At 66.6% G+C, this 55333-nt stretch carries 57 protein-coding genes (2 of these 57 running past the window's edge); 36 read left to right on the forward strand and 21 right to left on the reverse strand.

Annotated elements, in window-relative coordinates; translation table 11 throughout:
• Positions 1–97: the final stretch of an exo-beta-N-acetylmuramidase NamZ family protein gene (locus BM052_RS09160; protein WP_091145821.1), read on the forward strand. 1106 nt of this gene lie to the left of the window's left edge; the window shows 97 of its 1203 coding nt (coding positions 1107–1203); its start codon lies beyond the left edge, outside the window; it ends in the stop codon at positions 95–97.
• Positions 98–148: 51 nt separating this feature from the next.
• Here the strand turns inward: BM052_RS09160 and BM052_RS09165 are convergent, their stop codons facing one another.
• The 3 genes from BM052_RS09165 to BM052_RS09175 form a co-directional block, all read right to left on the reverse strand.
• Positions 149–1330 carry a vWA domain-containing protein gene (locus BM052_RS09165; protein WP_091145823.1) on the reverse strand — a complete coding sequence of 394 codons (1182 nt, stop codon included), beginning with the start codon at positions 1328–1330 and terminating at the stop codon, positions 149–151.
• A gap of 187 nt (positions 1331–1517) precedes the next feature.
• Entirely contained in the window at positions 1518–1940 is a 423-nt protein-coding gene (locus BM052_RS09170) for a GFA family protein (RefSeq protein ID WP_091145825.1), read from the reverse strand.
• A gap of 166 nt (positions 1941–2106) precedes the next feature.
• Positions 2107–2877, reverse strand: coding sequence for a metallophosphoesterase (locus tag BM052_RS09175; RefSeq protein ID WP_255406048.1), 771 nt, complete (start codon positions 2875–2877; stop codon positions 2107–2109).
• A 292-nt stretch (positions 2878–3169) separates the two neighbouring features.
• Between BM052_RS09175 and BM052_RS09180 the strand changes: the two genes are divergently transcribed.
• Positions 3170–3943 (forward strand): TorF family putative porin, encoded by a 774-nt coding sequence (locus tag BM052_RS09180; RefSeq protein WP_091145828.1) that lies wholly within the window; start codon positions 3170–3172, stop codon positions 3941–3943.
• Positions 3944–4098: 155 nt separating this feature from the next.
• Here BM052_RS09180 and BM052_RS09185 read toward each other — a convergent pair whose 3' ends face one another.
• Positions 4099–4881, reverse strand: coding sequence for an SIMPL domain-containing protein (locus BM052_RS09185; RefSeq protein WP_091145829.1), 783 nt, complete (start codon positions 4879–4881; stop codon positions 4099–4101).
• A 130-nt stretch (positions 4882–5011) separates the two neighbouring features.
• On the opposite strand from BM052_RS09185, the gene BM052_RS09190 reads away from it, so the two are divergent.
• Complete coding sequence (locus BM052_RS09190) at positions 5012–5443, forward strand: VOC family protein (protein ID WP_091145832.1); 432 nt, start codon at positions 5012–5014, stop codon at positions 5441–5443.
• Between the two features lie 108 nt (positions 5444–5551).
• On the opposite strand, the gene nhaA is transcribed toward BM052_RS09190, so the two are convergent.
• Positions 5552–6745: a Na+/H+ antiporter NhaA gene (gene nhaA, locus BM052_RS09195; RefSeq protein WP_091145834.1), complete on the reverse strand. Its 1194-nt coding sequence runs from the start codon at positions 6743–6745 to the stop codon at positions 5552–5554.
• Positions 6746–6834: 89 nt separating this feature from the next.
• Between nhaA and BM052_RS09200 the strand changes: the two genes are divergently transcribed.
• The 5 genes from BM052_RS09200 to BM052_RS09220 all read left to right on the forward strand — a co-directional run bounded on the left by BM052_RS09200 (position 6835) and on the right by BM052_RS09220 (position 12951).
• The gene (locus BM052_RS09200; protein WP_369821515.1) at positions 6835–8253 is read left to right on the forward strand and encodes a glycosyl transferase family protein; all 1419 of its coding nucleotides are present in this window, start codon (positions 6835–6837) and stop codon (positions 8251–8253) included.
• Entirely contained in the window at positions 8250–9422 is a 1173-nt protein-coding gene (locus BM052_RS09205; protein ID WP_091145836.1) for a hypothetical protein, read from the forward strand. Before BM052_RS09200 ends, BM052_RS09205 begins: the two co-directional genes overlap by 4 nt.
• Before the next feature lie 47 nt (positions 9423–9469).
• Complete coding sequence (locus tag BM052_RS09210) at positions 9470–10384, forward strand: sulfite exporter TauE/SafE family protein (protein WP_091145838.1); 915 nt, start codon at positions 9470–9472, stop codon at positions 10382–10384.
• Positions 10381–11145 carry a TIGR02186 family protein gene (locus BM052_RS09215; protein WP_091145839.1) on the forward strand — a complete coding sequence of 255 codons (765 nt, stop codon included), beginning with the start codon at positions 10381–10383 and terminating at the stop codon, positions 11143–11145. Before BM052_RS09210 ends, BM052_RS09215 begins: the two co-directional genes overlap by 4 nt.
• Before the next feature lie 111 nt (positions 11146–11256).
• Positions 11257–12951 (forward strand): ATP-binding protein, encoded by a 1695-nt coding sequence (locus tag BM052_RS09220; protein WP_091145842.1) that lies wholly within the window; start codon positions 11257–11259, stop codon positions 12949–12951.
• 140 nt (positions 12952–13091) lie between these two features.
• On the opposite strand, the gene BM052_RS09225 is transcribed toward BM052_RS09220, so the two are convergent.
• From BM052_RS09225 to BM052_RS09235, 3 genes are all read right to left on the reverse strand, one after another.
• Positions 13092–14519: an MATE family efflux transporter gene (locus BM052_RS09225; RefSeq protein WP_091145843.1), complete on the reverse strand. Its 1428-nt coding sequence runs from the start codon at positions 14517–14519 to the stop codon at positions 13092–13094.
• On the reverse strand, positions 14516–15259 hold the full coding sequence (locus BM052_RS09230; RefSeq protein WP_091145846.1) for a 7-carboxy-7-deazaguanine synthase QueE: 744 nt from the start codon (positions 15257–15259) through the stop codon (positions 14516–14518). The genes BM052_RS09225 and BM052_RS09230 overlap by 4 nt, the downstream gene beginning before the upstream one ends.
• Before the next feature lie 234 nt (positions 15260–15493).
• Positions 15494–18460 (reverse strand): valine--tRNA ligase, encoded by a 2967-nt coding sequence (locus BM052_RS09235; protein WP_091145847.1) that lies wholly within the window; start codon positions 18458–18460, stop codon positions 15494–15496.
• Positions 18461–18613: 153 nt separating this feature from the next.
• Here BM052_RS09235 and BM052_RS09240 point away from each other — a divergent pair, with 153 nt between their 5' ends.
• The 5 genes from BM052_RS09240 to BM052_RS09260 all read left to right on the forward strand — a co-directional run bounded on the left by BM052_RS09240 (position 18614) and on the right by BM052_RS09260 (position 23042).
• On the forward strand, positions 18614–19729 hold the full coding sequence (locus tag BM052_RS09240; protein WP_091145850.1) for an ABC transporter permease: 1116 nt from the start codon (positions 18614–18616) through the stop codon (positions 19727–19729).
• Positions 19726–20613, forward strand: a complete 888-nt coding sequence (locus tag BM052_RS09245; RefSeq protein WP_091145852.1) for an ABC transporter ATP-binding protein — start codon at positions 19726–19728, stop codon at positions 20611–20613. Before BM052_RS09240 ends, BM052_RS09245 begins: the two co-directional genes overlap by 4 nt.
• A gap of 8 nt (positions 20614–20621) precedes the next feature.
• A complete protein-coding gene (locus BM052_RS09250; RefSeq protein WP_091145854.1) occupies positions 20622–21560 on the forward strand; it encodes an MlaD family protein in 939 nt (312 codons plus the stop codon).
• Positions 21561–21583: 23 nt separating this feature from the next.
• Positions 21584–22198: an ABC-type transport auxiliary lipoprotein family protein gene (locus BM052_RS09255; RefSeq protein WP_255406049.1), complete on the forward strand. Its 615-nt coding sequence runs from the start codon at positions 21584–21586 to the stop codon at positions 22196–22198.
• A gap of 286 nt (positions 22199–22484) precedes the next feature.
• Complete coding sequence (locus BM052_RS09260) at positions 22485–23042, forward strand: outer membrane protein (RefSeq protein ID WP_091145858.1); 558 nt, start codon at positions 22485–22487, stop codon at positions 23040–23042.
• A gap of 134 nt (positions 23043–23176) precedes the next feature.
• Here the strand turns inward: BM052_RS09260 and BM052_RS09265 are convergent, their stop codons facing one another.
• The 5 genes from BM052_RS09265 to crcB are packed head-to-tail and all read right to left on the reverse strand — an operon-like array spanning position 23177 to position 26370.
• Positions 23177–23875 (reverse strand): ATP12 family chaperone protein, encoded by a 699-nt coding sequence (locus BM052_RS09265; RefSeq protein ID WP_091145860.1) that lies wholly within the window; start codon positions 23873–23875, stop codon positions 23177–23179.
• The gene (locus BM052_RS09270; protein ID WP_091145863.1) at positions 23872–24087 is read right to left on the reverse strand and encodes a hypothetical protein; all 216 of its coding nucleotides are present in this window, start codon (positions 24085–24087) and stop codon (positions 23872–23874) included. The genes BM052_RS09265 and BM052_RS09270 overlap by 4 nt, the downstream gene beginning before the upstream one ends.
• Positions 24084–24734 (reverse strand): HAD-IA family hydrolase, encoded by a 651-nt coding sequence (locus BM052_RS09275; RefSeq protein ID WP_091145865.1) that lies wholly within the window; start codon positions 24732–24734, stop codon positions 24084–24086. The genes BM052_RS09270 and BM052_RS09275 overlap by 4 nt, the downstream gene beginning before the upstream one ends.
• Positions 24731–25966 (reverse strand): RluA family pseudouridine synthase, encoded by a 1236-nt coding sequence (locus BM052_RS09280; protein ID WP_091145868.1) that lies wholly within the window; start codon positions 25964–25966, stop codon positions 24731–24733. The genes BM052_RS09275 and BM052_RS09280 overlap by 4 nt, the downstream gene beginning before the upstream one ends.
• A complete protein-coding gene (crcB, locus tag BM052_RS09285; protein ID WP_091145870.1) occupies positions 25963–26370 on the reverse strand; it encodes a fluoride efflux transporter CrcB in 408 nt (135 codons plus the stop codon). The genes BM052_RS09280 and crcB overlap by 4 nt, the downstream gene beginning before the upstream one ends.
• Before the next feature lie 153 nt (positions 26371–26523).
• Between crcB and BM052_RS09290 the strand changes: the two genes are divergently transcribed.
• From BM052_RS09290 to gatB, 8 genes are all read left to right on the forward strand, one after another.
• On the forward strand, positions 26524–27159 hold the full coding sequence (locus BM052_RS09290) for a hypothetical protein (RefSeq protein WP_091145871.1): 636 nt from the start codon (positions 26524–26526) through the stop codon (positions 27157–27159).
• A 357-nt stretch (positions 27160–27516) separates the two neighbouring features.
• Positions 27517–27723 (forward strand): 30S ribosomal protein S21, encoded by a 207-nt coding sequence (gene rpsU / locus BM052_RS09300; RefSeq protein ID WP_091145878.1) that lies wholly within the window; start codon positions 27517–27519, stop codon positions 27721–27723.
• 164 nt (positions 27724–27887) lie between these two features.
• Entirely contained in the window at positions 27888–28427 is a 540-nt protein-coding gene (locus tag BM052_RS09305; RefSeq protein ID WP_091145880.1) for an FKBP-type peptidyl-prolyl cis-trans isomerase, read from the forward strand.
• Positions 28428–28536: 109 nt separating this feature from the next.
• On the forward strand, positions 28537–28839 hold the full coding sequence (gene gatC / locus BM052_RS09310) for an Asp-tRNA(Asn)/Glu-tRNA(Gln) amidotransferase subunit GatC (protein ID WP_091145882.1): 303 nt from the start codon (positions 28537–28539) through the stop codon (positions 28837–28839).
• A 126-nt stretch (positions 28840–28965) separates the two neighbouring features.
• Complete coding sequence (gene gatA, locus BM052_RS09315; RefSeq protein ID WP_091145883.1) at positions 28966–30471, forward strand: Asp-tRNA(Asn)/Glu-tRNA(Gln) amidotransferase subunit GatA; 1506 nt, start codon at positions 28966–28968, stop codon at positions 30469–30471.
• Positions 30472–30574: 103 nt separating this feature from the next.
• Entirely contained in the window at positions 30575–30886 is a 312-nt protein-coding gene (locus tag BM052_RS09320; RefSeq protein WP_091145886.1) for an AbrB/MazE/SpoVT family DNA-binding domain-containing protein, read from the forward strand.
• Positions 30883–31287, forward strand: coding sequence for a type II toxin-antitoxin system VapC family toxin (locus BM052_RS09325; RefSeq protein ID WP_091145887.1), 405 nt, complete (start codon positions 30883–30885; stop codon positions 31285–31287). Before BM052_RS09320 ends, BM052_RS09325 begins: the two co-directional genes overlap by 4 nt.
• A 2-nt stretch (positions 31288–31289) precedes the next feature.
• Complete coding sequence (gene gatB, locus BM052_RS09330) at positions 31290–32792, forward strand: Asp-tRNA(Asn)/Glu-tRNA(Gln) amidotransferase subunit GatB (RefSeq protein ID WP_091145890.1); 1503 nt, start codon at positions 31290–31292, stop codon at positions 32790–32792.
• A 58-nt stretch (positions 32793–32850) separates the two neighbouring features.
• On the opposite strand, the gene BM052_RS09335 is transcribed toward gatB, so the two are convergent.
• Entirely contained in the window at positions 32851–34134 is a 1284-nt protein-coding gene (locus BM052_RS09335) for a phospholipid carrier-dependent glycosyltransferase (RefSeq protein WP_091145893.1), read from the reverse strand.
• A 106-nt stretch (positions 34135–34240) separates the two neighbouring features.
• Here BM052_RS09335 and BM052_RS09340 point away from each other — a divergent pair, with 106 nt between their 5' ends.
• The 4 genes from BM052_RS09340 (at position 34241) to BM052_RS09355 (ending at position 38300) form a co-directional block, all read left to right on the forward strand.
• On the forward strand, positions 34241–35449 hold the full coding sequence (locus BM052_RS09340; RefSeq protein WP_091145894.1) for a trans-sulfuration enzyme family protein: 1209 nt from the start codon (positions 34241–34243) through the stop codon (positions 35447–35449).
• A 32-nt stretch (positions 35450–35481) separates the two neighbouring features.
• Positions 35482–36801 (forward strand): PAS domain S-box protein, encoded by a 1320-nt coding sequence (locus BM052_RS09345; RefSeq protein WP_255406058.1) that lies wholly within the window; start codon positions 35482–35484, stop codon positions 36799–36801.
• A gap of 91 nt (positions 36802–36892) precedes the next feature.
• A complete protein-coding gene (gene apaG / locus BM052_RS09350) occupies positions 36893–37291 on the forward strand; it encodes a Co2+/Mg2+ efflux protein ApaG (RefSeq protein ID WP_091145900.1) in 399 nt (132 codons plus the stop codon).
• Positions 37292–37412: 121 nt separating this feature from the next.
• Positions 37413–38300 (forward strand): LysR family transcriptional regulator, encoded by an 888-nt coding sequence (locus BM052_RS09355; RefSeq protein ID WP_091145902.1) that lies wholly within the window; start codon positions 37413–37415, stop codon positions 38298–38300.
• Positions 38301–38321: 21 nt separating this feature from the next.
• Here BM052_RS09355 and BM052_RS09360 read toward each other — a convergent pair whose 3' ends face one another.
• On the reverse strand, positions 38322–38708 hold the full coding sequence (locus BM052_RS09360; RefSeq protein ID WP_091145905.1) for a VOC family protein: 387 nt from the start codon (positions 38706–38708) through the stop codon (positions 38322–38324).
• 245 nt (positions 38709–38953) lie between these two features.
• Between BM052_RS09360 and BM052_RS09370 the strand changes: the two genes are divergently transcribed.
• A complete protein-coding gene (locus BM052_RS09370) occupies positions 38954–39736 on the forward strand; it encodes an enoyl-CoA hydratase-related protein (RefSeq protein WP_091145909.1) in 783 nt (260 codons plus the stop codon).
• 58 nt (positions 39737–39794) lie between these two features.
• Here the strand turns inward: BM052_RS09370 and BM052_RS09375 are convergent, their stop codons facing one another.
• Positions 39795–41213, reverse strand: coding sequence for a methyltransferase domain-containing protein (locus BM052_RS09375; RefSeq protein ID WP_143084795.1), 1419 nt, complete (start codon positions 41211–41213; stop codon positions 39795–39797).
• Between the two features lie 71 nt (positions 41214–41284).
• Between BM052_RS09375 and BM052_RS09380 the strand changes: the two genes are divergently transcribed.
• Positions 41285–42238 (forward strand): type VI secretion system-associated FHA domain protein, encoded by a 954-nt coding sequence (locus BM052_RS09380; RefSeq protein WP_091145914.1) that lies wholly within the window; start codon positions 41285–41287, stop codon positions 42236–42238.
• On the opposite strand, the gene BM052_RS09385 is transcribed toward BM052_RS09380, so the two are convergent.
• Together BM052_RS09385 and BM052_RS09390 are read right to left on the reverse strand one after the other, a co-directional pair.
• The gene (locus tag BM052_RS09385; RefSeq protein ID WP_091145916.1) at positions 42228–44381 is read right to left on the reverse strand and encodes a serine/threonine protein kinase; all 2154 of its coding nucleotides are present in this window, start codon (positions 44379–44381) and stop codon (positions 42228–42230) included. The genes BM052_RS09380 and BM052_RS09385 overlap by 11 nt on opposite strands.
• Before the next feature lie 2 nt (positions 44382–44383).
• Positions 44384–45142 carry a PP2C family protein-serine/threonine phosphatase gene (locus BM052_RS09390; RefSeq protein WP_091145918.1) on the reverse strand — a complete coding sequence of 253 codons (759 nt, stop codon included), beginning with the start codon at positions 45140–45142 and terminating at the stop codon, positions 44384–44386.
• A 207-nt stretch (positions 45143–45349) separates the two neighbouring features.
• On the opposite strand from BM052_RS09390, the gene BM052_RS09395 reads away from it, so the two are divergent.
• Positions 45350–46693 carry a M23 family metallopeptidase gene (locus BM052_RS09395; RefSeq protein ID WP_091145921.1) on the forward strand — a complete coding sequence of 448 codons (1344 nt, stop codon included), beginning with the start codon at positions 45350–45352 and terminating at the stop codon, positions 46691–46693.
• Here BM052_RS09395 and BM052_RS09400 read toward each other — a convergent pair.
• On the reverse strand, positions 46668–47612 hold the full coding sequence (locus BM052_RS09400; RefSeq protein ID WP_091145923.1) for a CPBP family intramembrane glutamic endopeptidase: 945 nt from the start codon (positions 47610–47612) through the stop codon (positions 46668–46670). The two genes, BM052_RS09395 and BM052_RS09400, sit on opposite strands and share 26 nt — an antisense overlap.
• Positions 47613–47837: 225 nt before the next feature.
• Between BM052_RS09400 and BM052_RS09405 the strand changes: the two genes are divergently transcribed.
• Entirely contained in the window at positions 47838–48548 is a 711-nt protein-coding gene (locus BM052_RS09405; protein WP_091145926.1) for an OmpA family protein, read from the forward strand.
• A gap of 265 nt (positions 48549–48813) precedes the next feature.
• The gene (locus BM052_RS09410; RefSeq protein ID WP_091145927.1) at positions 48814–49170 is read left to right on the forward strand and encodes a hypothetical protein; all 357 of its coding nucleotides are present in this window, start codon (positions 48814–48816) and stop codon (positions 49168–49170) included.
• A 15-nt stretch (positions 49171–49185) separates the two neighbouring features.
• Here the strand turns inward: BM052_RS09410 and BM052_RS09415 are convergent, their stop codons facing one another.
• Together BM052_RS09415 and BM052_RS09420 are read right to left on the reverse strand one after the other, a co-directional pair.
• Positions 49186–49953, reverse strand: a complete 768-nt coding sequence (locus BM052_RS09415) for an SDR family NAD(P)-dependent oxidoreductase (protein ID WP_177198408.1) — start codon at positions 49951–49953, stop codon at positions 49186–49188.
• Between the two features lie 133 nt (positions 49954–50086).
• Complete coding sequence (locus BM052_RS09420; protein ID WP_091145931.1) at positions 50087–51511, reverse strand: sigma-54-dependent transcriptional regulator; 1425 nt, start codon at positions 51509–51511, stop codon at positions 50087–50089.
• Between the two features lie 220 nt (positions 51512–51731).
• On the opposite strand from BM052_RS09420, the gene BM052_RS09425 reads away from it, so the two are divergent.
• The 6 genes from BM052_RS09425 to BM052_RS09450 all read left to right on the forward strand — a co-directional run.
• Positions 51732–51857: an aa3-type cytochrome c oxidase subunit IV gene (locus BM052_RS09425; RefSeq protein ID WP_091145934.1), complete on the forward strand. Its 126-nt coding sequence runs from the start codon at positions 51732–51734 to the stop codon at positions 51855–51857.
• A 15-nt stretch (positions 51858–51872) separates the two neighbouring features.
• A complete protein-coding gene (locus tag BM052_RS09430; RefSeq protein WP_091145937.1) occupies positions 51873–53024 on the forward strand; it encodes an NAD(P) transhydrogenase subunit alpha in 1152 nt (383 codons plus the stop codon).
• 94 nt (positions 53025–53118) lie between these two features.
• The gene (locus BM052_RS09435) at positions 53119–53535 is read left to right on the forward strand and encodes an endonuclease domain-containing protein (protein ID WP_091146081.1); all 417 of its coding nucleotides are present in this window, start codon (positions 53119–53121) and stop codon (positions 53533–53535) included.
• Positions 53535–53819, forward strand: coding sequence for an NAD(P) transhydrogenase subunit alpha part 2 (locus BM052_RS09440; RefSeq protein WP_091145938.1), 285 nt, complete (start codon positions 53535–53537; stop codon positions 53817–53819). The genes BM052_RS09435 and BM052_RS09440 overlap by 1 nt, the downstream gene beginning before the upstream one ends.
• On the forward strand, positions 53819–55291 hold the full coding sequence (locus tag BM052_RS09445) for an NAD(P)(+) transhydrogenase (Re/Si-specific) subunit beta (protein WP_091145941.1): 1473 nt from the start codon (positions 53819–53821) through the stop codon (positions 55289–55291). The genes BM052_RS09440 and BM052_RS09445 overlap by 1 nt, the downstream gene beginning before the upstream one ends.
• A gap of 10 nt (positions 55292–55301) precedes the next feature.
• Positions 55302–55333 carry the 5' portion of a hypothetical protein gene (locus tag BM052_RS09450; RefSeq protein WP_091145943.1) on the forward strand. Its footprint extends 286 nt past the window's final position, so 32 of the gene's 318 nt are visible here — the first part of the coding sequence; the start codon lies at positions 55302–55304; the stop codon falls past the right edge of the window.

Genomic DNA, 55333 nt, shown 5'->3' on the forward strand with positions numbered 1-55333 from the left:
CGATGCCGGGGCCCAGCCCGGCGATCTCGATGCCCTGGCCGCCCGCGACGAAGCGGCCTGGCGCGAGAACGTGGAGGATCTGCTGATCTACGGTTGAGCGATCGCAGCACCGTCGTCCCGGGCTCGCCCCGGAACGACGGCGGCGCCTTCATCCCTTCTTGCGGACCAGTTCCTTCATCGCCGCGTCGAGCCCGTCGAGCGTCAGGGGATACATTACCCCGCCGATCAACTCGCGGATCAGGCGCGTGGAGCTGGAATATTGCCATTGCCGCTCCGGCGTGGGGTTGAGCCAGACGGTGGCGGGATAAGTCTGGGTGACGCGCTGGAGCCAGGCGGCGCCGGCCTCGTCGTTCATGTGCTCGACCGAACCGCCGGGATGGGTGACTTCGTAAGGGCTCATCGATGCATCGCCCACGAAGATCACCTTGTAGTCGTGCCCGTACTTGTGGAGCACGTCCCAGGTCGGCGTGCGCTCCGCCCAGCGGCGCCGGTTGTCCTTCCACACGCTTTCATAGAGGCAGTTGTGGAAATAGAAGAACTCCAGGTTCTTGAATTCGCTGGTTGCGGCGCTGAACAGTTCCTCCATCAGCTTGATGAACGGGTCCATCGAACCACCGACGTCGAGGAACAGCAGCACTTTGACCGCGTTGTGCCGCTCGGGCCGCATGTGCAGGTCAAGCCAGCCCTGCTTGGCCGTGCCGCGGATGGTCTCGTCGAGATCGAGTTCCTCGGCCGCGCCTTCGCGGGCGAAGCGGCGCAGGCGGCGTAGCGCGACCTTGATGTTGCGGGTGCCCAGTTCCTTGGTGTTGTCGAGATTGGCGAACTCGCGCTTTTCCCAGACCTTCATTGCGCGCCCGTGCTTGGCTTCGCCGCCGATGCGAACACCCTCCGGATTGTAGCCCGCGTTGCCGAACGGCGAAGTGCCGCCCGTGCCGATCCACTTGTTGCCGCCCTGGTGCCGTTTCTGCTGTTCCTCGAGCCGCTTCTTGAGCGTCTCCATGATCTCGTCCCACGAACCGAGCGACTTGATCTTCTCCATCTCTTCCTCGGAGAAATAGCGTTCGGCGATCTGCCTGAGCCAGTTCTCGGGAATGTCGACCGGCCGCTGGCCGTAGTTGCTCAGAACGCCCTTGAAGACCTTCTGGAACACCTGGTCGAAACGGTCGAGCAGGCCTTCGTCCTTCACGAAAGTGGCGCGGCTGAGATAGTAGAACGCCTCGGGGGTCTGCTCGATCACGTCCTTGTCGAGCGCTTCCAGCAGCACCAGGTGCTCCTTGAGCGATGCCGGTATGCCGGCGGCGCGCAGTTCGTCGATAAAGTTTAGCAGCATCGCATCGCCCCCGTTACCCGGCGCGGGCCGGGATCTCTGGCTGTCTTTGGACTATCCGTGCCCAACACCGGCTCGGTGTGAGCAGGCCCCGATTCGGATTTCGTGTTCCTCGTTCCGGACACACCATATGCCACCCGGCCCCTTCCAGGGAACATCGGGAAACATGCGGTGCGACGGGTGCCGGGGATCAGCTCGCGCCCGGCGGCGGTGGAGGCTGGCGCGGGAACCGTTCCAGCGCGGGATCGATGACCGCCCAGTCCGGCGCATCGTCGGTCCAGATCACGACTTCGGGCCGCAATCCATGGCCTTCGTCGAGCGCTCCCAGCCGCACGGTCACCAGGTGGGGCCGGGCGGAACTCTGCCCGTGGATCTGCGTGCCGCATGACGGGCAGAAACGGAACGTGAGCGTGTTGCCGCTGGCCGCCGCCCATGTCGAACTGGCGAGATCGCCGGTGATCGCCACGTCCTCCACCTTGAACATGGCGTTGTTGGTCGGCCCCCCGGCCGCGATCTGCTGGCATTGGCGGCACCAGCACTGGCGCGTGCCGATCGGCTCCCCGGTGATTTCCAGCGTGACGGCGCCGCAAGCGCAACGGCCGGTGCGGTTCATGCCACTTCTCCCCGCCCGAAGGCGGATCCGGAAAGCAGCCGGAGCGAAAGGGCGGCCTCGTTCAAGGCATTCGGGATCATCGGCGCCACTCCTTCAGGCTTGCGGACAATGGGACATCGCGGCCCCTTATCACTTTTCCGCCTTCGCTTTCGAGATCGAAGTGCGGTTACGCCGCCGCGCTGGTCTCCCCCGAAGCTTCGCGATCGTGGGCCTGGAGGAACCAGCGATCGGTCCCCTGGAGACCGATCGCGGTCAGCGTGCCGTGAAGGTATGCGCCGGTATCGATGCCGATGCGGTTGGAGTATACCTCGGGTTGGGGGGTGATCGTGTGGCCGTGAACGACGCAGACGCCGAAATCGCCCTTGTGGCTCAGGAACGGCTCGCGAATCCACCGGCAGTCCTGGCCGAGCTGAAGTTTGAGCGGGGTGTCGGGACGAATGCCGGCGTGAACGAACAGGTAGTCGCCGATCTGGATCATCTTCTTGAAGCTGGCGAGGAAGTCGAAATCGTCCTGCGGGATCACCTCGTTCAGCAGGTCCTGCAGCGCCTCCACGTTCGCCGCCATGATCGCCCCGGGAACGACCCCGTAGGACATGATCGTCTCCAGCCCGCCGAACTTGAGGAAACCGCGCAGCGCGTCCAGGTTGTCGCGACTGGCCAGCAGCATTTCCTCGTGATTGCCCTGGATGATCTCGACTTCACGCTCGCGCGACCATTCGCGGGCGCGGGCCACCACCGCCGCGCTGTCGCGGCCGCGATCGACCAGGTCGCCCAGCAGCACGATCGTGGTATGCGCTTTGCCGCGGCGCGCGTCGTCAGCCTCGACGATACGCACCAGGGCCTCGAACAAGTCGATGCGGCCATGGATATCGCCGATCGCGTAAACGCGTTCTCCGGCGGGGACGGCAGGGAGCTTCGTCGACGTGGGACGAGCCATCAAGTTTCGGATTTTCGCAAACATTCGTTGCAGCGCGGTATAGGGCGCCGTGACGGCCGAAACAAGAGACCACGCTTCGCGCGGTTCAACCGACAGGAGATTCAGGGCGGACACCGTAGTGGCAAAAAGTCCACACATTGTTTCCCTATCATTGCCGGTTTGAAATTTTCCTTGTGCCGCGCCCGGGTGCGTTGCAGCATTATTGTGCAGTCGCAATCGGGTCCGGAACGAGGCTTGGTGCGGCATGTGCAGGTGGGACGAGGCACCAAAAAGAATCTGTGAGGGAATAAACATGCTTATGTCCGTCCGCGGCGCCATCGCCGCCACTCTTCTCGCCGGCACCGCGCTGGCCGCCACTCCCGCTTTCGCCGACGAAGCTGAAGCTCCGGCTGAAATCACCGTTACCGGCAACGTCGCGCTCACCACCGACTACCGCTTCCGCGGCGTTTCGCAGAGCGGCGGCAAGCTGGCGATCCAGGGCGGGATCACGGTCTCGCACGCGAGCGGTTTCTACATCAGCACCTGGTCGTCGTCGATCAGCGAGAATAGCCTGCCTGGCTATGGAGACCAGGAACTTGACGTGTTCGGCGGCTGGACGGGCGAAGTCAGCCCCGGCATCACGGTCGATGCCGGCCTGCTCTATTATGTCTATCCGGGCGGCACCAGTGATTTCGACACCGACTTCTTCGAGCCCTATGCGTCGGTTTCCGGCGCGGTCGGCCCGGCCAAGCTGAAGGTCGGCGTGGCATACGGCTGGAAGCAGACCTCGCTCCCGGCGTTCGAGACCGGTGCGAAGCACGACAACCTGTATCTCTACAGCAATCTCGACATTGCCATCCCGAACACCCCGATCACCGTTTCGGGCCATATCGGCTATACCGACGGCGTTCTGGCTCCGTCCTATTATTCCACCGGTGACAAGACCGGGGTGGATTACTCGATCGGTGCTTCGGCGACGGTTTACGGTCCGCTTTCCGTCGGCGTCTCCTACATCGGCGTCTCGGGTCCGAGCACCAACAATTACACCGACGACGCGGTGGTCGGCACCCTGACCGCCTCGTTCTGATCGAAGCGACGCGCGAAAGGCATTTCGCAGGAGGACCCCGCCCGGAGCGATCCGGGCGGGTTTCCTTTTGCCTGCGCTCGGCGCGTCACACCGGGTATCGCCGAGCGCGGCCGATTTCCTTCTTTCGTCGTGGCTAGGCGGCGACGCCGCTGTATTCACTTCAGGTAGAAGTCGACCGTCGTGACCACGCGCACTTTCTTGTAGGGCGTGTCTGACACGCCCCAACTGCCGCCGGAATCGCCGTCGCGCGCATCGATCGAGAAGTAGCCCTGGGCCGCCCCCTTGATCGTGCCGACCTCGGTGCCGCTGTCCTTGGCGAACTGCTCGGCGGCGGCGCGGGCATCCTTGGTCGCCTCGGCCACCATCGCGGGCTTGATGTCGTTGAGCCTGGTGAAGGTATAGGACATCCCGGAGCCTTCCTCCAGGATCACGCCGCGTCGCACCAGGTCGAACTGGCGGCGCACCGCGTCCTGCGCCCGCTTGATGTCATCGGTGCGCAAGGTCACGCGCTGGCGGACGGTGAAGCTGGGCAGGCCGTTGTCCTTGAACTGCGAGACGTTGACGCCGGTCGGTTGCAGGGCTCCGGCGGGAAAGCCCAGTTCGCGGAAGAAGGCGCGGATCTGCGCGGTATCGTGATCGACGTCCGCCTGGGCGCTCGCGAGATCGCCGGCGGTCGAGGAATAGCTGATCGTCCATACGGCGAGATCGGCGGTGACGTCACGCTCGGCCAGCCCGCGCACGGTTACCGCGCGGTCGGCCCGGTGCGCGCGCTTGAGCCCGTCGCCGAGGGCGAAGCCGCCGATTACCAGGCCAATGGCCAGGATCGCGGAACTCCCGATCCAGCGATGCGTTGCAGGCTCGCGCAGGAATGGAGTGGAACGGACGGCCTGGTCTGGGCTATCGTCGATCCGGCTATCGTTATTCGTGGCGTCATTCATGGCGGCACCTCCCTGTGATCTGGCCTGTAAACTGGCCTTTGGCCTGGCCCGTGAGCTTGCACGTCATGCCGACGGATGACTGTATGCGCGATGAACCGTTTCCTGCTGTCGACGAATTGAGGAAAATTCCGTGCCCCGATATCTCCACACCATGATCCGCGTGACCGATCCCGAGGCGACCGTCCGCTTCTTCGAACTGATCGGGCTCAAGGAGACCCGGCGGATTTCCAACGAGAAAGGCCGCTTCACGCTCATTTTCCTCGCACCGGAAGGGCAGGAGGACGCGGAGGTCGAACTGACCTACAACTGGCCGGCCGAGGACGGTTCGTCCGAAAGCTACGCCGGCGGGCGCAACTTCGGCCACCTCGCCTACCGGGTCGAGGATATCTACGCGACCTGCCAGCGCCTGATGGATGCCGGAGTGACCATCAATCGCCCCCCGCGCGACGGCCACATGGCGTTCGTGCGCACGCCCGACGGAATTTCGGTCGAACTGCTGCAGGACGGTATGCTGGAGCCGGCCGAGCCCTGGGCCAGCTTGCCCAATGTGGGAAGCTGGTAGCACCGGATTTCATTTTCTCGCTTCTCTTCCCCCTTCGTCGCCCGCGCGGCGGCGAAGGGGGAGGAATACGAGTTCCGGGCGATGGGACTTGGTATATGCGCCCCGCGTTCAGGCCGGTCGGGGCGCCCCGGCCAGGCGCAGGATCGCGTAGCCCAGCAGCGAGGACAGCAGCGAACCCAGCAACACGCCCAGCTTCGCTTCCTCTACCAGCAGCGGATGATGCGGGAAGGCGAGGGCGCCGATGAACAGGCTCATCGTGAAGCCTATCCCGCACAGCACCGCCATGCCCCATAGCTGCATCCAGCTCGCCCCCGCCGGGCGCGGCGCGAAGCCGATCCGGTCGGCGGCGAAGATCGCGGCGAAGATGCCCAGCTGCTTGCCCAGGAACAGGCCGAGCGTAATGCCCAGCGGGATGGGATCGAGCAGCGCCCGAAACCCGATGCCGCCCAGCGCCACGCCCGCGTTGGCGAAGCCGAACAGCGGGACGATGACGTAGCTGTTCCACGGCACCAGCGCATGTTCCAGCCGCAGCAGCATGCTGTCGCCCCGGTGCAGGGGCTTGAGCGGGATGGTGAAGGCGAAGAGCACGCCGGCGATCGTCGCGTGGATCCCCGAATTGAGCACGCAGTACCAGAGCGCGGCGCCCAGGATCAGGTATATCCACGGCCGGCGCACGCCGCTTCGGTTGGCCAGGATCAGGTTCGCCAACATGAGCAGCGCCCCGATCCCCCACAGCAGCTTGATCTGCGCGGTGTAGAACACGGCGATGATCGCCACCGCGCCCAGGTCGTCCACGATCGCCACGGTCAGCAGGAACAGCCGCAGCGAAGCCGGCACGCGGCTGCCCAGCAGGCCCAGCACGCCCACCGCGAAGGCGATGTCGGTGGCGGCGGGAATCGCCCAGCCGCGCTGCATCGGCTGGGCGGTGCCGGCCGCCAGCAGATAGACGAGCGCCGGCATCGCCATGCCCGCCGCCGCCGCGAGCACCGGCAGCCGCCGCCGGGCCGCGCTGGACAGTTCGCCGTCAAGCACCTCGCGCTTGATCTCAAGGCCGACGACGAAGAAGAACACCGCCATCAGTGCGTCGTTGATCCACAAGTGCAGCGTGTCGAGCTTGGCGATCGGTGTCCAGGCAAGCTGGTGATGAAATAAATCATGGTAACCGTATGCCCAACTCGTGTTGGCTACGATCATCGCCAATAGTGCAACCACTATCAGCAGGACTCCCGCCGAGGCCTCGCCGCCCATTAATTTTGTGAAACTTCGCGCCAATCGATTGGCGAAATGTCTAGGTATGCTCATAAGTATGATTTCGGACGATCTTCAATGAATGGCAGCGGGGCGGTGTCAATTGAACGGACAATACAGCGCGGGACCGGAAAGGGCGAGTGGTGGAAGCCACTGACGCGATCGCGCAAGCCATCATGGCCTTGCAGGCCATCGAGCAGGAACTGCTGCTGTTCGCGGCGTTCTGGTTCCTGGTCGGTGCCCTCGACGATATCGGCGTGGATCTGTGCTGGCTCTGGCTGAAGCTGACCGGCCGCGCGCACGTCCCGCGGATAACCCGGCAGGAGGCCGCCGCCCCGCTGCGGGGCCGCGCCGCGATCCTGATCGCCGCCTGGCAGGAAGCGGAAGTGATCGGTCATACCGTGGGCCATGCCCTTTCCTCCTGGCGCCAAGCTGACTTCACGCTCTACGTCGGGTGCTATGCCAACGATCCCGCGACGATCGCGGCCGCCATGTCCGGGGCGGGGGACGATACGCGGGTCCGGATCATCATCCACGAGAGCGCGGGGCCGACCACCAAGGCGGATTGCCTCAATCGCCTTTACGCCGGCTTGTGCGAGGACGAACGGCGGCACGGATACCGCTTCCGGAGCGTGGTCCTGCACGATTCGGAAGACATGGTCCACCCGGCCGAACTTGCCGTGATCGATTCGGCGCTGGGTGATGTCGATTACGTCCAGCTGCCGGTGCGACCTGAACCGCAGCAAGGCTCACCCTGGGTGGCGGGCCATTATTCCGACGAATTCACCGAATCGCATGCCAAGGCACTGATCGTGCGCGACGCGCTCGGCGCCGCGATTCCCGCCGCCGGAGTAGGCTGCGGATTCTCGCGCGAGATGATCGCCCGCATTGCCCGGCTGCGCCGTGCCGAGGGCGCCGCCGCTCCGTTCGCGGCCGAATGCCTGACCGAGGATTACGAACTCGGCCTGCTGGTGCGGCGCCACGGCGGCACGTCACGGTTCCTGCGCCTGCGCGACGCGGAGGGCGATCTGGTGGCGACCCGGGCCTATTTCCCGGCGCGGCTCGAGGATGCGGTGCGGCAGAAGGCGCGCTGGATCCACGGCATCGCTTTCCAGGGCTGGGACCGGCTGGGCTGGAGCAGGAGTATCGCCGACTTGTGGATGGCAACGCGCGACCGGCGAGGGCCGCTGACGGCGATCGTCCTCGCCTGCGGTTATGCACTGATCGTCATCGAAGGAGTACTGGCGATGGCCTGGTTCGCCGGCGCGCGTCCGCAAATGGCGATTTCGCCGGTACTGCGGACCATGCTCGCGCTGTGCTTCTGCAGCTTTGTGTGGCGCATGCTTGTCCGGTTCGCCTTCACCGCGCGCGAATATGGCCTGGGCGAGGGGCTGCGCGCCTTGCCGCGCATCCCCGTTGCCAATGTAATCGCCATCATCGCCGGCCGCCGGGCGCTTGCCGCCTACCTGCGCAGCCTGCGCGGGGCGACGGTGAGCTGGGAAAAGACCAGGCACGATGCCCATCCGGTCACCGCCGTGGCCGGTGGAGCGGCCGCGCGGTGAGCGCTTCGAAAGTTCGGGGACAGCCGCTGGCGGCGCTGCTGGCGGTCCTGGCCGGCTGGATCGGCGGCCGCGCCGCCAGCTGGGAAGCGCCGATGCCGGCGGACGAGGCATTCGCTGCCCGGACCGCCGTTCAGGCGGAGCTATTCCGATCGGCGGCACCCGCCACCGGGTTCGTCGTCGACGGGCGGCTCGGCCCGCAGTCCTTGCCGGGCGCGCTGCCTTCCGGCTTCGCCCCCGGCTTGGTCCCGGTCATGGCTTCGGTCATGGCCCCGCTGCTGGCCGACAGGTTTTACGCCGGTGCGGAGCCGTTTCGCATGGTCTTGCCGGCATCGCCGCGGCCGGCCGCGGCGTGGGATCCGGCCGGCTCGGCCTGGGGGCCTTCGGCGCGGATGTTCGTGCCGTCAAACCTCCATTCCAGCGAGCCGTTGCCGCGTTTCCTGGCGCCGGAGGTCGCGTCTTCCGGCGTCCGGATCGCGACTCCGGCCGTGGCGCCGGCCACCCTCGCGCGCGCCAGGCGCTGGTCGGCGGACAGCTGGGCCCTGCTGCGCCGCGATGACGGAGGCACATTGTCGGCGGGAGTCCTGCCCGCCACTTACGGCGCGAGCCAAGCGGGCGCGGTGCTGCGTTATCGCATCGATCCGTCGAGCCGCTATCGCCCTACCGCCTATATGCGCACGACTTCCACGCTCGGCCAGGTTCGGGAGACCGCGGCAGCGCTCGGCCTCGCGGCGCGTCCCGTCCCTTCGGTTCCGATCGTCGCGGCGCTGGAAGGGCGACTGACCGACCAGGCCTCCGCCCGCCGGTTCCAGCCCGCCGCCTTCGTCCATACCGAGCTGCCGCCCCTCGCCCTGTCGGCCCGGCTCCGGGCGGAAGCCTATTTCCAGGGCGGCTATGTCGGCGGCAAGTTCGCCACGCCCTTTGCCGATGGACAATTGCGGGTCGATCGCGCCTTGCCGCGGCTTGGGCCGGTCGAGGCCAGGCTGGGCGGCGGCATCTGGGGCGGCGCCCAGAAAGGCGCGGCACGCCTGGATGCCGGGCCATCGGCCACGGTCGCGCTGCCGCTGGGCAGGAAGACTTTCGGCAGGGTCGCGTTCGACTGGCGGTTCCGCGTCGCCGGCGATGCCCAGCCCGGCTCGGGACCGGCGGTCACTGTTTCCGCAGGTTTCTGATTCGCCGCTTTCCTCGCGTTCCATGCTGCGGTAGCGAGAGCGCAGAAATGGACGTTTACCTTCCCATCGCCAACCTTTCGGTCAATGGCCTGGTTATCATTGGCCTGGGGCTGATAACCGGGCTGCTCTCCGGCATTTTCGGCGTGGGCGGCGGTTTCCTGACGACGCCGCTGATGATCTTCTACGGCATCCCGCCCACGGTGGCCGCCGCTTCGGCCGCCAGCCAGGTCACCGGCGCCAGCGTTTCGGGGGTTTTCGCCCATTCGCGGCGCGGCGGCGTGGATTATCAGATGGGCTCGGTCATGGTTGCGGGCGGCATCCTGGGCACGGGGATCGGCTCGGCGCTGTTCAACCTGCTCCAGAGCCTGGGCCAGATCGATACCGTCATCAATATCCTCTACGTCCTCCTGCTCGGCTCGATCGGCGGACTGATGGCGAAGGAGAGCATCCAGACGATCCGCGCCGAGCGCTCGGGGGTGCCGATCGCGGCCCGGAAGCGGCGCCATCACCCGCTGGTCGCGAGCCTGCCGATGCGCTGGCGCTTCTATCGCTCCGGGCTCTACATCTCGCCGCTCGCACCGCTGCTGCTGGGGGTGGCGACCGGCGTCCTGACGATGTTGATGGGCATCGGCGGCGGCTTCATCCTGGTGCCGGCGATGCTCTATGTCCTGGGCATGAGCGCCAATGTCGTTGTCGGCACTTCGCTTTACCAGATCCTTTTCGTCACCATGGCGACGACGATGATGCACGCGCTGACGACTCATGCCATCGATATCGTGCTTGCCTCGCTGCTGCTGCTCGGATCGGTGACGGGCGCGCAGTTCGGCGCCCAGTTCGCGCAGAAGGCCAGCCCGGTGACGCTGCGCCTGATCCTGGCGGCGGTGGTCCTGCTGGTCGCCGGGCGCATGGCGCTGGGGCTGGGCTATCGGCCGGACGAGATCTACACGGTGGCGCCGCTGTGAGCCGCCGGCTCGCCGCGTTGCTTGCCTTGCTCGTGCTCCCGTTCCTGGCGGGCGCGCGCGATCCGATCCTGGTTCCCGAGGTTTCGCAGCACGAGGTGGCGCTGCAACAGGGCTTCACCGGCACCGAGCTGCTGCTGTTCGGCGCCATCCTCACCCCGGAAGGTTCGCGCGCGGCCAAGGACTACGACATCGTCGTCGTGCTCAAGGGCCCCACCCAGTCGATCGTGCTGCGCGAGAAGCAGAAGGTCGCCGGGATCTGGATCAACGCGGCCAGCACCGAGCTGCGATCCGCGCCCTCCTACTACGCCATCGCCACCACACGGCCGATCTCCGAGATCGTCGACGACAAGACCGCGGCGATCTATGAACTGGGCCTCAAGTGGCTGCAGCTCTCGCCGATCGGCGCGATCGATCCCAAGGAGCAGGCCCGCTTCGCCGAGGGCCTGGTCGATCTCAATCGCCGGAACGGGCTCTACCGGCAGGAGGAGGGGAGCGTGAAAGTCAGCGAGCAGGTGCTTTACCAGGCACGCATAGGGTTGCCTTCGCGCGTGCCGACGGGGACCTACACCGCCGAGACTTTCGCCATTTCCAAGGGCCGCGTGGTGGCTTCGGCCAGCAGCCAGGTGGAAGTGCGCAAGCTTGGTATCGAGCGCGCGATCGCGCACTTTTCCAATGACTACGGCTTCGCCTACGGGCTGCTCGCCGTCTTCGTCTCGGTGGCGATGGGCTGGCTGGCGGGACGCCTGTTCGCACTCGTCTGATCGCTGCGCGCCGACCTGGGGCGGCTTTCCCCCTGCCTTGGCTGGGCCTTAGCTGGAAATTAACTGCGCACGATCTAAGCAGGTATCGGTTGCCAATAATCCCGGTGTTGAATGAATCAGATGCGACTCGATGGCTTTGACCAGGCGCGCGAAGCGGTCGCCGGTGAAGTGCCGGTCGCGGAGGGCGGCGGCGGCATCGCTGGTCGCGGCCTCGAGCCGATCGGGGTGGTGCTCGAGATCGCGGGCTCGGGCAGCCGCATCGCCTTCGACCTTGACCGCCTGAACGCGACTTCCACCGATTCCGACCCTTCCGTCGCCCTGTCCGGGCAAGTGGGCAGCCAGGTCAAGATCCGGGTCGGCAACGGCTGGCTGCTGGCGAGCGTGCGCAACCAGAAGCAGGACAGCAAGATTCCCGGCGGTATCCTCGCCGATGCCGATTTCCTGGGCGAAGGCGAGGAAGAGCGCCTTACCGGCCGCATTCACACCTTCCGCCGCGGCGTCACCTTCTACCCGATCCCGGGGGCGCTGGTCTATCCGGCCACCAGCGAGGATTTGCGCCAGATCTATGCCAGCGACGGGCGCAGCGCGATCCAGATCGGCAACGTCTATCCCACCAGGAACATCCGCGCCGGCCTCTATGTCGACGCGCTGCTGGGCAAGCACTTCGCGCTGCTCGGCTCGACCGGCACCGGCAAGTCCACCAGCGCCGCGCTGATCCTGCACCGGATCTGCGAGCACGCGCCCGAAGGCCATGTCATCATGGTCGATCCGCACGGCGAGTATTCCGCCGCGTTCCGCAACACCGGGGTGATCCTGGACGTCACCAACCTGCAGATGCCCTACTGGCTGATGAACTTCGAGGAGCACTGCGAAGTCCTGCTGACATCGCGCGGGGACGATCGCCAGCTGGATGCCGAGATCCTGGCCAAGTGCCTGCTGGAAGCCCGTTCGAAAAACCGGCTGGCCGAGCAGATGGGCAAGATCACGGTGGATTCGCCGATCCCCTACCTGCTTTCGGACCTGGGCAACATCATCAACAACGCCATGGGCCGGCTCGACAAGGGGCACACCAGCGCGCCCTACTTGCGCATCCGCAACAAGCTGGACGAGCTCAAGACCGATCCGCGCTATCAGTTCATGTTCTCCGGCATGCTGGTGGGGGACACCATGGCGGACTTCATCGCCAAGCTGTTCCGCCTGCCTTCGCGGGGGCGGCCGATCTCGATCATCGACGTCTCGGGCGTGCCCTCGGACATCACCAGGACCGTCGTCGCCATACTCAGCCGCCTGGTCTTCGACTTCGCGGTATGGGCGCGCGAGGAGATGACGCGGCCGATCCTGCTGGTCTGCGAGGAAGCCCACCGCTACGTTCCCAACGAGAAGAACGCCGATGGTTCCTCGGTCGGGCGCGTGCTTTCGCGCATCGCCAAGGAAGGCCGCAAGTACGGCATCTCGCTGGGCCTCATCACGCAGCGCCCCTCCGACCTTGCCGAAGGCGTGCTCTCGCAGTGCGGCACGATCATCGCGATGCGGCTCAACAACGACCGCGACCAGGCCTTCGTGCGCGCCGCCATGCCCGAGGGCGCGCGGGGCTTCCTCGATGCGATCCCGGCGCTGCGCAACCGCGAATGCATCATCTGCGGCGAGGGCGTGGCCATCCCGATCCGCGTCGCCTTCGACGACCTGGAGGAACACAAGCGCCCGGCCTCGGCCGATCCCTCGTTCACCAAGCTGTGGAACAGCACCGGCGGCGAGGACGAGATGGTCCTGCGCACCGTCCAGCGCTGGCGCGCGCAGGGGCGGTAAGCGCTCCTCCCCGGAACGGGGAGGGGGACCGCCCGCGAAGCGGGTGGTGGAGGGGACTCTCGCCACGGTGCGACGCCGCGCGAGCACGCGGCTCCCCCTCCGTCAGCCTGTGACTGCCACCTCCCCGTTCCGGGGAATCCTCACGTCCCGAATGCCGCGCGCCAGCGGCCGAAGCGGTAGTAGAGGACCGTCAGTGCCACCGTCAGCGTCGAGGCGACCGGATAGGACCACCACACCGCCTCGCTGCCGATCATCGGTTCGGCCAGCCAGTAGAACCCCAGGCGGACCGGGTAGAGCCCCAGGAACATGATTATCAGCGCCGGCATCACCGAGCCGTAAGCGCGCATCGTGCTGGTGAGGATCATGGTGATCGAGACGATCACGAAGGAAGCCGTGCAGACCAGCTGGATATGCTCGGCGATCGGCATGGCGGGGCTGTCGCCGCCCAGGAACAGGGCCAGCAGCGGCCGGTCGAACACCACGATCAGCGTCGCCATGACCGCCGAGAACCCCAGGTTGGCGCCCATGCCGACATGCGTGACGCGGTGGACCCGGGCGTGATCCCCCGCGCCCAGCGCCTGCGCCACCATCGCGCTGACCGCCGATCCGAACGCCATCGCCGGCATCTGCAAATAGTTCCACAGTTGCAGCGAGGCGCCGTAAGCCGCCGCCGCGTCGAGCCCCACGCGGTTGACGAGGCCGATCATGATGAGCCCGGCCGAGGAAGCCAGCAGCAGCTGCGCGCCCATCGGCAGGCCCTTGGCCAGCACGTAGCGCAGTTCCGCGCTGCGCGGCACGGCATAGCGCAGTTCGTGCCCGCGCAGGCGCATCGGCAGGTCCTGCTGGTAAATCCGCCAGATCTGGTAGACCATGCCGGTGACGTTGGCGCAGGCGGTGGCGATCGCCGAGCCGGTGATGCCCAGGCGCGGCAGCGGGCCCACGCCCATGATGAGCAGCGGGTTGAAGCAGACGTCGATCGCGACCGCCAGGATCATCGCGTACATTGGCGTCTTGGAATCGCCGGCGCCGCGCATGGCCATGGAGATCATCATGTTGACGCTGCCCAGCGGTATCGTGATGAAGATCACGCGCAGATAGCTCAGCGCCTCGATCTTGCTGGCCTCCGGCGTGCCCAGCGCGTCCAGCAGGGCAGGGGTGTAGATCCCCCCCAGCGCGGCGACCACCAGCGACAGGCCGAAGCAGAAGCCGGTGCCCGAGCCGAACATGCGGCGCGCGGCGTCGATATCACCCGCGCCGAAATGCTGCCCGACGCGCACCGTGGTCGCCATGCCGAAGCCGAAGATCGCGGCGTAGAGCAGGAACATCACGACATTGGCGTTGGCGGTCGCCGCCAGCGCGCTTTCGCCCAGCAGCCGGCCGACCCAGATCGCGTTGATCGAGCCGTTGAGCGTCTGCAGCACGTTGGACAGCAGCATCGGCACCGCGAACAAGATCAATGTCTTCAGGATCGGGCCCTGCGTCAGATCGCCCTTGATCGCCGGGCGCGGCGCAGTCTCGATCTCGATCGTGGATTGTTCGCCGACGGGGATGGGGGAAGCCTCGTTCATGTTCCCCTCGTGTCGCCCCAGAGATGGATGTGCAAGCGGTCGGTGAAGCGAAATCCGTTCTGGGCACAGATTTCGGCGAGCCAGCCGGACCGTTCCCGCAGGACATTGGCGGAGCGGCCTTCCGGCATCAGGAACAGGCGATCGGGCATGATCGCATGGCGGCGGCGCAGCCCCTGCACTTCGCCCAGGTCGGCGGGATCGGCGATCACGAACTTGAAGAAGGCGCGGGGATCGGCCGCCCAGGCGTCCAGCCGCTCGGGCGGCAGCGCCAGCTCGGCCGGATTGCCGCTATGCGCCAGCTTGGGGCTGACATTGTACTGATCCACCAGCGGATCGAGCGCGGCATGCGGGGCGACGGTGCCGTTGGTCTCGATCTCCACATGCATGCCGGCGCGCGCGGTTTCCAGAGCCGCCACCATGCGGGCCAGCGCCGCGCCCTGCAGCAGCGGTTCACCCCCGGTTATCACCAGGCGATCCGGGGGCAGGGCGGCCACGCGGGCGGCGACGTCCGCTTCTTCCAGGGCGAGTTGGTTGGCCTGGCGCGCGAAGGCCAGATCGTCGCGGTGGGGGCGGTTGTCGCCGTCGAAGCGCCAGGTATAGGCAGTGTCGCACCACTGGCAGGCGAGATTGCAGCGCGAAAGCCGCACGAACGTGCTCGGCCGCCCGATGGACGGCCCTTCGCCTTGCAGCGAGGCGAAGATTTCGGGTTCGCCCGGAGTGGTGGTGGCCAGGGTCAGCATGGGGGCGTCAGAATGTCACCCGCCGGCGGTTGCGCCGGGCTGCCGGAGCCGTCCGAAAGTTGACTGGTATCGTGGTCATGATTCGACAGTGACAGAGAGCGGGGATGTAGGAAAATTGAAAATTCTTCTCCTGGCCGGGAGGGGACTCTGTTCAAGGCAAACGGCGCGAGAGGACGCGAGTCCCCCCTCCACTATCCGCTGCGCGGCCGGTTCCCCTCCCCATTCCGGGGAGGATTATCCCAGCCGCTTGAGCGCCGCGGCCAGCCGCTCGGCTTCCGCCGCGTGCATGGCATGGTCCGCCCGCGCCTTCTCGACCGCCTCGGGCTTGGCCTTTTCCACGAAAGCCGGGTTCTCGAGCCGCTTGGCGAGGGCGCCGCGTTCCTTTTGCGATGCGGCCAGCGCCTTTTCGAGGCGGGCCTTTTCGGCGGCGATATCGATCACGCCTTCGAGGGGGATGACCAGCGTTGCCGAAGGAATCGAAATTCGAAGTGCGCTGCCTTCGAGCGCCTTGTCGGGATATCGTATGTTGATGCGGCCTACGCGGTCAAAATAGTGGCCGCCATTTGCCAAGTACTTGCCCACGATCGGAGCCGATTCCTCGACATAGCCGACCAGGCGCTGGCCCGGTGCGATACCCACTTCGTTCTTCGTTGCCCGCAAGTTCGAGATCGCCTCGATGATCCACTGCATTTCGTCGCGCGCGTCGGCATCGATCCGATGAACTCCGGCGTTCAGCGTGACGTTGTTCACCGGCTGCGGCCACTTGGCCACGATCAGCTCGTAAGGCCGCTCGCCCAGCTTGCTCCACAGCTCTTCGGTGACGAACGGCATGAACGGATGGAGCATGACCAGGATCTGGTCGAGCACCCAGCCGGCGACGGCGCGCGTTTCATCCTCCCCGGCACGGGGAGGGGGACCGCCCGCAGGGTGGTGGAGGGGATTGGCGTCCTCACCCGCGGCCGTGTCGGGGCGCGAATCCCCTCCGTCAGCGCTTCGCGCTGCCACCTCCCCGTCCCGGGGAGGATTGAGCACCGGCTTAATCAGTTCCAGATACCAGTCGCAGAACTGATCCCACACGAAATGGTAGATCGCGTTGGCGGCCGCGTCGAAGCGCAGTTCGGCCAGGGCCTTGTCGAGCGCCGCGACGGTTTCCACCACTTCGCCGATGATCCACTTGTTGACCGCCAGCCTTGCTTCCGGCGCGGCAATCGAGGTGCTGGCGCCGATGCCGTTGGACTGGCAGAAACGCGCCGCGTTCCACAGCTTGGTGGCGAAGTTGCGGTAACCCTCGACGCGCTTCTCGTCCATCTTCACGTCGCGGCCCTGGCTTTCCATGGCGGCCATGAAGAAGCGCAGCGCGTCGGCGCCGTACTTGTCGATCATCCCGAGGGGGTCGACGACGTTGCCCTTGGACTTGGACATCTTCTGCCCGTCCGCCGCGCGCACCAGCCCGTGCAGGTAGAGCCGCTTCCACGGCACCTGCTTCATGAAGTGCAGGCCCTGCATCGCCATCCGCGCGTCCCAGTAGAACAGGATGTCGAAGCCCGAGATGAGCAGGTCGTTGGGGTAATGGCGCGAAAGCAAATCCTCCCCGACACGGGGAGGATTTTCGCTTTCCGGCCAGCCCAGGGTGGCGAAGGGCCAGAGGGCGGAGGAGAACCAGGTGTCCAGCACGTCCGGGTCGCGGGTGATCGAGGGCAGGGGATCGGTCGCCACCGCGTCGTAGCTGGGGTGGACGGGCACCATGCCGCCTTCGGGCAGGTAGGCGGCATAGTGCTCACTGGCCAGCGCGATCGCGGCTTCCTCGCTCTCGGCGACGAAGATCTCGCGCTCGTCCGGGGCGTAGAAGTAGGTTTCGAGCCGGGGGTCCTTCTGGTGGCCGCCGTAGGGGATGATCTTCGGGCCGTACCAGGCCGGAATCCGGTGCCCCCACCAGAGCTGGCGGGAAACGCACCAGGGCTGGATGTTCTCCATCCAGTTGAAGAAGGTCTTCTCCCAGGCCTTCGGCACGATCTCGATGGCGCCCGCGCGCACCGCCTCGATCGGGGCCCTGGCCAGCGCCTTGGCATCGACATACCATTGGTCGGTCAGCCAGGGTTCGATCACCACGCCGCCGCGGTCGCCATAGGGCGTGGGGATGACGCGTTCCTCGACTTTCTCCAGCAGGCCGTCATTGTCCATCAGCTCGACCACGCGCGCGCGTGCCTCGTAGCGGTCCAGCCCGATCAGCTCGGCCGGGATCAGCCGGTCCGCCGTCTGGCACACGCGCGCCTCGGCATCGAGCATGTTGAGCATCTGCGCCGGCTTGAACCCGGCGCGCTTGCCCACCTCGAAATCGTTGAAGTCATGCCCAGGCGTGATCTTCACCGCGCCCGAGCCGAGTTCCGGATCGGCGTGCTCGTCGGCGACGATGGGGATCTCGCGCCCGGTGATCGGCAGCGTCACGGTGGCGCCGCGCTCGATCAGCGGCTTGTAGCGCGCGTCCGCCGGATTCACCGCCACCGCCATGTCGGCCAGCATCGTCTCGGGCCGGGTGGTGGCGACCGAGATGTGGCCCGAACCGTCGCTGAGCGGGTACTTGAAGTGCCAGAACGATCCGCTGACCTCGCGCGTTTCCACTTCGACATCGCTGATCGCGGTCTTGAGCCTGGGGTCCCAGTTCACCAGCCGCTTGTCGCGGTAGATCAGGCCCTCCCGGTGGAGGTCGACGAAGACCTTCACCACTGCCCTGGTGAAGTGCGGGTCCATGGTGAACTGCTCGCGACTCCAGTCCATCGAGCAGCCCAGGCGGCGCAGCTGGCGGGTGATCGCCCCGCCGCTCTCCGCCTTCCATTCCCACACTTTCTTCACGAATTCGTCGCGCGTGTAATTGGTGCGCTTGTCCTGCCGCTCCTCCAGCTGGCGTTCGACCACCATCTGCGTGGCGATGCCGGCGTGGTCGGTGCCCACCACCCACAGCGCGTCCTTGCCGCGCAGGCGCTCGTAGCGGATCACCACGTCCTGCAAGGTGTTGTCGAGCGCGTGGCCGACATGCAGCGAACCGGTCACGTTCGGCGGCGGGTTGACGATGGTGAAGGGCTGCGCGTCCGGCCGATCCGGGCGGAACAGGCCGCCGGTTTCCCAGTGGGCGTACCACTTCGCCTCGATCCGGGCGGGGTCGAAAGTCTTGTCGAGGGCGGCTTCAGGCGTGTTGTCGGTCATGGCGCGGGCGCTTTGCCAGTGCCCGGGTTCGCGCGCAAGGCGGGACTGCCACGGTTTTGCCGCAAGGACCTGCCATGGCAGGGACGTCACACAATTCGTCGCATCGGCGGAACCCCTTGCCGGTCCACGGATTTTCCCTCAATACGAGCGCAAATGCGGGAATGGGCTGAATTCACCTTGTCGGAAAGCGACGATGGCGGCGTCCCCAGACTGGCGCTCAAAGGCCATCTGCGCGTGTATTCGCTCGGCGATCTCGATGTCCGACTGGCCGCGCTCGACGGCAATTTCGCGTGCATCGACATCTCGGGCGTCACCGATATCGACACCACCGGCGCCTGGCTCGTCGCCCACTACGCGCGCGAACATGGCCTTTCGATCGTGGGCCAGAGCGAACAGGCGCACCGTCTGTTCGGCGCGATCGGCGACATGGCCGCGCACGAGGCGGAGCCCGAGCCGGCCCCGCCATTGCTGCTGCGCACCCTGGCGGAGTTCGGCGACCTGGTGACCGGCTGGGGGCGCGGCTTCTTGAAGTCGGTCGCGTTCCTGGGCGAACTGGTCGTCGGCTTCGGCACGATCGCGCGGCATCCCTCGCGCCTCAGGGGCACCGCGCTGGTCCACCACATGCAGTACGTGGGGGTCAACTCGCTGTGGATCATCGGCCTGATGAGCTTCCTGATCGGCATCGTCATCGCCCAGCAGGGCGCGGTGCAGCTTCAGCAGTTCGGGGCGGAGATCTACACGATCAACCTCACCGGCCGCCTCGCCATGCGCGAGCTGGGCATCCTGATGACCTCGATCATGGTCGCCGGCCGTTCCGGCTCCGCCTTCGCGGCGCAGATCGGCACGATGAAGCTGACCGAGGAGGTCGACGCCATGCGCACGATCGGCGTCTCGCCGATGGAGGCGCTGGTGGTGCCGCGCGTGCTGGCCTCGATGGTGATGATGCCGCTGCTGGGTTTCTATTCGGCGGTGCTGGCAATCATCGGCGGCGCCTTCATCTCCACCATCGCGCTCGACATCCCGTTCTGGACCTTCCTCCAGCGCACACAGGAAGTGGTGCCGCTCACCGACGTGTGGGTCGGCCTGGTCAAGGCCCCGGTCTTCGCGCTGATCGTGGCGCTGGCCGGCTGCTACCAGGGCATGCAGGTGTCCGGAAGCGCCGAGGAAGTGGGCAAGCGCACCACCCAGGCGGTGGTCACGGCGATCTTCACGGTGATCGTGCTCGATGCCTTCTTCGCGATCTTCTTCACGGAGATCGGCTGGAAATGACCGATCTTTCCGACGATTATCACGGCGAATATCCGATCGTGGTCGAAGGGCTGCGCACGGCCTTCGGCGAGCACGTGATCCATGACGATCTCTCGCTGAAAGTCCGCAAGGGGGAAATCCTGGGCGTGGTCGGCGGCTCGGGCACCGGCAAGTCGGTGCTGATGCGCGCGATCATTGGCCTGCAGCACCCGGCCGCGGGGCGGATCTGCGTGCTGGGCCACCATATCGGCGAGGCGGAAGAGGATGACGGCGTGGACTTGCGCTCGCGCTGGGGCGTGCTGTTCCAGGGCGGCGCGCTGTTTTCCACGCTGACCGTGGGCGAGAATGTCGAAGTGCCGCTCAGGCAGTTCTATCCCGAACTTTCCGACGGCCTGCGCGGGGAAATCGCCCGCTTCAAGGTGCGCCTCTCGGGCCTGCCGGAGGAAGCCGCGTTCAAGTATCCCAGCGAGCTGTCGGGCGGCATGAGGAAGCGCGCCGGGCTGGCGCGCGCGCTGGCGCTCGATCCGGAGCTGCTGTTCCTCGACGAGCCGACCGCCGGCCTCGATCCGATCTCGGCCGCCGCCTTCGATGCCTTGACCCGCGAGCTCAAGGAGACGCTGGGGCTGACGGTGTTCCTGATTACCCATGATCTCGACACGCTCCACGCGATCTGCGACCGGGTGGCCGTGCTGGCGGACGGGCACGTGATCGCGGTGGGCACGATCCCGGAACTGCTCGCGCTCGACCATCCGTGGATTCAGCAATACTTCAACGGTCCGCGCGGCCGGGCGGCGCTGGTGGCCAAGGGCGATCCGCGCGTGATGGTGGACCGGCCCATCCGGCGGACCGCCGAGGAACCAACGCAGCCGGCCGGTGTGGACAGCGCCGGCAACACGGGGGCATAGCTTACGGCATGGAAACACGGGCCAATCACGTCTGGGTAGGAGCCGTCACGCTGGTGCTGCTGGCGGCGCTGGCGGCGTTCGTCATCTGGATCGCGCGGCTGGGCGAGGGCGCCCAGAGCGAGTACGACATCTTCTTCAAGCAATCGGTGGACGGCCTCGCGAAGGGATCGGAAGTGTCCTATGCGGGCGTGCCGGTGGGCCAGATCTCGCAGATCGAGCTGTGGCCGCGGGACCCCAGCTTCGTGCGCGTGCGCGTCAAGGTGGACAAGAAGGTGCCGATCACGGTGGGCACCGCGGCGACCATCCAGGGCAGTTTCACCGGCGTTTCCGACATCCAGCTCGACGGCGCGAAGAAAGGGGCGCCGCTGATCGTGGAGCCGGGGCCGGAAGGCGTGCCGGTCATCCCCACCAAGCCCGGCGCCTTCAGCGAAGTTCTGGCGAACGCGCCGCTGCTGATGGAGCGGCTCGCGACCCTGACGGAGAGCCTGAACCTGCTGCTGTCCGAGGAGAACCGCCGCTCGATCACGGGAATCCTGCGCAATACCGACAAGATGACGCGCGACCTTTCCGCCGCGACGCCGGAAATGCGCAAGACCCTGCTGGAACTGCAGGGCACGCTCGACCAGGCGACCCTGACGCTGGCCGAGTTCCAGGGCGTTGCCGCCAAGGCGAACGATCTGCTGGGCAGCGAAGGCAATTCGCTGGCGGCGCAGCTGCGCCAGACGCTGGCATCAGCGCAGAAATCGATGGACCAGCTCGACAAGACGATGCAGCACGCGCAGCCGGCGCTGGACCGTGTCTCCGGGCAGACGCTGCCCGCCGCCGAGGCCGCGATTCGCGATTTGCGCGCGACCAGCAAGGCGCTGCGCAACGTTACCGAGAAGATCGACGAACAGGGCGCCGGAGCCCTGCTGAAGGGCCAGAGATTGCCGGACTACAAGCCATGATTGGGGCCACTATGGGAAAAACGATGAGGTCCTTTCGCAATGCGGGTATTCGCAGCGGCCTGCTGGCGGTGGCGGCGTGCCTTGCCCTTGCGGGGTGCGTCAGCATTGGCGGGAAGGCACCGGAAGAGCTCTTCCGCCTGACACCCGAGGAAACCGCTCCGGCCGGTGCGACGGCGAGCGGGCAACTGGGCGATGCGCTCGTGGTGCTCGATCCCGAGGCCGATCGCAGCCTGGACGTGCTGCGCGTGCCGGTGCGCGTCGATGCCGCGCGGCTGGCCTATCTCAAGGATGCCGCCTGGGTCGAAAAGCCCGCGCGCCAGTTCCGCTCGCTGCTGGCCGAGACCATCCGGGCCCGGACCGGCAAGCTGGTGGTGGAAGGCGGCGACTTCGAAGTCACCGGCAAGACGCAGGTTGGAGGACGCCTGTTGCAGATGGGCTATGACGTGCAGAAGAGCGCGGTGGTCGTGCGTTTCGACGCGATGCGCGGCAGCCGGGCGGGCGACGCCGAAATCTCCACGAAGCGTTTCGAGGCGATCGTGAACGGCGTCGAGCCCAAGGCCAATGCGGTCGGCCCCGCGCTCAACCAGGCGGCCAACGATGTCGCGCGGCAAGTGGCCGATTGGGTGAAGGGCGATTGACCGGATGAACGCCGCACATGGGAACCGGGGCGGCGATAGTAAAGGGAGAAATACTAAAATATTTCCCGATATGTCCGCTCGAACGTACTGACATCGATTGAAACGGCGCAAACCCAATACACTCGAAGTCAGGTGCGCTCAGTCGCTGTTGTAGCAATGCAACAATGGCGCTTTTGTTTCATTTTTCTTCTACCTATCGGTTTGACTGAACACTCCTCGCTTGTATGGGGCCATTCCCCGCCGCCGGAAACGGCGCGGTAGAGACAAAGAACATGCAGGAGTTATCATGAAGAAGTTCATCGTCGCCGGCACCGCCGCCGCGCTGTTCGCCATCCCCGCCGCCGCCAATGCCCAGGCTTACGTCCAGGTTGAGACGGGCCTCGATTCCATCTCCGTCGACGGTGAATCGGATGAAGGCGTCGCCTACGGCGTTTCGGCCGGTTACGACCTGCCGATCTCGGGCGGCATGTTCGTCGGCATCCAGGGCACCGCTGCGGACAGCACCGTCAAGGAATGCGCGAGCGACGTCGAGGTCGAGGGTGATCGCCTCTGCGCGAAGACCGGCCGCGACCTGTCCGCCGTCGTCCGCCTCGGCACCTCGGTCGGCGCCAAGAGCAAGCTCTACGTGCTCGCCGGCTACACCAATGCCCGCCTTCGCGTGACCTATGACGATGGCGAGACGTTCAGTGCCGCCTCCGCCAACGCCGACGGCGTGCGCCTGGGCGCGGGTTTCCAGTACGACCTCAGCGACAGCCTGTTCGTGAAGGCCGAGTACCGTTACTCGAACTACGAAGCCGATTTCAGCCGTAACGACGGCATCATCGCGCTCGGCATGAAGTTCTGATCTCAAGAAGGACGGGCGGGGGGCTTTGCCTTCCCGCCCTGCCAGGAAGCCCGCCCCGGTTCCGCCGGGGCGGGCTTTTGGCGTCATGAGCACGGCGCCGTGCCGCCCGAAACCCTTGCGGCCGGAGACCAGCTTCATGCCGGCCGGGAAAGCTCCGCCAGCCGCATCGCCAGCCGGAAAGCCTCGAAACGCGCGGCGCGGTTCTCGGCCGCCTGCCAGTCCTCTCCCCACAGCTCGACCTGCCAGTCGGCTTCCAGCTCGGCGGCGCGCCACAGGATTTCCGCGTCGGCGCCGGGACGGATCGCCTCGATCGCGATGGTCAGCGAAGCGGCAAGGCTGGCGAGCATCCTGAGCGCCGCCAGGGCGAAGGGGCTTTCGCGCTCCAGTTCCTGTCGCAGCCGCGCCAGCGTCGCTTCGGGCTGCGGCCGATGGACGATCCCCGATACGCGCGCGAACCGGACGCCCAGCCGCGCCTCGATCCCGGCCAGCAGCGGCTCCCAGACCGCGATCTGGCGTTTGTAGAGCGCGTCCTCCGGGTCGGCGCGGTAGCACAGCGTGTCGGTCTCGGCGTAGGGCAGCAGTTCGGCGATCACTTGCGCCCGGGCGGTGGCGACGGCATCGATGGCGAAATCGGCAAGGTCGCGGCAGCGAAACCCGGCTGCGTCGATCTTTTCGCCCTGGCCGGCCCATTCCGCCGCCAGTGCCTCCGCCAGCGCCCATGTCGGCACTATTTGCGCTCGTCCGCCGGCTGTCTTGACGCCGCGCCCGTCCAGCAGGACGCGCCAGCCGCCATCGGCCGGCTCGACCGTTACGTCCTTGTAGAAACGCTTCATTTCGGGCTGCGCCACTTGCGGATGAGGATCGGCGGGATGACGAAGGTATCGACCAGGCCGATGGCGATGAGCACATAGCCAGCCCATTCGGGCAGTTCCGGCAGCAGACGGCGGGCGACGACGAGCATGCCGGCGATCACGCAGGCCGCGCCCATCAGGCGCGTGACCTGGATCGCGGCGAAGCGCGCGGCGGCAGGATCGCGGTCGCTCATCGCAGCAGGTATTCCAGCAGCTCGCCGGGCGTCTCGACGACCGCCTCGGCCCCGGCCGCCGCGAGTTCGCGCGGGTGGTGATAGCCCCAGTCGACGCCCACGGCGCGGGTGCCGGCGCTGACCGCCATCTGCATGTCGTAAGCGGTGTCGCCGATCATCACCGTTTCGCCGGGCAGCGCGCCGGCTTCGGCCAATGCTTCCTCCAGCATCGCCGGGTGCGGCTTGGAAGGGTGGCGATCGGCGGTCTGGAGCGTGACGAAAAGCCCGGTCACGCCGTTGGCGGCCAGGCAATGGGTCAGCCCCCGGTCGGACATGCCGGTGGCGACGCCCAGCGTCCAGCCGGCCCCGTGCAGCGCGCGCAGGGTGTCCTCGATGCCGGGGAACAGCGGCTGGGAAAGGCGGCCCTCGTTCCGCGCGGTGCGGAAGGCCTCCTTATAGGCTTCGGCGACGGCGTGCTGCTGTTGCTCGTCGCTGTCGGGCAGGAGCTGGTGAATCGCCTGGGGCAGCGACAGGCCGACGGCGCGGCGGATCGTCCCGCGCGGCGGGGCACGGAGCGCGAAAGCCGCGAAGGCGGCCTCCATCGCTTCGCAGATCGAAGCCTGGCCGTCGATCAGCGTGCCGTCGCAATCGAACACCGCGAGTTTCATCGCCGGCCCTTCGGGGGCGGTCCGCCGGGCTTGCGAGCGGCGCCGGGACGCGAGGCACCGGGACGCGAGGCACCGGGACGGCCCGTGCCAGGGCGGGCGGCGCCGGGGCGAGCGACGCCGGGGCGGGCGGCGCGGGCGGGTTTCGGCGCGGAGGGCTCGTCGCCGCGCTTGCGCCGCTCGCCCCGGCGTTCCTTGCGGTATTGCTTGGCGTGGGCCTTGGCGGCTTTCTTGCGTTCTTCCTTGCCGGCTTCCGGCGGTGCATCGGGCAGCTGCGCGCCGTCCGCCTCGTCGAAGCCGAGCGAGACCATCGAATTGGCGAAGTGCTCGGGCAGGGGGGCGGTGACGTCGAGCGGAGTGCCGTCCGGATGATCGATGATGAGGCGCCGCGCGTGCAAGTGCATCTTGCGGCTGATCGTGCCCGTCAGGAACGCGTCCTGGCCGCCGTACTTGCCGTCCCCGACGATCGGATGGCCGATCGCCGCCATATGGACGCGAAGCTGGTGGGTGCGGCCTGTAAGCGGATGCAGTTCCACCCAGGCGGCGCGGTTGCCCGCGCGGTCGAGCACGCGATAGCGGGTCCGGGCGCTCTGGCCCTCCTTCTCGTCGACATGCATCTTCTCGCCGCCGGTGCCCGGCTGCTTGGCGAGCGGCAGTTCGATCATGCCGTCATCGATGGAAGGCACGCCGACCACCAGCGCCCAGTAGATCTTCCTGGCCGAACGCCCGGAAAAGCGCTTGGAGAAGAACGCGGCGCTGCCGGGCGTGCGGGCGATCAGCAGCACGCCCGAAGTGTCCTTGTCGAGCCGGTGGACCAGCCGGGGCCTGGGCCCACTGGGGGCATAGGCATCGAGCAGGCCGTCGACGTGCTCCTTCATGCCGCTGCCGCCCTGCGTGGCGAGGCCCGGCGGCTTGTTGAGCACGATCGCCGCGCGGTCCTGCGTCAGCACCATCGCATCGGCGCGTTCCAGTTCGTCCTCGGTCAGCGCGCGCCGGGGGGCGGCGGCCTTGCCGCCCGGTTTCGCCTCTCCGCCCGGGGGGACGCGCAGCACTTGTCCGGCCGCCAGCCGGGTGTCGACATCGGCGCGCTTGCCATCGACGCGCAGTTGCCCGGTCCGGGCCCAGCGCGAAACCATCGCGAAGCCGACTTGCGGCAGGTGGCGCTTGAACCAGCGGTCCAGCCGCACCCCGTCGTCGTCGCTGCCGACGGTGAACTGACGTACCGCCGCGCTCATGCCACGCTCCGCATCATCAGGAGCCCCAGGAACAGGCTGGTGACGCCGGCGATCACCGAAATACCGGTGTAGAAGGCGGCAAGGCCCAGCTGTCCGCGCTGCGCCAGCACCACGATGTCCAGGCTGAACGAGGAGAACGTGGTGAAACCGCCCAGCACGCCGATTCCCAGCAGCAGCCGCGTCCCCTCGCCGTGGCTGCCGAAGCGGGCCAGCCATCCCACCAGCAGGCCCATGGACAGGCTCCCGACGACGTTCACGGTCAGCGTGCCGTAGGGAAATTCGCCGGCCCGCACCGGGCCAAGCGCGGCGGTCCAGGCACGGCCGACCAGAAAGCGCAGCCAGGAGCCGAAGCCGCCGCCCAGCACCACATAGAGCGAAGCGGCAAGAAAAGTTGGTTGAGGCATCCGGCCGCCTTAGCGGCGAACGCGCGGTTTTCCAAATCTCCACCAGATTCGGCCGGCATACGGTGCTTTGCGTAGACCGGGTTGACGCGATATCAGCCATGTTCGGTTACCCACGGCCACGGTGCGACGCCAACTCCCGATGGAGACCGAAGAATGCAAGTCATGTCTTCGGCGGGCGCGCCGCGTCCGCCATTCAATCCCCGCACCGATATGGACAACAAGATCTCGTCGGCCGTCGAGGCTGGCTCGATCAGCGAAACGGACGCCGCGGCGCTCGAAAGCGCGCTCGATTCGATCGACAGCACTCTCGGATCGAGTTCCACCGGCTCGGCCGACCGGCTCGATCCCTCGCAGATGAAGGCCCGGATCGATTCGCTGATCTCCGATCAGGTCGACGCCGGAACCCTCACCGAAGAGCAGGCGGCACAGTTGCAGGACCTGTTCGCGCAAGGGCCCTCGCAGGCGGGTGGTCCGCCGCCGGAAATGGCCGCCTCCACGGAAGGGAGCACGGTTGCCGGCGTCGAGGGCACGGCCGGCCTGCAAGGCATGGGCGGCCCCGGCGGACCGCAAGGCCCCGGAGGACCGCCGCCACCCCCGCCGCCATCGGGCGATGAATCGAATACCTCAGCCAGCGACGATACCGATACTTCGGCCGATGCCTTGCTGTCCTCGATCCAGGCCTTTGTGGAGAACTTGCGCGCCGGCCTTGCCGCCAATGCGACTTACACCACCTCGACAAGCGGCACCGCCCGCTCGACCAGCGGCCTGATCGTGGATCAACTGGCCTGAGGCGGGGACCGCGATGCCGGAGCACCGCGCCGGCGTTCGGAATTGGGGTTCTTCGCGCCATTCAATGGACAAAGCCGCGCGGGTGCGGATTTCTCCTGCGCGGAACAAGTATCCAGGCGCGAGGTTTCAGCGTAAGCATCGGGTGAGTTCGGAGCGCAAGTTCACTGGCGAGAAGTTCACTGGCGAGGTGGCTTGCCTTTTTGTTCTCCCGATGCTAGCGGCCCCCAACTTCGAGCCGATCCCGATGGGGATTCGGCGCCCTTTCGTATTTCATGCGAAGGTTTCGTGTTTCTTGTGAGGTGTTCCCCGCGTCGGAATGCGGGGCTCGCGCCTTCGAATTGTGAGGTAAGTCGGTTTATGCAGATTCTCGTTCGCGACAACAATGTCGACCAGGCTCTTCGTGCGCTCAAGAAGAAGCTGCAGCGCGAAGGTGTCTACCGCGAGATGAAGCTGCGCCGTCACTACGAAAAGCCTTCCGAGAAGCGCGCCCGCGAAAAGGCCGCGGCCGTGCGCCGCGCCCGCAAGCTTGAGCGCAAGCGCCTGGAGCGCGACGGCGCCAAGTAGGCTGGTTCTCCGCGCTCCCGCGCGGAAGACAGGAGCGGAAGACGGGCCAGCAGCGGGTTCCACTTGAACGCGGGCCCCGCTTCAGCCATGAGGGCGCGGAAATTCCATCCGCGCCCTTCGTGTATCCGCAAGGCGCGAAATTCCGACTACGAGGCCGATAGACGATGACAGAGATCACCCGCGTCCCGCTGCAACCGATCGCCAAGGGCTCGCTGACCAAGATCTGGCTTGGCGTGGCCGCGATCGCGCTGGCCGCCGGCGGCATCGCCTATGCCGCCATGCCGCCCGCCGTCCATGTCGAGACGCTGACCGCCGGATCGGGCGAGTCGCCGACGATGGAGGACGTGGTCTTGATTAACTACAAGGGCACGCTGCCCAACGGCAAGGTGTTCGACCAGGCCCAGCAGGTGCCGATGGCGCTGGGCGAAGTGGTCCCCGGTTTCTCGAAGGCGCTCGTGAAGATGCAGCGCGGCGGCAAGTACAAGGTCGAGATTCCCTCGCAGCTCGCCTATGGCGACAAGGCGGTTGGCGATATTCCGGCGAATACCGACCTGACCTTCGAGATCGACCTGCTCGACTTCAAGAGTCGCGCCGAGATCGAGCAGCAGCAGCGCATCATGCAGCAGCTGCAACAGATGCAGATGCAGTCCCAGGGCGCGCCGGGGGCGCAAGCCCCGGCCGGAGAGGCGCCGGTCCAGCCCTGATCGCCCGCGCCGGGCCCCGCTGGCGCCCGGCGTCCGCCTTCGGTAGGAAACGCAAAGTCCGTAAAGTGTGGGGGCCGCGCTTCGGCCTCACGATCATTGAGGAACAGCCATGTCGGTCGATACCGCAACCGTGGCCAGGATCGCCAGCCTCGCCCGCATCAAGGTGAGCGAGCAGGAGCTTGAGGCGATGGTGCCCGAACTCAACGGCATTCTCGCCTGGGTCGAACAACTCGGCGAAGTCGATGTTTCCGGCGTCGAGCCGATGACCGCCGTGATCCCCAACACGCTGCGCCTGCGCCAGGACGTGATCGATGCCGACCCGCTTACCGGCGGCGGCATTCGCGACAAAGTGCTGGCCAACGCGCCGGCCGCCGAGCACGGGTTCTTCGGCGTGCCCAAGGTGATCGAATGATCCTTCGACAAGCTCAGGATAAGCGCGGTCGGGCCCCTTTGATCGCGGCGATGACGAAATCAAAACTCTCCCCGCTCGCCCCGGGCCTGTCGAAGGGCATGCGGCACACAATGGCTGGACCACAGCATGACTGACCTTACCGAACTTGGCGTGGCCGCGATCCGCGATGGCGTTGCCGGCGGCGCTTTCACCGCCATCGAAGTGGCCGAGGCGTTCAACGCCAATGTCGCCGCCGCGCAGGACGCGCTCAACGCCTTCATCGTCGCCACTCCCGAGGCCGCGATCGAGGCCGCCCGGGCGATCGACGCGAAACGCGCCAGGGGCGAGCCGCTGGGCAAGATGGGCGGCGTGCCGATCGGCATGAAGGATCTGTTCGCCACGATCGGCGTGCAGACTTCCGCCGCAAGCCATATCCTGGAAGGTTTCAAGCCGCAGTACGAATCGACCGTCTCGCAGAAGCTGTGGGACGCGGGGTGCGGCATGCTCGGCAAGCTCAACCTCGATCAGTTCGCGATGGGTTCCTCGAACGAGACGAGCTATTTCGGCAATGTCGTCTCGCCCTGGCGGCGTAGCGACGGCGGCGCGGAAAATGGGAAGAACTGGGCTCCGCTCGCGCCCGGCGGATCCTCGGGCGGTTCCTCGGCGGCGGTCTCGGCGCGGCTGTGCCCGGCCGCGACCGGCACCGACACCGGCGGCTCGATCCGCCAGCCCGCCGCCTTCACCGGCATCACCGGCATCAAGCCGACATACGGGCGCTGCTCGCGCTGGGGCATCATCGCCTTCGCCAGTTCGCTCGACCAGGCCGGCGCGATGGCGCGCGATACCCGCGACTGCGCGATCATGCTGGAGGCGATGGCCGGGTTCGATCCCAAGGATTCGACCAGCCTGGACTTGCCGGTGCCGGCATGGGAAGCGAACCTTTCGGCCGACATGAAGGGCAAGAAGGTCGGCATCCCGCGCGAATACCGCGTCGACGGCCTCGACGAGGATGTCGCCGGATCGTGGGACGACGGCATCGCCTGGCTGAAGGACGCCGGCGCCGAGATCATCGACATTTCGCTGCCGCACACCCGGTATGCGCTGCCGACCTACTACATCATCGCCCCGGCGGAGGCTTCCTCCAACCTCGCGCGCTATGATGGCGTGCGCTATGGCCTGCGCGACCTGCCCGAGGGCGCGAACCTGCAGGACATGTACGCCGCCACCCGCGCCGCCGGTTTCGGCGCCGAAGTCAAGCGCCGCATCCTGATCGGCACTTACGTGCTCTCGGCGGGGTTCTACGACGCCTATTATACCCAGGCGCAGAAGGTCCGCACGCTCATTAGCCTGGACTTCAGGAACGCTTTCGAGAGTTGCGACGTGATCCTGGCCCCCACCACCCCCAGCGCCGCCTTCGCGCTGGGCGAGAACGTCGACGATCCGCTCAAGATGTACCTCAACGACGTCTTCGCGGTCCCGGCCTCGCTGGCCGGGCTGCCGGCCATGTCGGTTCCGGCCGGCCTCAACCGCGAGGGATTGCCGCTGGGCCTGCAAATCATCGGCCGGGCTTTCGACGAGCAGGGCGTGCTGAACGCCGGGCTCGCGATCGAGCAGCGCGCGGGGTTCGCGGCGCGGCCGGCGAAGTGGTGGTGAGATGGGCTATGCTTGGGACCAGGTCATGCCTGGTTTGGTGTCGCTAAAGTCGAAATGGATGATGATTGACGGTAATACCAAGCGGAGGTAATACCATTTCGTCATGAACGTCCATGTCCCGCCACAGCACTATAGTTCTCGCCTGACCCGGAAATTCCAGGCGACGATTCCGCAGGCGATCCGTGACGCCTTGGGGTTGAAGGCGGGCGATCTGGTGAGTTTTACGCTCGACGCAAATGGTGACGTCCTTCTGGGCCGGGCAACCGACGATGCCCGGCGCACCGAGCGGGCGGAACGTTTGCAGGAGGGCGTGCGCGAAGCGCGGCGCAAGTTTGCCGCCGATAATGCGTTGCCAGAGGGCATGACGAGCGAGCAATGGCTTGAACTGATGCGAGGGCCGCCGGCTGAAGTATGATCGTCGATTCGAATATCGTCATCGAAGTGTTGCATGGTATTGGCGAACGCAGCGAGAAGATTATCCAGAGCTACATTCTTCTGGCGTCGCAAAGATCACCGGCGATCAACCCGGTGATCTTCGCTGAAACCGCGTCAGGATCGCCCAGCCTTGCCGCCTTTGAAGATCGGCTTGCGGAGCTTGGCTTGAAAGTCGAACCGTTCGACAACGGCGATGCCTTTCGAGCCAGCGTGGCCTTTCGCGCCTATCGCCTGAATGGCGGACCACGAACCACAATCCTGCCTGATTTCATGATTGGTGCGCAGGCTGCCAATCGAAGCTGGCCAATTCTTACGAGTGACCGCAAGCGCTTCGAAAGCTATTTTCCCGAAGTCGAGTTGCTCGATCCGCTGGAGTTCTGACATTGACCGAATCCACATATCGCATCCAGGGCGCAACCGGTGACTGGGAGGTCGTGATCGGCCTTGAAGTCCATGCGCAGGTCACTTCGAATTCCAAGCTGTTCTCCGGTTCGGCGACGGCTTTCGGCGCGGAGCCGAATTCGCAGGTCAGCCTGGTCGACGCGGCGATGCCGGGGATGCTGCCGGTGCCGAACCGGGAGTGCATCCGCCAGGCGGTGCGCACGGGCCTTGCGATCAATGCGCAGATCAACAAGTGGTCGCGCTTCGATCGCAAGAACTACTTCTATGCCGACCTGCCGCAGGGCTACCAGATCAGCCAGCTGTACCACCCGCTGGTGGGTGAGGGCTCGATCGAGATCCAGCTTGACGAGAAGGATCCCGAAGGTTCGACCAAGACCATCGGCATCGAGCGTATCCACGTCGAGCAGGATGCGGGCAAGCTGATGCATGACCAGCACCCGACGATGTCCTACGTCGATCTCAACCGTTCGGGCGTGGCGCTGATGGAAATCGTCAGCCGGCCGGACATGCGTTCTCCCGCCGAGGCAGGAGCTTACCTGTCGAAGCTGAGGACCATCCTGCGCTATGTCGGCTCGTGCGACGGCAACATGGACCAGGGCTCGATGCGCGCGGACGTGAACGTCAGCGTCCGCCGCCCGGGCGAGCCGTTCGGCACGCGCACCGAAACCAAGAACGTCAATTCCGTGCGCTTCGTCATGCAGACCATCGAGCACGAGGCAAACCGCCAGGTCGACCTGATCGAGAGTGGTGGCAAGGTGGTGCAGGAAACCCGCCTGTTCGATCCGAACACCGGCTCGACCCGGTCGATGCGGTCCAAGGAAGACGCCCACGACTACCGCTATTTCCCCGATCCGGATCTGCTCCCGCTCGAACTCGACGATGCATTCCTGGAAGAGTGCCGGAACTCGCTGCCCGAATTGCCGGATGCCAAGCGCCATCGCTACGAGCACGACCTGGGCCTTTCGCCCTACAACGCCGGCGTGCTGACGGCGGACGTCGATACCGCGCGCTGGTTCGAGCTGCTGCTGGGCGAATGCGCCAAGGCGCAGGGCAAGCAGCCCGCCGAAGTTGCCAGGCAGGCGGCCAACTGGCTCATTTCCGAGCTGTTCGGCGCGCTCAACAAGCTGGGCAAGTCGCTTGAGGAATCGCCGGTAACTCCCGAAAAAGCAGCGGAACTTTTGGCACTGATCGGCATAGGCACGATTTCGGGCTCGATCGCCAAGCAGGTGCTTGAAATCATGCTTGAAACCGGGAACGGAGCCGCCGTGATCGTCGAGCGCGAGGGGCTCAAGCAGGAGTCCGATTCCGGCGCGATCGAGGCGGCGGTGGACCAGGTACTTGCCGGCAATGCCGACAAGGTCGAACAGTACCGGGGCGGCAAAGTCGCGCTGTTCGGCTTCTTCGTCGGCCAGACGATGAAGGCCATGCAGGGCAAAGCCAACCCGCAGGTGGTCAACGAAATCCTGAAGTCCAAGCTGGGCTGACCGCTGTCGAAGAGGCGTCGTCGCTACCCGTTCCGCGGAGGCGGTCCGGGTTGGCGCATCAGCGCCAGCTCGGCAGCCACATCCAGAAATTGTAGGCGTCCTTGAACGGCAGCGGCGCGGCCGAGAGGATCGGGTAGAACACCGCGAACATCAGCACGGAGAGGGCCAGGGACCCTTTCGCCAGCGAGCGCCAGCGGTCGCGGCGATCCCACAGCGCGTCCAGCGCCAGCGCCAGCAGCGCCATCAGAAAGGCGCCGGGCAGCAGGTAATGGTAATAGAACTGCACCGGCTTGCCGTCGAAGATCCACATGGCAAGGCAGGCGGCGTAGAGCGCCGCGAAGGCCAGCGCATCGAACCGCCGCCGCAGCAGCGCCGCCCACAGGCCCCATAGCAGGGCGAACAGGCCGGCGATCATGCTGAAGGGATTGCCGATCATCACGATCCCGCGCTGGGCACCGTCGACATTCTCGAACAAGTACCAGATCCCCCGCCAGTCGACGACCCATTGATACCAGAAGGTACGGTAGGGATGGGGTTTCTTCACGCTCTCCTGCAGGCGGATCATGTATTCGTGCTGCTCCACGAAACCGAGGGGCAGGACGGGCCGGTCGGCATAGAACATCGCCGGCAGGTAGGTCGCCCAATAGACGGCGAGCGGGAACAGCCCCAGCCACAGCGTCGCTTCCGCCAGCGAGATGCCCTTGATCGGCCCCGCGCCCTTCCGGCCGACGATCGCCAGCCCGCTGTCGCGGATGCGCAGGATCAGGAAAGCCAGGCCCGGCATCATCAACGCCGGCGCGCTGCTCCACTTGGCGCCGAGCGAAAGGCCCAGGGCGAGCCCGCAGAGCATCAGCCGCAGCCGAGCCCGCCCGGCCGAGCGGGTCCGCAGCGCGGCGGCGAACTGCCACAGCCCGGTCATGCACAGCGCGGCCTCGATCATGTCGAGCATGCAGATGCGGCTCTGGACGAACCACATGAAGTTGGTCGCCAGCAGCACCGTGGCCAGCAGCGCGGCGCGCCGCCTTTGCGAGAGGTGCCAGACCAGCCGGGAGAAGGCGAACAGGCCGAGGCCGCCGAACAATGCCGGCGCCAGGCGCCAGCCCAGCGGACGGTCCCCCACGAAATGGATCGCCGCCGCAATCACTTCCTTGCCGAACATCGGGTGTTCGCGGTTGGCCGGGATCAGGTCCAGCAGCTTGCGCGCGGCGGGAACATAATGAACTTCGTCGAAGTAAAAGCGCGAGGGGACGCCAATGCGCCACAGCACCAGCAACTGGAATACCGCCACCAGCACGAGGCACCAGCCGAGCGGATCACGGGTCTGTCGGGCGGCGAGCGGCATCGGCTGGGCGGGATAGGCACGAATGCGCCGGACCGCAAGGGCGACGACATGCTGCTCTTGCCCTTGCGCTTGCCTTGGCTCCTCGGCGCTCCTAGAGGCTTGGCGCATGAAACGCACGACCGGACAGGACCGTAACCAGACCCGCAACTGGCGCCCCGCCACCCGCGCGATCCGCGGGGGAACCTGGCGATCGGAAATGGGCGAAACCAGCGAGGCGCTGTTCCTCACCTCCGGCTATTGCTACGACGATGCCGCCACCGTCGCCGCGCGCTTTGCCGGCGAACAGGAAGGCATGACGTATTCGCGCCTGCAGAACCCGACCGTGGCGATGCTGGAAGAGCGGATCGCCCTGCTCGAAGGCGCGGAGGCGTGCCGGACCCAGGCTTCGGGAATGGCGGCGATGACGGCGGCGCTGCTGTGCCAGCTTTCCGCCGGCGATCACATGGTTTCGGCGCGCGCCGCCTTCGGTTCATGCCGCTGGCTCGGCGATCACCTGCTGCCGCGCTTCGGCATCGACGTCACCGTGGTCGACGCTTGCGACAATGCCGCCTGGGAAGCGGCGATTCGCCCGAACACCAAGGTTTTCTTCTTCGAGACTCCCGCCAACCCGACGATGGACGTGGCCGATCTCGAACATATCTGCGGCCTGGCCCGGGCCCACGGCATCACCAGCGTGGTCGACAATGCCTTCTGCACCGCGGCGCTGCAGCGTCCGCTCGAATTCGGGGCGGATGTCGTCGCCTATTCGGCCACCAAGCTGATGGACGGGCAGGGGCGCGTGCTGGCAGGCGCGGTCTGCGGCAGCGAAGCCTTCATCAATGAAAAGCTGCTGCCCTTCCAGCGCAACACCGGCCCGAACCTTTCGCCGTTCAACGCCTGGGTAGTGCTGAAGGGTCTCGAAACGCTGGACCTGCGCGCCAGGAAGCAGAGCGAGAACGCGCTCAAGGTGGGTGAGTTCGTGGCGGGCCGGGTGCCGCTGATCCTGCACCCCTGGCTCGACGGTCATCCGCAGCAGGCGCTGGCGAAAAAGCAGATGGATGCCTGCGGCCCGATCTTCAGTTTCGTCCTGGATGGCGGCCGCGCCCAGGCCCACGCGCTGCTCGATGCCCTTCAACTCATCGATATTTCTAACAATATTGGCGACTCGCGTTCGCTGATGTGTCATCCTGCGTCCACCACGCACCATAACATGGGACCGGAGGGGCGAGAGGCCATGGGCATTTCCGAAGGCATGCTGCGCATCAATGTCGGCCTCGAGGATGCCGACGATCTGATCGAGGATCTCGATCAGGCGCTGGCGAAAGCCGGCCTCTGAATAGAGAAGATCTCGGCGCCGATGCGGCGGCGCTGCTTGCCGCGATCGTCGAATCGACGGACGATGCGATCGTGGGCAAGACTCTCGCCGGTCGTATCCTGAGCTGGAACGCCGCCGCCGAGCGCATCTTCGGCTGGAGCGCCGAGGAGATCGTCGGCAGGAACGTGCGCACGCTGATCCCGCGGGAGCGCCAGGCCGAAGAAGACGAGATCATCGCCAGTATCCGCCAGGGCAGGCGCGTGCCCACTTTCGAGACCGTGCGCCTGCGCAAGGACGGCAGCGAGATCGATCTGGCCATCACCGTTTCGCCGGTGCTTGACGGTAACGGCGCCGTGATCGCCGCCAGCAAGATCGCGCGCGACATCACCGGAAGCCTGCGGCTGCGCGCGCGGCTGGAAGAGAGCGAGCGACGCTTCCGGTTGATGGCGGACAATATCGCCCAGATCGCCTGGATCGCCAACGACCAGGGACGGATCATCTGGGCCAACAAGCGGTGGGCCGAGTACACCGGCATGTCGATCGAGGATGCGCTGGAAGGGCGCTGGCAGGCCGCGTTGCATCCCGATCACCTGGAGCGGGTCCTGGCGGGACGCCTCCCGACGCTGGCGAGCGGAGAGAACTGGGAGGATACTTATCCGCTGCGCGGCAAGGATGGACACTATCGCTGGTTCCTGTCGCGCGCGGTATCGATCCAGGATGTGGCGGGAAAAGTCATCTGCTGGTTCGCGACCGCCACCGATGTGACCGAGATGCGCGAGGCGGAGGAGCGTATCGAACTGCTGTTGCAGGAAGTGAACCACCGCAGCAAGAACATGCTGGCGATCGTCCAGTCGCTGGCGCGCCGCACCGACGTGGGGCGGGAGGATTTCATCGAACGCCTCGAACACCGCATCCAGGGGCTGGCGGCCAATCAGGATGTGCTGGTGCGCCGCGCCTGGTCGCGCATTCCCGTGCAGGAGATGATCGAGGCACAGCTGCGTTCGCTCGGCGATTCGCGGGTGCAGATCACATGCGAGGGGCCGCAGGTCCTGCTTTCGCCCGGCGCCGCCGAGGCGCTGGCCATGGCTTTCCACGAAATGGGAACGAACGCGATCAAGTACGGCGCGCTCTCGGTCCCCGAAGGGCGAGTCGCCGTGCGCTGGTCGCTGGGGGAAGGGGGCGGCCGGGCGCTCTTCCGCATCGAATGGGCCGAGAGCGGCGGCCCGCCGGTGCATCCGCCCGAACGCCAGGGCTTCGGCACGCGCATCATGATCGACGTGCCGCGCGTAAAGCTGGAGGCGCGGATTTCCGCCGAATATCCGCCCGAGGGCTTTCGCTGGAGCCTGGAATGCCCGGCGGCCTCGATCGCGTGAAGCCGCCGTGAAGTCGTGGTGACGACTGTGTGGCAAAGTGTTCGCAAGGCAGTTGAAGCCTTGCGGTTTCGTCGTTAGGCTCCCCCGTGAGATGAAGGAACTGTTCCAGCATACCGCCATCACCGACGGCCTGACGGTCCGTGTCGCGGTGAATTTCCTGCCCGAGCAATCGCGCATCGAGGCGGGCAAGTGGTTCTGGGTGTATCACATCCGCCTGGAAAACGATACCGGCTACACCTTGCAACTGATGACGCGCCACTGGCGCATCACCGATGGCAACGGGGAAGTCAGCATCGTCGATGGCGACGGCGTCGTCGGCGAGCAGCCGGTGCTTCGGCCGGGCGCGAGCCATGACTATGTTTCCGGCTGCCCGCTCTCGACTCCGCAAGGCAGCATGGAGGGTCACTACACTTTCCGTCGCAGCGACGGGCGCCAGTTCAAGGCGCTGATTCCCTTCTTTCCCCTGGCGGCACCTGCCACCGCCGGGTAATTCCCCGTCATCGCGGGCCCGCTGGTTGCCCGCAGGGCATCGCGTTCAAAATCTGCCCCGCCTTCGTTCTGTCGGCCGGAACATGATTGCTCCCGGCGCCCACCGGGCATAGGGAAGCGCCATGAAGCGCACGCACCTGCCCCTCAACGCCCTGCGCGTCTTCGATGCGGCGGCCCGGCACCTCTCGTTCACGCGCGCGGCGGACGAGCTGGCGGTTACCCCCGCCGCCGTCGGCCAGCAGATTCGCGCGCTCGAGGATCTGCTCGGCGTCGTCCTGTTCCGCCGCACCAGCAAGGGTCTGGAACTCACCGAAGAGGCCGGTGCCGGTCTTGCCGCCCTGCGCACGGGGTTCCTTCACTTCGAGGATGCGGTGCAGGCCATGCAGGCCGGCCAATCCAGCCATGTCTACACCATCGCCGCCCCGCGCGAGTTCTTCGCGGCCTGGCTGGCGCCGCGCCTCGCTGCCTTCCGCACCGACAATCCGCACGTGCGCTACGTGCTCGTGGATGGAGAGATGACCGACTTCACCGAGGCCAACCTTGACCTCGCCGTGAGATGGACCGACGGCCCCGGGGACCTGGAGGGGGTTCCACTGGGGGAGCCCGAGTGGGTCGTGGTGGGCAGCGGCGACTGGATCGGCTGGCCGGGAGATCCGGAGCCGGGCGCGGTTGTCGACGGGGCCGGAACTGGAGACGGGGCCGGAGACGGGGTCAGAGACGAGGAGGGGGCTTTCGACGACGGCGAGAACGCCAAGCCGCCGATCATGGTCAGCGATGCCGGACAGGCGCTCGCAGCGGCCCTGTCGGGCCTGGGCCGCGCGCGCGTGCCCGCGCTGCTGGCGGTGGAACTGGCGGACCGCATGGCGCCCCCCGGCCTGTCCCCCGGCCCGCGGAGTATCGCAGCGACGGACGCTCCCTGCCGCCGGGGCTATTGGCTGGTCGCGCCGCTGCCGCAATGGCGGCAGAAGAAGGTCAGGGCGCTGGTCGCGGCGCTTGTGGCGGAAGCATAGCCCCCGCACCGCGGTTCGGCATCACGCCGGTGTGTGGCACACCGCTTCGACATTGATGCCATCGGGATCGAAGACGAAAGCGCCGTAGTAATTCGGATGATAATGCGGCCTCAGCCCAGGACCGCCGTTGTCGCGTCCGCCGGCCTGCATCGCCGCGCCGTAGAAGGCATCGACGTCGGCGCGCGTGGCGGCGGCGAAGGCGATGTGGATGCCGGAGCCGCGCGGCCCGTCGTTGCCCAGCCAGAAGAACGGCTTGCCGTCCGTGCCGTAGCCGATGCCGGCATAGCCGCCGGTCTGCTCCACCGTAACCTCCATCATCCGCGCCATGCCGAGCGCGGCCAGCGCCGCGTCGTAGAAGCGCTTCGATGCTTCGAAATCGCTGGCGCCTATGCCGATATGGTCGATCATCGCCGTTGTCTCCCGTCCGGCCCGTCAAGGCTCGCCGGCCGGTTTGATAGTCCCGGGGCCATGCCGGACGCAAGCGGCTTGCCAGGCTTCGCGCGGCGGCTTGCGGCCGGCGACATTTTCCGGGCCGGAACGATCCGGGGCTTGATCCGCGCCATTCCCGCCTGCAAGGATCGGCTCGATCTCATGCCCGGCGAGGCCGAGAAGGCCGTTTTGCCAGCAAGGAAGAATTATCCAGGGGAGTTTCAATGACCTATAAGCATATCCTCTATGGTGTCGAGGATGGTGTCGCGCGCATCGCGCTCAACGACCCGAAGACCATGAACGGCGTGACCGAGGACATGGGGCACGAGATGGTCGACGCCTTCGACCGTGCCGGCAGGGAGGCGCGGGCGGTCGTGCTGACGGGCGAGGGCAGGGGGTTCTGCTCGGGCGCGAACTTGTCCGCCGCGCAAGACATGCTGGCCGATCCCTTGCGGGACTTCGGCGGCCAGCTCGATCGTGCGTTCAACCCGGTCATCATGGCGATCAAGCGCATGGCGCAGCCGGTAATCACCGCGATCCGCGGCCCGGCCGCCGGTTACGGCGCCGGCCTGGCGGCGGCGGGCGACGTGGTGATGATGTCGGAGAACGCCTATTTCTTCTGCGCCTTCTGCCATGTCGGCCTGGTGCCGGACGGCGGCGCCACTTACCTGCTGAGCCAGGCGGTGGGGCGCGTGCGGGCGATGCAGATGATGCTGCTGGGCGAAAAGATCGACGCCAGGACCGCGCTCGACTGGGGCCTTGTCACCAAGGTCGTGCCTGACGAGGAACTGGACGAGGCGGCGATGAACCTGGCGAAAGGCCTGGCCCAAGGGCCGCGTTCGCTCGGACTGATAAAGCGCATGGCCTGGGACGCGCTCGATTCCAGCCTCGAGACCGCGCTCCAGGCCGAGCGCAGGGGCCAGTGCGAGGCGGGCCGTACCGAGGATTTCCTGGAGGGCGTCAAGTCCTTCGTCGAGAAGCGCAAACCCTTGTTCAAGGGTATCTGAAAGCCGCTCGTCCGCGCGTCATCCGGCCCTTGTCACGCAGAGATGTCATTGAGGGATGTCATGCAGAGAGCATCCCGGCCTGTGCCAGCTGGCGTATGGCGGTATCGACGTCGGTCTGGCTCCCCATGCCCGCCGCGTCCCATTCCGCCGCCAGCGCCGCGCGGTCCCGGCTTCCGTCGAGCAGCGAGAGGAACCAGCGCGGCCCCTCCTCGGTGATGGCGATGAGCCGATGGTCGAGCGAGAACAGACGGGTTTCGCCCCGATCGATCATCGCGCGCACCAATGCGTTGGCGCAAGGCCGCTCGCCGGGCTGGATGGCGCCCGGGAATGGCAGCGAATGCAGCTCCAGGATGCCCCGGTTGGCAAGATGCAGGAGGGCCTGGCAATAGTCGTGGGATTCGGCGGCCCATGACAGCGACAGGCGGGCCGGCGCGCATCGGATGACTTTTTCGAGAAAGCCGGCGAGGACTTCGTCGCCGACCTCGAACTTGCCCTCGCCGACTTCGAACAGCGTCCTGCCGGTCCGGCGCAGGCCCATCGGCGCACCGGCAAGCAGGGAACCCAGCATCGCCGGATCGGCCACGCGGTCCGGATGCCGGCCGGGGCGGATGAACAGCGACTGGTGGAAGAAGCAGGTGTCGCGATAGTCGGCAAGCTGCGCCAGCCGGACCACCGCCGCATCGTCGAGCGGTTCGCCGGGCAGCCCGTGGAACAGGCCACCGGGCTGCGAGTCGGTCAGATAAGCCAGGTCGTGCCGCCCGGCCTCCGCCACGATTTCATGGAGCGCCTTGGGATCGTAGACATCGCCCAGTTCGTCATGGAACAACGAATCCCGGTTCTTTTCGACCATGAGCTGCGCGGTCTTGCGCAGCGCGGCCTGGGGCAGGCCATCGTCCTCCCGCGGCTTGGCGAAGTCCTCCAGGATGACCAGCGCGTGGCGCAGGCGGTCCGCGCTGTCCGCCACGCCGCGCAGTTCGTAGAGCAGCATCTCGCGCACTGCCTTGCGCAGATGGCAGCCGGGCAGGGCGTTGTAGCTGATATAGGCGATGCCTTCCGGCGCGAGCACGCGGTCGATCAGCCGCAGCGTCGCTTCCTGCACGGGCGGCGAAACCCAGGCGTAGAGGCCGTGGACGATTACATAGTCGAATTCGTCCTCCAGGCTGCCCGCGGCTTCGACCACGTCGGCCACTTCGATGCGGGCATTGGCGAGCCCGGCCACGTCCGCGAGCGCCTGGCCCCGGGCAACCGCGCTGGACGCGAGGTCGATGTTGACGAACCGGGCGTCGGGTAGGGCGGCGGCCATGGCCAGCACGTTGAAACCGTCACCGCCGGCGACCTCCAGAACGCGGGCCTTGCGCGGATCGGCAGCGGCAAGACCGTGGAGCCGGGCCATTGCCGCAAGGTGATCGGGATGGGTGGTACGATACAGTCCCGAAGGATACTGGACATCATCGTAAGCGGTTCGAGGCTGTTTCAAGTTTTCCTCCCCCAGTATTGCGAATTATCGCCGCACGTCTACAAACGGCGCAAACAATTTGCGGAGTTGAGATGCCCCTTATTCTCGCGGTACGCAACAGTCAGGGGCTACCGGGCGGATCGCCGGGCGCGGGAATCGCGCCGCTCCGGATCGAGCGCGGCGAAGTGGTGATCGGGCGCGGCGCAGGCGCGGACCTGCTGCTGTCGAGCCCGGCGGTATCGCGGCGCCATTGCACCATCAGCGGGGAAGGCGCGGCCTGGCGGCTGGTGGACAGCAGCACCGGCGGCACGTTCGTCAACGGCCAGCGCCTGTCGGCTCCCTATTTTCTGCGCAACGGCGACGTGGTCAGGGTGGGCGATACCGAGATCGCGGCCATGCTGGATTCGTCGGCGAGTGCAGCGCCGGCGGTGCAGCCCGCCGCCCGTGACGGCTGGGGCAGGCCCGCCGGACAAGCGGGCGCAACCCAGCTTGCGGGAACGCAAGCGCCCTCCGGCTGGGGAGCGCCACCGGCGGCGGGCGGGCCGGATCTGGTGGGCGTGTTGTTGCAGGCCGCCGGTCTTTCGCGCGGACAAGTCGGCGCGGCAGATCAGCAGGTGCTGGCGGTGGCGGGCGCGGCCCTGCGCGCCAGCCTTGCCGGGCTGGTCCGCCTCGCGCAGGACCGGCGCAAGGCGCGCGAGGATCTGGCGATCGCCGGGAATGGCACGGAGGTGGCAGGGCTGGCTTCGGCGGGCTCGGTCGAGGAACTGCTGCTGCGCCTGCTGGCCGCGCAGCCCGGAGAGGCGGCTGCGCAAGTCGACGCGTTGTGCCGTGATCTGGATGCGCACCAGCGCGCGATGCTGGGCGCGATGCAGGAAAGCTTTCACCGCGCGCTCGACCAGTTCTCGCCCAAGGCGATCAAGCACAACGCGCGCGGCGATGCCGAGGCATGGAAAGCCTACGAACGCGCGTTCGATGCCAAGGACGGCTTCGTGGAAACCTTCGCCCAGGCGCTGGCCAGACGGTACGCCGAAGCCGTCAATAGCTAGCGGCGGGCGGCGCCGAAGGGGCGGCGGCGGTTCCGGCACCGGTTCCGGTGTTCGGCTGATTGTCGATGAACTTGTACCACACGATCTGGACTTTCCAGTCGTTCGCCTTCGCGCGCTGCTCGAACGCGGCCTTGCCGGCCGGCGTGGCGAGGTCGCTGAGGGCATCGGGGGTGAAGCTCCCCTTGCCGGTAATCAGCACGATACCCGCCCATCCCGGCTTGGCATTGGTTTCGATGTCCAGCCGATAGTTTTCGATCCCGGGCAGCTTCTGGATCGACGCGCCGTTGACGTTTTGGGGCAGCACGCTGCGGTCGGCAACGAACTGCGTGATTACGTTCGACTTCTCGATCGAATAGAGCGCATAATCGCCGGTGATGCCGTCGAGCGCCAGGTCGGTGACGACATGCGTGCCGATCTGGCCCGCGTATTCGCCCTGTTCGACCAGATCGAGCTCGTATTCCGGCTGCTTTCGCGTCATCCGCTCGGCGGAGGAATCACGAAACTTGCCCAGTTCGTCCAGGATCGGGCAGTAGCTCTGGTCGATCCGGGCGATGCCGCCGAAATCGGTCCCCGGTTCGGCGCCGGCTTTGCGCGCCGCCTGGAGGATACCGTTCTCGGCCTCCAGCGGCGCGCCGGCAACGCCGCTGGCGATCACCGAGTACCCGCTTCCGTCGCGCGCGGTGCGCACGGTCATCCAGGAGCAGGGAATGGAAGGCAGCGCGGCCTGGACCGCGCCGTCGACGTGTTCGAGCGAGGCCCCGGGGGCAGCGGAGGCGGTTTGCGCCGTGTCCGTGTCACCGATCACGACCTCGCCGCCGCTCAAGGTCAGATAGCCGATACTTGCCAGCAGCACGGTTCCCAGCAGGGCGCCGCCGCCGACCAGGTAAGGCCTGGGCGGCAGCTTCATCCCACGGCCCGCCTGCCCGGTCGCGGCGGGTCGCTTCGGTGTCTTCGCCTTGGGCGGCCTGGGGCCCTTGCCCGCTTTCGCCTGGTCGAGCGCCGCGATGACCTCATCCATCGAGCGCAGGCGCTGTTGCGGATCGGCGGCCAGCATGCTGTCGATCACCGGGCGCAGCCGAGCGGGCACCGCGCTGGTGTCGACACCGCTGCGGCGCTTCATGATGGCTTCGGCGGGAAGTCCGCCCAGGTCCGGCTTGCGGCCCTGCGCCATCGCCAGGATGACGAGCGCCAGCGAATAGATGTCCGACCAGGGCCCGACCTGCTTGTCGAAATCGCCGAGCTGTTCGGGCGCGACGTAGCTGGGCTTGCCGGCGAAGCCATCGCCGATGATGGTTTTGGAACCGGGATCGGTTTCCTTGACGATGCCGAAGTCGATGATCTTGGGCCGATCCAGCCGGTCGCCATCGAGAATGACGTTGTCGGGCGAGATATCGCGATGGACGACGCCCAGTTCGTGCGCTTCCTTGAGGCCTTCGGCAAGGCGGCGGGCAAGCTCGAACAGTTCGTCCTCGCTCAGTGTCGACTTGCCGAGCACGTCCGACAAGTTGCGCCCGTCGATGAAGCCGGTGGCGATGTAGTAGCAGCCAAGCTGCGGCTCCAGCGCGAAACCGCGATAGCGCACCACCGCCGGGTGCGAGAGGTTGGTGAGGGCCTGGGCCTCCTTCTGGAACATCGCCATCACATTGGGATCGGCGGCCAGTTCGGGCAGGATGACCTTGATCGCCACCCGCTCTCCACTGGCGATGTTCACGGCTTCGAACACTTCGCCCATGCCGCCGCGCGCAAGGAAGCGCCTGACTTCGAACATGTGGTTGAGCACGGCGCCCACGTCGATCGGCGAAGTGTTGCCCCGGCGGGAGGACGCAGCGGGCGGGGCCGTCATCGGCGGCGTATACTCGGGCGGCGGCGCGCGGGACACGGCTCCCGGTGCGGCGAACACGGTGCCTTCCTCGCCCGCGTCTTCGGCGGGCGGCGGTGCGGCGGGCGGGAGCACCGAAGAGGGAGAAGCGGCGAACACGGTGCCTTCTTCCTCGGCCCCTTCAGCGGTGGAAGGAACGGGGGCGGAAGGAATGGGCGGCCCCGGCGCGCCAGGTGCGTCTGCGTCCGCCGGCTTGCGCCCGAACTGCGAGGGCTGGAAGACGGTCTCGTCCTTTTCGTCCTTCTCGTCGTGCTCCTCGTTCACCCTCAGGCCTCCGGTCCGGCGGCGCCGTAGTGGACCAGCGTGACCTCGCAAGTGGAGACTCCGATCAGCGTGATATTGTCCGGCGCGCCGAGTTCGTGGCAGCGTTCCACCATGATCCGCGCGGCGCGTTCGAAAGGTTGGCTGGCCAGCGTCGCTTCCATCTCCTGCTCACCGATCACGCCATAGAGCCCGTCGCTGCACAGCAGCAAGAGATCCTCATCCTGCAGCGTATCGGTGATGCTGTCCATCACCAGCGGCCTGGCGACCCCGACGGCGCGGGTGAGGACATTGCGCAAGGGATGGGTGGCGGCCGCCGTTTCGTCGATCACGCCATGGTCGATCAGTTCCTGGACCTGGCTGTGATCGCGCGTGAGGCGATAGAGCCGGTTGCCGCGCAGCAGGTAGGCTCGGCTGTCTCCCACCCAGGCGACGGCGAAGGCGCGCTCGCGGATTATCAGCACCACCGCGGTCGATCCCATCTGCTTGCCGGCCTGCTCGGCTTCGGCAAGGATGCGTTCGTTGGCCATTTCCAGCGCCGCGCGGGTCCTTTCGACCATCGCCGCGACACTGGGATCATAGCCGATGCCGGCGACCGCCTCCACGACTTGCGTGGAGGCCCAGTCCCCGCGCTCCAGCCCGCCCATGCCGTCCGCGACGATCCAGGTGCCGAGTTCGTCGGAAGCAAAGTAGCGGTCTTCGTTCAGCTTGCGCACGGCCCCGACATCGGTGACCGCCTGCCATTCCGCCCGTATCGGTATCACCGGTCCAGCTCCCCGACTGCGTAGGCCGTAAACTTGCCAACGGCGTGGCTGAGGCGCGCTTTGACGTGTTCGTCGCCTAGCGCCTCATAGACCGCCAATTCCAATTTCGGCAACAGCGTCTATTCGTTAGGAACAGGCCGTCATTACGCATTCGCTTGTTTCGCGCCGGCGGGGCAGAGGGGCGGCGCGGCTGCGGGGAACGGGTGCATGGGCGATCATTTCGTGAATTCCTACGATCCGCGCGCCTGGGCCGGGCAGTGGTCGCCCGAACGGGCCATGGAGGCGCATGGTGTCCGGCGCTCCGTGCGGCAGCGCCAGCTGCTGAGCCTGGGGTTGGGCGCGGGGGTGATCCTGGCGGGCGCGCTCACCGCCTGGCTGGCGCGGCCAGGCGAGCAAGGCGCCGCGATCATCGCGCAGGGCGGCACTCCCGCGATCGAACCCGGCGTCCGGGAGATCCGCCGCACGATCCAGCTTTCCGGTTCCGGCGAACTGCGCGGCGCCCTGCAAAGCTTCGGGCTTTCCGCGGAGATGGCAGCGAAAGTTGCCGCCGCCGCCGCCCCGGCGCTGAGCGCGGAAGGCAACATTCACGCCGCGCTGGTCATGCACGGCAAGGGCGGCGTGCTCCGCTTCGTCCGCCTCGAGGCCTCGAACAGCGACAGCTCGGGCGTGGTCGTCCGCCTGGCGGATGGCGGCGGCTTGACCAGCAACCGCGTGGCGCCGCAGATCGAGGAGCGGATCATGGTCAGCCACGGCATCATGGACGGCGACAGCTTTTACACTTCGGCGGTGGCCGTCGGCGTGCCCAACAGCCTGATTTCTCCTTTCGCCAAGGCGCTGTCGTTCGACTTCGATTTCCAGCGCGAAGTGGCCGCGGGCGATGCGTTCGAACTCGCCTATTCGCAGAAGGTCAATGCCCAGGGCGAAGCGCAGGGCGCGCCTACGCTGCTCTACGCCTCGCTGACGACGCAGACCAAGTCCGCCGCGGTCTACCGCTTCCAGCAACCCGGCGGGCCCGAGGAGTGGTACGATGCGAGCGGGCGCACGGTGGCACGCTCGTTCATGCGCACGCCCGTCGACGGTGCGCACATCACCTCGAAGTTCGGGATGCGCTTCCACCCGGTGCTGCACTATACCCGAATGCACAAGGGCGTGGACTTCGCCGCGCCGATCGGCACCCCGATTTATGCGGCCGCTCCCGGCATCGTCAGCACCGCTTCGCCCAATTCGTGCGGCGGCAACTGGGTTATCATCGATCACGACAAGGGGATGCAGACCCGCTATTTCCATCTCAGCCGCTATGCCGAGGGCCTGCATGCCAGCCAGCACGTCAATCAGGGCGAGACCATCGGCTATGTCGGCGTCACCGGCACCTGCACCACGGGACCGCACCTGCACTACGAGGTGCACATGAACGGCGGGGCGATCGATCCCCTCGGCATTCTCGCCGCCAACGACAGCAGCCAGCGCAAGATCCTGACCGGCTCCCAGCTCGCGCAATTCGGGAAGGTGCGCGACCGGATCGACGTCAGCCGCGCGCAGGTTTCCCCTTGACCCAAGGGCCAGCGGCGGTCGCGGTGGAGTTCGGCCAGGCCCCCACGGCGGTGAGCACGGCGACGAGCGCGATGACGGAGGAAAGGCTCGCGTTGAGCCCCTCGCTGGTCCCACCCCACCAGCCGGAGCCGGCCAGGTCGATGTTGAGCAGCGTTCCGAACGTGCCCGATCCCGGGTTTGGGTAGAGCCCGAACAGCAGCTCCTCCGCCCAGTTCCACCCGAAGTGCAGGCCCCAGGGGAGCAGGAACGAGCCGGATTTCCGATAGGCCAGGCCGAACAGCAGCCCGCCCAGCAGCAGCGTCACGAAACTGAGCGGATCGCTGGCGGCGGCAATGAAGTGCAGCGCGGCGAAGAGCAGCGCCGCCGCGCCCAGCGCCGGCCATGCGCCCCAGCGCCGTTGCAGGTCGGCCTGCAGCCAACCTCGGAAATAATATTCCTCCGCTCCGCTCTGGATCAGCAGCAGCACGGTTTCGAGCAGCAGCAGGCCCATGCCTTCCTTCGCGGGCATCCCCTCCTGCGCGGTGCCGGCGATCGCGCACAGCGCCGCCGAGACGGCCAGCGCCAGCACGCCGAGCCCCACCCCGCTTCCCGCCATCAACCCCCGGCGGGTTCCCAGCGGCACCGCGATGCGGCCCATCCGCACCGCCGCGTAGGCCGCCAGGGCCAGCAGGCCGAAGGTCGCGAGCGTGAACAGCGATTCGATCGCCGCCGCCGGCATCGCCGCGATCGCCGGGATTCGCAGCAGCAGGCCGAAGACATACGGCACGCCGAGCAGGACGGCGATGGCGGCGACGGAGGCCAGGACCAGGCTTGCCAGACCCCAGAGCGGAGTGGCCGGCGGAGTGGCCGGCGCACGCGCCGGTGGGCTTGGCGACGAATGGGAACCAGAACGAGCGGCGGCCAGTTGCGTGTCCTGCATTCTCTCCCTCGACTTTCGCCGTTTTCAGTTGAGGGCGGTGATCGCACAAATTGATCGGCCGGCAAGCCAAATTAATTGCACGCTCATCTTGCAGGGTTCATGGTTGCCAAAGTCCGGTTTCATGACAGGGTCAGTTAAGGCCTTGCGCAAAGGTTGTTTGCATTCCGGTCAAGGTTTATCAGCCAGGTGTCGAATCGATTTGGCGATGGATAGGGGAAGTCTGTCATGTCTAAGGCTTCAATTGCGGCACTGATGGGCGTTTCCTTGTTTGCAGTCGCGCAAGTGGCCTGGGCGCAGGACGCCGCCGTCAGCGAGGACGAGGTCAAGTGTTTCGTTTCCGGGTGTGACGAGGCCAAGGCCGCGAATACGCGGAACGCAGGCCAGGCAAGCGCCGCCGATGATGACTGCATGGTCACCGGCGTCTGTCCGGTCGGGGAGACCCGGGGATTCCACCTTTCCACCGGCGCGCCGAGCGCCGGAAAGGTCCCCGCCAATGGTCCACGCCCCGCGAAGAGCGGCAATGCGGCACGCTATGTCAACACCAGCCGTCCCGCCGCCGCCCGCGCTTCGAGCGGTGTCGGCAAGATGGCCATGCCTTCGACGCGCAAGTCCCTCGACATGCGGCTGAGCTTCGAACTCGGTTCGGCCCAGCTGACTCCCGAAGCCCGCAACCAGGCCGACATTTTCGCGCGCCAGCTCAAGGAGAACGCGGGCACGCGCCAGTTCGTGATCGAGGGGCATACCGACAATATCGGTTCCCCCGCCTACAACCTGCGGCTTTCGCGCGACCGCGCGCAGGCGGTGGTGCAATATCTGGTCGATCACGGCGTGCCGCAGGACAGGCTGCGCGCGGTCGGCTATGGTTTCCAGCATCCGCGCGACGGCACCAGCGCGTCGGATCCTGGCAATCGCCGCGTCGAGATCGTCCGGTACTGATCGCTCGCGGGCGGGCGGTCCAGGCATGCTGGAACATCCGGTCCACCTCCGCTCGTCCTGAGCTGGTCGAAGGACACAGGCACCAAAACCCTCGATAAGCTTGGGACTCGACAAGCCTGGGACGGGCGGGGGAACAGTTGCGGCATAAACCGCGCGTCCCGCACGCTTCGTCCCTCCCGCGGGATGAAAATCGCGGGTTGGTTCGTTGCTCACTTCGAAGCGCGGGCAATCGGGCCTTGCGTCGTTTCGAGAAGGGTAAACAGCCATGAAGCACAGCACCATCTTTCGCCTCGCCCTTGCCGGACTGCTGGCGGCGCCGGCCACCGTCGCGCTGGCGGCTCAGCCGATGATGTACGAGGAGAGCGTTGCCCGCCACGAGGAATCGCGCATCATCCAGTCGCCGATCGGGGGGATCGAGAACAGCAAGTGGTACGACTACCGTATCAACGTGACCGAAACGCAGAAGGAACTCGCCAGCGACCTGCGCCATTCCACCGACATCGAGGATCAGCGCGACGCCTGGGGCGAATATGCGCATGAACTGAAGGACAATCGCCAGCACTACGTGAAGGCGATGGAGAAGAAGGGCTACCGCGTCCCGCGCGTCTATTTCGAGGATTGAACCCGCCGATGGCGGCTACAAGCTGTAGCCGCCATCGCTGACGAGAACGGCGCCGGTGATCGTGGCGGCCGCGTCGGACAGCAGAAAGCCGATCTGCCCGGCAATCTCATCGGCCCCGGCAAAGCGGCCGAGCGGCGTCGCGATCCGGCCCATGGCGGCGATGGCAGCGTCCCGGCCGCCCTGTTCGGCAACCAGATCGCGAAACATCTCCACCTCGTCCCAGATCGGCGTATCGACACCGCCTGGAGCGATCGCATTGACGCGGATGGCCCGGGAAGCTCCTTCCCTGGCGGCGACTTTTGCCAGTTGGATGACGCCCGCCTTGCTCACCGCATAGGCCGCCGTTCCCGGCTCCGCCTTCAAGCCGCTGACCGAGGCAGTGAGCACGATGCTGCCACCCGACCCGGTCCCCGACCCGATCATCGCGCGCATGGCGCATTGCAGCGACAGCAACATGCCGTCGAGATTGGTCGAAAGCATGGCCCGCCATGCGGCAAAGTCGAGATCGACGACTGGCGCGGAGCCGGCGCGCCCGGCGTTGAGCACCGCGAGGTCGAGCCTGCCGCACCGTTCGGCGAGCGCCGACCACAGCCGCGGATCGGCGACGTCGCCGGCGAACCGCAGGACTTCGCCGCCGGGGTCGAGCCGGTCGAGCCCGGCGGCGTCGAGATCGACCAGAATGAAGCGTGCGACGCCGCGCGACGCCAGCCAGGCGACGCAGGCCGCGCCGATGCCGGATGCCGCGCCGGTAACGAGCGCGGACTTGCCGTGGAAAGAGGGCATGGGATTTCCTTTCGATGACATGGCCAGCGAACGGCAAGCCTGCCGTTCACGTGAGGAACGATCCGCCGAGGCGGTGTCACTGGACCAAGTCTGGAAACTCCCGTAAAATCTGTTGGCGGGAATTATCGCGCGTTCAGGCGGCGTTGTCGATGCCCAGTTCGCTCAGCTTGCGGTAGAGCGTGGAGCGGCCGATCCCGAGTCGCCGCGCCACTTCGGTCATGCGGCCGCGATAGAGGCCGATGGCAAGGCGGATGACGTCCGCCTCGATCTCTTCCAGCGGGCGCAAGTTGCCGTCGGGCGTGTAAAGCATGACGCCGGAGCTTTCCTGCATCGGGTTGCCGGCGACGTTGGACGGGCCTGCGCCAAGGATGTTGAGAAGCTGTGGAAAGTCTTCCGAGGTCAGCGCATCGCCGTCGCAGAACACGGCGGCGCGAAACAGCACCGCCTGGAGCTGGCGCACGTTGCCGGGCCAGTCGTAGGCGGCCAGCAGCGAAAGCGCGCCATCGGTGATGCCCAGTTCGCGCAGGCCCGGCTGCTCGCCGATGCGGGCGAGGAAGAAGCGGGTGAGGGCGGGGATGTCTCCGGTGCGTTCGCGCAGCGGCGGCAGGAATACCTTGGTCGGCGAAAGCGCCTCCAGCAGCTCGGGCAGGAAGTGCCCTTCGCTGACGAGGTCCTGGAGCGGCAGGTTGCTGGCGGCGATCAGGCGCACGTCGATGCGGAACGAATGGCGGGCGCCGATCGGGCGCACATCGCTCTTGCGGATCGATTCGAGCAGGCGTTCCTGCACCGGGAGCGGCAGCCTATCCACTTCGTCCAGCGCAAGGGTGGCGCCGTCGCAGTGCTGAAGGGCGCCGATCTGGCGGTCGAAGGCGCCGGGGAAGGCGCCTTTTTCATGACCGAACAACACCGATTCCAGGGAATTGCCCGGCAGCCCGCCGATGTTGACGATCCTGAGCGGCATCTTCGCGCGGGCGGAAGCCGCGTGCATCGCCCGGATCAGCATTTCCTTGCCGGACCCGCTCTCGCCCTCGATCAGGACCGGACCGTGGCCGCGCGCCGCTTTCGCGGCGACGGCGAGCGCCTTGCGGAAGTTGGGCGAGGCCCCGATCATCGATTCGAAATCGGGGTTCGACGGCATCTTTTCCGTCAGCGGCGCCAGCTCGTCGCGCGGCGCCTCGCGCGTGGTGGCCGCCCGGAGCGCGTGCATCAGCCGATCGGGCGCGACCGGCTTCACCAGATAGTCGGCGGCCCCCGCGCGCATCGCCTCGACCGCGAGCAGCGGCGAAGTGCTGGCGGTGAGCATCAGGATCGGCAGGGCGGGACGGCGCGACTTCAGCTCCGCGATCAAGGCGCAGGCGTCCTCCCCGGGCACCCACTGGTCGAGGATGATGGCGGACAGCTGCATGCCCTGGCGCGTCCCGAGCGTGGCGATCGCGGTTTCCGCGTCGCGCGCGATGACCGTGCGCCAACCCTCGCGCGATGCCAGCGCCGAGATGAGCCGGCTCTGCGCCGGTTCATCGTCGATGAGCATGAGAAGGCGTTGGTCCAGGTCAGCCATTGTGATGCCGCTTCGCTCAGCCTCCTCGGGTCGGGGCATTCGGCATAGGCCAATCGGGTAAAGACGGAATTAAGCCTGAAATGGGGGGCTGGCCGCTCGCGGTGGAGGGTTCCGGCGAACCGTGCCGTCAGCACCGATAACGGTGGCTTCGCACTTGAGCCAAAGAGCCACCCCGGCTAGAGCGGTGCCGATCCAACGAAACCTCAGGGGAATAGAGTTCATGGCTTCGGGCAACGACATGAAGGCGGCGCAGGCGACCTACAACACTTTCATCAAGGCCGCGACCTGGGGCACCGGCCTTTGCATCGTGGTTGTCGCGATCGTCGTCGGCCTGATTTCATCCTGACCGGGAATTCTTGAAGTGACGGCTCCGCAGGGCCAACGGATCGCGGTTCTCAAGGAACGCGCGACGGGCGAGACACGCGTTTCGGCCACGCCGGAGACGGTGAAGAAGCTGATCGCCCTTGGCGCGCGGGTCGCGGTCGAGAGCGGGGCCGGCATCGCCGCCAGCATTTCGGACGAGGACTACCGCGCCGCCGGGGCGGAAGTCGGCCTGGCCGACGCGGTGCTGGCGGGGGCGGACATCGTGCTCGGCGTGCAGGGACCCGATCCGGCGCAACTGGGCGCGGCAAAGCCGGGGGCCTGGGTGGTGGCGACGCTCGATCCGTTCGGCCAGGGCCCCGCCGGCGGGCGCGCGCGGGTCGACGCCTATGCCGCCGCCGGGATCGAGGCGCTGGCCATGGAATTCATGCCGCGCATCACCCGCGCGCAATCGATGGACGTGCTCTCCAGCCAGTCGAACCTCGCCGGCTACAAGGCGGTGATCGCCGCCGCCGACATTTACGGCCGCGCCTTCCCGATGATGATGACCGCCGCCGGGACGATCAGCGCGGCCAAGTGCTTCGTCATGGGCGTGGGCGTCGCCGGCCTGCAGGCCATCGCCACCGCCCGGCGCCTGGGCGCGCAAGTCTCCGCGACCGACGTGCGCTCGGCCACCAAGGAGCAGATCCTCTCGCTGGGCGCCAAGCCGATCTTCGTCGAGAACGTCGCCGGGATCGAGGGCGAGGGCAGCGGCGGCTATGCCACCGAGATGTCCGAGGAATACCAGAAGGCGCAGGCCGAGCTGGTTTCGTCGCACATCGCCAAGCAGGACATCGTCATCACGACCGCGCTGATTCCCGGCCGCCCCGCCCCGCGCCTCATCACCCAGGCGCAGATCGCGACGATGAAGGCCGGCAGCGTGATCTTCGACCTCGCCGCGCCGCAAGGCGGCAATGTCGAAGGTTCGATCGCGGACGAGGTGGTCGAGAAGCACGGCGTCAAGATCATCGGCTATGCCAACACCCCCGCGCATCTCCCGGCGGACGCCTCGGCGCTCTATGCCCGCAACCTGCTGAACTTCCTCTCGGCGTTCTGGGACAAGGAAGCCGGCAAGCCGGTGCTGGACGAGGAAATCGGCGATGCGATCCGGCTGACGCGGGGCGGCGCCGTGGTGAACGCGAGGTTGCTGTGAGGAGTGAAAAGCTGAAAATCCTCCCCCATCGGGGGAGGGGGACCACCGCGAAGCGGTGGTGGAGGGGGCGCCTCGGCGCGCCGTCTCGCAACTGATGCGCGATCATACCGAAGAAGCGCTGAAAGCCGCCCGGAGGCTTCGCTCCGAAATGTCGCTGCCGGAAGTGCTCTTGTGGCGTGTCCTCCGCCAGCGTCCGCAAGGCCTGAAGTTTCGTCGGCAGCATCCCATCGGATCGTTCGTCGCGGATTTCTTTTGCGCGGGCGCCAAAACCGTCATCGAGATCGATGGGCTGTCTCACGACATGGGAAGCCGGCCCGCTCGTGACGTTTCCCGCGATGCGTGGCTACGTTCCTGCGGTCTCGAAGTGGTGCGAATCCCGGCGGCTGAAGTGCTGCGGGATGTAGACGGCGTCGCGCAATCGATCGTCGCGATGTGCGCGGCGCCCCCCCCTCCGTCAGCCCTGCGGGCTGCCACCTCCCCCGTCGGGGGAGGATCTGTTCGGAGCCTTTGATGGACTTCATCTCGATCCTCTCGATCTTCGTCATGGCCTGCTTCGTGGGCTATTACGTCGTCTGGTCCGTCACCCCGGCGCTGCACACGCCGCTGATGGCGGTGACCAATGCGATCTCCTCGGTGATCGTGGTCGGCGCGCTGGTGGCGAGCGCGGCGGCGGGCAGTGCGACCTCGAAATGGCTGGGGCTGCTTGCGGTGGTGCTGGCTTCGGTCAACATCTTCGGCGGGTTCGCGGTCACGGCGCGGATGCTGGCCATGTACAAGAAGAAGGAGAAGAAGTGATGGAACACGTCGCTACTCCTTCCTGGGCGATGCTCGCCTATCTTGTTTCCGGCATCCTGTTCATCCTGGCGCTGCGCGGCCTTTCGAGCCCGGCCACTTCGCGCACCGGCAACCGCTTCGGCATGACCGGCATGACCATCGCGGTCGTGACGACGCTGGTCACGCATGTTCCGCTGAAGAGCTTTCAGGATTTCGGAGGCCATGGGTTCATTGCCCGTCTCAATACCGTCACGCTGCTCGAAATCCTCGCCGCCATCGCCATCGGCGGCGCGATCGGCTGGGTGACGGCCCGGCGCATCAAGATGACCGACATGCCGCAACTGGTCGCCGCCTTCCACTCGCTGGTGGGCCTCGCGGCGGTGCTGGTCGGCTGGGCGGCCTATCTCAATCCGCAGGCTTTCGGCATCGCCGGACCGGACGGCGCGATCGAGGCGCAGAGCCGGATCGAGATGGGGCTTGGCATCGCCATCGGGGCCATCACGTTCTCGGGCTCGGTGATCGCGTTCCTCAAGCTTGCCGGCAAGATGTCGGGCGCGCCGATCATGCTGCCGGGCCGGCACGTCATCAACCTGGGCACGCTGGTCGCCATCCTCGGGCTGGTCGCATATTTCACGCAGGACCAGGGCCTGTGGGTGATCGCCACCGTCACCGCGCTCTCCTTCGCCATCGGTTTCCTGCTCATCATCCCGATCGGCGGCGCGGACATGCCGGTCGTCGTCTCGATGCTGAACAGCTACTCGGGCTGGGCGGCGGCGGCGATGGGCTTCACGCTGCACAACACCGCGATGATAATCACCGGCGCGCTGGTCGGTTCCTCGGGCGCGATCCTTTCGTACATCATGTGCAAGGCGATGAACCGCGGCTTCCTCTCGGTGATCGCCGGCGGTTTCGGCGCGGATGCTGGCGGCGGCCCGGGCGGCGGCGCGGCGCGGGAGCAGCGCCCGTGGAAGCGCGGCTCGGCCGAGGACGCTGCCTTCATCATGAAGGAGGCGGAGAACGTCATCATCATCCCGGGTTACGGCATGGCGGTGGCGCAGGCCCAGCACGTGCTGCGCGAGATGGCCGACCAGCTCAAGAAGCACGGCGTCACCGTCAAGTACGCGATCCACCCGGTCGCCGGCCGCATGCCCGGGCACATGAACGTGCTGCTCGCCGAAGCGCAGGTGCCTTATGACGAGGTCTTCGAACTGGAGGACATCAACGGCGAGTTCGCGCAGTGCGACGTCGCCTTCATCATCGGCGCCAACGACGTGGTGAACCCGGCGGCCAAGACCGACAAGAGCTCCCCGATCTACGGCATGCCGGTGTTCGATGTGGAGAAGGCCAAGACCATCTTCTTCGTCAAGCGCTCGATGGGCGGCGTGGGCTATGCCGGCGTCGACAACGACGTGTTCTACATGGACCAGACCATGATGCTCCTCGCCGACGCCAAGAAGATGGTGGAGGACATCAACAAGGCCCTGGCCGACTGAGCCGCGCCCGATGTTCGGTCTGGTCAAGTCGCTGTTCACGCT

Source organism: Novosphingobium sp. CF614 (assembly GCF_900113255.1).
Taxonomy (GTDB): Bacteria; Pseudomonadota; Alphaproteobacteria; order Sphingomonadales; family Sphingomonadaceae; genus Novosphingobium.

Excerpts from the sequence above, each read along its gene's own strand:
- BM052_RS09340 (WP_091145894.1), top strand. The coding sequence starts at position 34,241 with ATGAAACGCACGACCGGACAGGACCGTAACCAGACCCGCAACTGGCGC.
- BM052_RS09210 (WP_091145838.1), top strand. The coding sequence starts at position 9,470 with ATGGACGTTTACCTTCCCATCGCCAACCTTTCGGTCAATGGCCTGGTT.
- BM052_RS09320 (WP_091145886.1), top strand. The coding sequence starts at position 30,575 with ATGAACGTCCATGTCCCGCCACAGCACTATAGTTCTCGCCTGACCCGG.
- BM052_RS09435 (WP_091146081.1), top strand. The coding sequence starts at position 53,119 with ATGCGCGATCATACCGAAGAAGCGCTGAAAGCCGCCCGGAGGCTTCGC.
- BM052_RS09225 (WP_091145843.1), bottom strand. The coding sequence starts at position 14,519 with ATGAACGAGGCTTCCCCCATCCCCGTCGGCGAACAATCCACGATCGAG.
- BM052_RS09440 (WP_091145938.1), top strand. The coding sequence starts at position 53,535 with ATGGACTTCATCTCGATCCTCTCGATCTTCGTCATGGCCTGCTTCGTG.
- BM052_RS09425 (WP_091145934.1), top strand. The coding sequence starts at position 51,732 with ATGGCTTCGGGCAACGACATGAAGGCGGCGCAGGCGACCTACAACACT.
- BM052_RS09370 (WP_091145909.1), top strand. The coding sequence starts at position 38,954 with ATGACCTATAAGCATATCCTCTATGGTGTCGAGGATGGTGTCGCGCGC.
- gatC (WP_091145882.1), top strand. The coding sequence starts at position 28,537 with ATGTCGGTCGATACCGCAACCGTGGCCAGGATCGCCAGCCTCGCCCGC.
- BM052_RS09180 (WP_091145828.1), top strand. The coding sequence starts at position 3,170 with ATGCTTATGTCCGTCCGCGGCGCCATCGCCGCCACTCTTCTCGCCGGC.
- apaG (WP_091145900.1), top strand. The coding sequence starts at position 36,893 with ATGAAGGAACTGTTCCAGCATACCGCCATCACCGACGGCCTGACGGTC.
- BM052_RS09420 (WP_091145931.1), bottom strand. The coding sequence starts at position 51,511 with ATGGCTGACCTGGACCAACGCCTTCTCATGCTCATCGACGATGAACCG.
- BM052_RS09360 (WP_091145905.1), bottom strand. The coding sequence starts at position 38,708 with ATGATCGACCATATCGGCATAGGCGCCAGCGATTTCGAAGCATCGAAG.
- BM052_RS09270 (WP_091145863.1), bottom strand. The coding sequence starts at position 24,087 with ATGAGCGACCGCGATCCTGCCGCCGCGCGCTTCGCCGCGATCCAGGTC.
- BM052_RS09380 (WP_091145914.1), top strand. The coding sequence starts at position 41,285 with ATGCCCCTTATTCTCGCGGTACGCAACAGTCAGGGGCTACCGGGCGGA.
- BM052_RS09260 (WP_091145858.1), top strand. The coding sequence starts at position 22,485 with ATGAAGAAGTTCATCGTCGCCGGCACCGCCGCCGCGCTGTTCGCCATC.
- rpsU (WP_091145878.1), top strand. The coding sequence starts at position 27,517 with ATGCAGATTCTCGTTCGCGACAACAATGTCGACCAGGCTCTTCGTGCG.
- BM052_RS09355 (WP_091145902.1), top strand. The coding sequence starts at position 37,413 with ATGAAGCGCACGCACCTGCCCCTCAACGCCCTGCGCGTCTTCGATGCG.
- BM052_RS09240 (WP_091145850.1), top strand. The coding sequence starts at position 18,614 with ATGCGGGAATGGGCTGAATTCACCTTGTCGGAAAGCGACGATGGCGGC.
- BM052_RS09250 (WP_091145854.1), top strand. The coding sequence starts at position 20,622 with ATGGAAACACGGGCCAATCACGTCTGGGTAGGAGCCGTCACGCTGGTG.
- BM052_RS09410 (WP_091145927.1), top strand. The coding sequence starts at position 48,814 with ATGAAGCACAGCACCATCTTTCGCCTCGCCCTTGCCGGACTGCTGGCG.
- BM052_RS09245 (WP_091145852.1), top strand. The coding sequence starts at position 19,726 with ATGACCGATCTTTCCGACGATTATCACGGCGAATATCCGATCGTGGTC.
- BM052_RS09170 (WP_091145825.1), bottom strand. The coding sequence starts at position 1,940 with ATGAACCGCACCGGCCGTTGCGCTTGCGGCGCCGTCACGCTGGAAATC.
- BM052_RS09415 (WP_177198408.1), bottom strand. The coding sequence starts at position 49,953 with ATGCCCTCTTTCCACGGCAAGTCCGCGCTCGTTACCGGCGCGGCATCC.
- BM052_RS09235 (WP_091145847.1), bottom strand. The coding sequence starts at position 18,460 with ATGACCGACAACACGCCTGAAGCCGCCCTCGACAAGACTTTCGACCCC.
- BM052_RS09220 (WP_091145842.1), top strand. The coding sequence starts at position 11,257 with ATGAATCAGATGCGACTCGATGGCTTTGACCAGGCGCGCGAAGCGGTC.
- BM052_RS09395 (WP_091145921.1), top strand. The coding sequence starts at position 45,350 with ATGGGCGATCATTTCGTGAATTCCTACGATCCGCGCGCCTGGGCCGGG.
- BM052_RS09280 (WP_091145868.1), bottom strand. The coding sequence starts at position 25,966 with ATGAGCGCGGCGGTACGTCAGTTCACCGTCGGCAGCGACGACGACGGG.
- BM052_RS09185 (WP_091145829.1), bottom strand. The coding sequence starts at position 4,881 with ATGAATGACGCCACGAATAACGATAGCCGGATCGACGATAGCCCAGAC.
- nhaA (WP_091145834.1), bottom strand. The coding sequence starts at position 6,745 with ATGAGCATACCTAGACATTTCGCCAATCGATTGGCGCGAAGTTTCACA.
- BM052_RS09175 (WP_255406048.1), bottom strand. The coding sequence starts at position 2,877 with ATGGCTCGTCCCACGTCGACGAAGCTCCCTGCCGTCCCCGCCGGAGAA.
- gatA (WP_091145883.1), top strand. The coding sequence starts at position 28,966 with ATGACTGACCTTACCGAACTTGGCGTGGCCGCGATCCGCGATGGCGTT.
- BM052_RS09265 (WP_091145860.1), bottom strand. The coding sequence starts at position 23,875 with ATGAAGCGTTTCTACAAGGACGTAACGGTCGAGCCGGCCGATGGCGGC.
- crcB (WP_091145870.1), bottom strand. The coding sequence starts at position 26,370 with ATGCCTCAACCAACTTTTCTTGCCGCTTCGCTCTATGTGGTGCTGGGC.
- BM052_RS09305 (WP_091145880.1), top strand. The coding sequence starts at position 27,888 with ATGACAGAGATCACCCGCGTCCCGCTGCAACCGATCGCCAAGGGCTCG.
- BM052_RS09255 (WP_255406049.1), top strand. The coding sequence starts at position 21,584 with ATGAGGTCCTTTCGCAATGCGGGTATTCGCAGCGGCCTGCTGGCGGTG.
- BM052_RS09230 (WP_091145846.1), bottom strand. The coding sequence starts at position 15,259 with ATGCTGACCCTGGCCACCACCACTCCGGGCGAACCCGAAATCTTCGCC.
- BM052_RS09400 (WP_091145923.1), bottom strand. The coding sequence starts at position 47,612 with ATGCAGGACACGCAACTGGCCGCCGCTCGTTCTGGTTCCCATTCGTCG.
- BM052_RS09335 (WP_091145893.1), bottom strand. The coding sequence starts at position 34,134 with ATGCCGCTCGCCGCCCGACAGACCCGTGATCCGCTCGGCTGGTGCCTC.
- BM052_RS09445 (WP_091145941.1), top strand. The coding sequence starts at position 53,819 with ATGGAACACGTCGCTACTCCTTCCTGGGCGATGCTCGCCTATCTTGTT.
- BM052_RS09165 (WP_091145823.1), bottom strand. The coding sequence starts at position 1,330 with ATGCTGCTAAACTTTATCGACGAACTGCGCGCCGCCGGCATACCGGCA.
- BM052_RS09405 (WP_091145926.1), top strand. The coding sequence starts at position 47,838 with ATGTCTAAGGCTTCAATTGCGGCACTGATGGGCGTTTCCTTGTTTGCA.
- BM052_RS09275 (WP_091145865.1), bottom strand. The coding sequence starts at position 24,734 with ATGAAACTCGCGGTGTTCGATTGCGACGGCACGCTGATCGACGGCCAG.
- BM052_RS09325 (WP_091145887.1), top strand. The coding sequence starts at position 30,883 with ATGATCGTCGATTCGAATATCGTCATCGAAGTGTTGCATGGTATTGGC.
- BM052_RS09290 (WP_091145871.1), top strand. The coding sequence starts at position 26,524 with ATGCAAGTCATGTCTTCGGCGGGCGCGCCGCGTCCGCCATTCAATCCC.